Source organism: Streptomyces sp. NPDC104761, from assembly GCF_055583445.1.
Genome location: NZ_JBVJNZ010000023.1, coordinates 1 through 55,493, shown reverse-complemented (window position 1 = coordinate 55,493; position 55,493 = coordinate 1). Strand labels below are relative to the sequence as shown.

The following is a 55,493-nucleotide window of genomic DNA, read 5'->3' as shown; positions in this document are numbered from 1 at the left end:
CCGGGTGATCTGCCCGGACTGCGCGCAGTCCATCGCGCTGCTGGCGGACGAGGAGTTCCTGCCGGAGCACGCGCTGTGCGCCTCGCCGTGGAACCCGTTCGGCCTCACGGTCTGCGCCGGCACGGGCCGCGCGGCGGCCGACGTCCCCTCCGCGGACGAGTCGGCCGAGCCGCAGGAGCAGGACACCGCCCTCCTGCTCACCCTCCCGCAGGGTCTGGACTGGCGGACGCAGCCCTTCTCGCACGTCGGCGGCCCGGGCTCGCGCCCGATGCGCGGACCGGCGCTGCGCCCCGGCGGCCACACCCTCCGTCAGGCTGCCTGAGTCACCGCACCGTGTCCCAGTAACTGCCCTGCACCATGGCGCGCAGACTCCCGTGGTGCAGGATCAGTGTGTCCGGATCCGCGGGGACGGCCGCCTCGCCGAAGTACACCTGCCGGTAGGCGATGCGCAGCATGACGATCGCGTGCCGCAGGGCGGCGTAGAGGGTGTAGAAGTCCATGTCCCGCGGGGTGCGGCCGGTCAGCCGGGCGTAGCGGGCCTCGACGCGGTCGCGGCGCAGGAACGCGGGCAGTCCCGGCTGTCCGGAGGCGGCCGTGAGGTCCTGGAAGAAGCGGTGCAGGTAGACGGTCCAGCCGAGGTCCACCTCGCGCGGGGCCACGGCCGCCATCTCCCAGTCGAGGACGGCGACGGGGTCGAACCCGTCGTACACGACGTTCCCGATCCGGGCATCGCCCCAGTTGAGGACGGGCGTGCCGGGCTCGCGCGGCCACAGGTCGGCCAGCCGGTCGAAGGCGGCCTCGATCAGGGGTGAGCGGGCGAGTCCGTCCACCACCCAGTCGTAATAGCGCCGTTGGGACTCGACATGCCGGTGCAGGGCGTCACCCTTCCCGGGAAGGGCGAGGAACTTTGCCTCGGCCACGGGAACTTGGTCGTGCAGCCGGGCCAACAGGCCGACGGAGACGGCTTCGAGGTGCTCCCGTTCGGCGTCGGTCGCCGCGTGCAGCCAGTTCCCCTCGTACGTGTAGGGCATGACGTCGGGCGGGACGCGCCCCTCGACACGCTCCATCACGAAGAAGGGCGCGCCGAGCGGTCCGGGGTCCTCCTCCAGCCACAGCACGCGGGGTACGGGCAGGTCCGTGCGGTCGGCGACCAGCCGCATGGTGCGGTACTGGCGGGTGAGGTCGTACGACGGGAAGACCGTGTACGCCGACGGATCCGCCGCCAGGCGCAACGCACAGGCGCGCACCGGCGGTTCGGGATGCTCGATCTCGAAGAGCAGGGTCTCGCTGGACATGCCGTTCGAGGCGGGGACCGTGACACCGGCGGCCTTGGCGCCGGGAAGGCGGGTGTCCAGCCAGGCGGTCAGCCGGCGTGCGAGGTCCTCGGGGTCCCGGGTGGTGGTGCGTGGACGCGGTTTCGCCGTCATCCCGGCCTCCTCCTTCAGGGCGCCACCGAGTCGAAGCCGGTGAACCCGCTGGGATCGTGTCTGCCGAACGAGCCGTGTTCGAAGATCCCGTGGCCGACCTGTCCGTCCAGGCGGAAGCGGGCGGAGTGGTCGGTGACGCCGTAGGCCGCGCGGGGGTGCGGCGCGGTCAGGTCGTAGGTACGGCGGTCCACCCATCCACGGCCCAGCCAGGTGCCGTGCTGCCAGTCGTCCGCCGGCGGGTAGCCGGCGCCGACCGCGAGCGGCGAGGAGGTGAGGATCTCCACCTCCAGTTCCTGGGGTGTGCGCGGGTCGCCGAGGTGGACGACGGCACGCTCGGGGTGGCGGGTACCGGGGCGGTAGGCGATCTCGGTCCGCGGCCAGCCGAGTTGGCGGTCACGGTCACCGGGGCGGACCAGGGTGGCGTCGTTCAGGGTGCGGTAGCCGTCCGCGTCCTCCTGGGTGACGACCATCAGGAAGCGGTCCTCGAAGCGGACCGGGCACCAGACCCAGTGGAAGCCCTCGGTCGGGTTCTCCTCGGCGAGCCGCCCGCCCTCCTCCCCCGGGATCGGGCGGACGCCCCAGCTGCGGTCCCGGGTGCCGGTCCAGCCGCCCGGGTCGACGCGGAACTCCTCGCCGCCGGCCCGGATCACCCCGGACACTCCCCCGGCCTGCACGAACCTGCGGCCCTCCAACGTCAGCCGGTCGCCCCGGCGTTGCAGGTGGTGCGGCTCCCACAGGGCCGGGAAGCCGGCCGCCCAGACGAGGTCGCAGGAGAGGGCGTCGTCGGCACAGGTCAGACGGAAGCGCCTCAGCGGCTCCTCGACCTCGATCCGCAGCGGGCCGACCGCGAGCCGCATCCGGTCGTCAGCGAGGGCGTCCGAGGCGCGGACCGCGTGCAGGGTGTCACCGGTGCGCAGGGTGGCGTAGGCGTCGATCACCCCCGCGTTCGGGTAGACGCCGAGGCCGAGGATGAGCAGCGCGCGGCCGTCGTGGTCGAGGACGTGGAAGATGCAGCGGTCGTAGGCGTTCCGGTCCCCGGTGGCGACGTGCTTCATGGAGAGCGGGACCTGGTGCACGGGGTACTCGTCGAGCGGTACGGGACGGTCGTCGGCCACGGCAGGCCTCCCCGGAGGCTGGAGACGGTCCGGCTGACGGTACGTCAGAAAATGCAGGGAGGCCAGATCCGGGAGCGGACGTCCACGAACTCACGCACGATTCGGGGGATCGGTGACCAGGGTGGCCGCCCCCGCGTTGGCCGGTCATGACGACCACCTACACCGCTCTCGGCCGTCAGCGCCGGATCTTCGTGCCCCCGCCCGCGGCATCGCCGCCCCCACCCGCGCCGCAGGATCCACCCATCTACCGCGACCTGATGCGGACATGGGCCGACCGGGGCCGCGCCCTGCCGGGCCGCCACGACCCGGAGTGGGTCAGGCTGGCGGCGCCGACGGTCACCCGCGGGCAGTTCAGCGAGTTCAGCGACTTTCCGGCCCCGCCACGTGACGGGCGATGACCATCCGCTGGATCTGGTTGGTGCCCTCGACGATCTGCAGGACCTTGGCCTCGCGCATGTAGCGCTCCACCGGGAAGTCCGCGGTGTAGCCGTAGCCGCCGAGTATCTGGACGGCGTCGGTGGTGACCTTCATCGCGGTGTCGGTGCAGTGCAGCTTGGCCATGGCGGCCTGCTTGGCGAACGGCCGGCCCGCGTCGCGCAGCCGGGCCGCCGCGAGGTAGAGGGCCCGGCCGGCCTCGATCTGGGTGGCCATGTCGGCGATCATGAAGCGCAGGCCCTGGAAGTCGGCGATGGGGTGGCCGAACTGCCGCCGTCCGGTGGCGTAGCCGACCGCCTCGTCCAGGGCCGCCTGGGCCAGGCCGATGGCGCAGGCCGCGATGCCGAGCCGTCCGGAGTCGAGCGCGGAGAGGGCGATGGCGAAGCCCTGGCCCTCCTCGCCGAGGCGGCGGTCGTCGGGGACCCGGACGTCGTCGAAGTGGACCTGGGCGGTCGGTGAGCCCTTCATGCCCATTTTCTTCTCGGGCACCGCGCCGCTGAGGCCCTCGGCGTCGCCGGGGACCAGGAAGGCGGTGATCCCGTGCGAGCCCTCGGCCCCGGTGCGGGCCATGACCGTGTAGAAGTCGGCGATGCCGCCGTGCGTGATCCAGGCCTTGGTGCCGTTGATCACCCAGGAGTCGCCGTCCCGGACGGCCCTGGTGCGCAGGGAGGCGGCGTCCGAACCGGAGGCCGGCTCGGAGAGGCAGTAGGCGCCGAGCAGGCCGCCGCCGAGTATCGCGGGCAGGTGCTCGACCTGCTGCTGCTTGGTCCCGTAGGCGGCGAGCGCGTAGCTCGCGAGGGTGTGCACGCTGACGCCGAGGCCGACGGTCAGGCGGGCCGCGGCCAGTTCCTCCAGGACCTGGAGGTAGACCTCGTAGGGCTGCTCGCCGCCGCCGTACTCGGCGTCGTACGGCAGGCCCAGCAGGCCTGACTCGGAGAGCAGGGTGAAGGCCTCGCGCGGGAAGCGCCCGGCGTCCTCCTCCTCGGCCGCCTTCGGCGCGATCTCACGCCGGGCGATCTCACGGACCAGCGCCAGCAGGTCCCTCGCCTCGTCCGTCGGCAGTTGACGCTCCACCGGCTGCGGGTCGCGGTCGGACATGGCGTCGGTCTCCTCCCTGTCGGGCAACGACGGTCACGGCCCGTGGGATAGGGGCGGCTCCGCCTGTCGTACGAGTGCGGCCGAGGTCGGCGCTCCGGGTCTCGGAAGCTGCTGACCTGCGGCTGCGCAGTGAGTATGCCCGATCGGGGACCGCTCGTCACCAGTTAACGACCGCTTACTTCAGGAATTCCAGGCCAACATCCGCATGCCGCGAAATTGGTCCGAACCATTGACCCGACTGGTCTAGTCCTCCTAGGGTTCATGACCAACGCTTTACCGCGTTCATGCCAATCGGCGCGCGTTCCCCTCTCCCCCAGGAGGAGACACCCGATGCACACCTTCCACCGCTCCCGGTTCCGGGCGCTGCTCTCCGCGGCCTGTTGTGCCGTCCTCGGCGCCGGGCTGCTGGCCGGCGCGGGCACCGCGTCCGCGGCCGCCCGGTCCGCCCCGTCCGCTCCCCAGGTGCAGGCCGGCTCCAAGGTCGTCGGCTACTTCACGGAATGGGGCACCTACGACCGCAAGTACCTGGTCAAGAACGTCGAGACCTCCGGCTCGGCCGCAAAGCTCACCCACATCAACTACGCCTTCGGCAACGTCACCGGCGGCAAGTGCGCGATGGGCGACTCCTACGCGGCGACCGACCGCACCTACACGGCCGCCGAGTCCGTGGACGGCGTGGCGGACACCTGGGACCAGCCGCTGCGCGGCAACTTCAACCAGCTGCTGAAGCTGAAGAAGAAGCACCCGAACCTCAAGATCCTCTGGTCCTTCGGCGGCTGGACCTGGTCGAGCGGCTTCGGCGAGGCCGCCAAGAACCCCACCGCGTTCGCCCAGTCCTGCTACGACCTGGTGAAGAACTCCAAGTGGGCCGGTGTCTTCGACGGCATCGACATCGACTGGGAGTACCCGAACGCCTGCGGCAACACCTGCGACACCAGCGGCCGGGACGCGTTCCGGAACGTGATGGCCGCGCTGCGCGCGAAGTTCGGCAGCGGCTCGCTCGTCACGGCGGCGATCACCGCCGACGCCACCAGCGGCGGCAAGATCGACGCGGCCGACTACGCGGGCGCGGCGCAGTACGTCGACTGGTACAACCCGATGACGTACGACTACTTCGGCGCCTGGGCCTCGACCGGCCCGACGGCCCCGCACTCGCCGCTGAACTCCTACTCGGGCATCCCGACGGCGAACTTCTACACGTCGGCGACCATCGCCAAGCTCCGGGGCCTCGGCATCCCGGCGGCCAAGCTGCTGCTCGGCATCGGCTTCTACGGCCGCGGCTGGACCGGGGTCACCCAGGCGGCGCCCGGCGGCTCGGCGACCGGTCCGGCGACGGGCACGTACGAGGCGGGCATCGACGACTACAAGGTGCTCAGGACCAAGTGCCCGGCGACCGGCACGGTGGGCGGCACGGCGTACGCCAAGTGCGGCAGTGACTGGTGGAGCTACGACACCCCGGCGACCATCGCGACCAAGATGACCTACAAGAACCAGCAGGGGCTGGGCGGCACCTTCTTCTGGGAGCTGAGCGGCGACACCACCAACGGTGAGCTGATCAAGGCCATCAACTGACCCCGGTCACGGGGGCCCGGGGCGGGGGAACCACGAGCCCTCCGCCCCGGCGGCCGGTCCGGCGGGACACCGCGGGACCGGCCCCGGTGCGCGTCAGGTGTCCCGGCGGGCCGGGGCCGGGGCGCGGTAGGACGGGTCCAGCTCCTCGATGGCGCGCAGGGTGCCGCCGAGCGTCTTGACCAGCAGCTCGCACATGGTCTCGCGGGAGAGTCCGGGCCGGTCGATCCAGTCGAGGGTGGCGCCCTCCACGCTGCACAGCCAGGCGAGCAGCCCGACCCTGGCGAGCGGGGCGATGTCGGTGCGCCCGTAGGCGCCCTCGGCGATGGTCGCGACGATCGCCTCGCGCACCCCGTCCCGGATGGCGTGCACCTCGGTGTCGAAGCCGACGCCGCCGCTGACGATCGTGCGGTACGCGGCCTGGTGGTGCTCGGCGAAGCGCAGGTAGCTGTCGATGGTCCGGTGGACGCGGTCCACCTGGGGCAGTTCCAGGCCGCTCGCGGCATAGGTGACCAGGTCGGCGACGGAGTCCTGGATGATCGCCAGGTAGTACCCGCGCTTGGACTGGAAGTAGTAGTAGATCAGCCCTTTGGCGACATGCGCCTGCTTGGCGATGTCGTCCATGGAGAGCGCGTCGTACGAGGTGTCGGCGAACAGCTTCCGCCCGATGGCGATGAGTTCGGCGCGACGAGCCACGGAACGCTCGGTGCCGCGCGCCCGGGGACGGACGGCGGCACGCTGTTGACTGCTATTCAATTTCGACCCTGGTCTCAACGGGCTGCGGGACATCCGCAGTATGTCAGTTCAGGTCACAGCAGACCGAGTTGAGTCACCAACATGGCTACGACCACGACGAGAGTCCAGCCCATGACATGCTCCAGAACCTTCGGGCCGTCGTCCTGGGGGCCGCCGGTACGGGCGCGGGCGGCGGTGGCGGAGTGCGTGGTCATGGAGTCCACCATGCCATCGATTGCGGCTTTTGCGGTGGAGAGCTTGGTCACAGGAAGAACGGCCCCCGGGCTGCCCGGGGGCCGCTGTCGTGCCCGCTCAGCGCACGCCGACCGCCGCGAGCGCCTTGAGCTGGGCCGCGGTCGGGCAGGCCGGGAAGTACAGGTAGCAGACGCCCCCGGTGCCGGACGCGACGTTCCCGCTGGCGTTGTAGCGCTTGGTCCGCAGCCAGATGTTCTCGAACTCCCGGCGCAGATAGACCCGCCGGACCGCGTCGTCGTCGGCCGAGCACGGGTCGTTGGCGATCACGTCGCCGTCCGCGGTGAAGCCGATCACGGTCATCAGGTGCCCGGAGGTGCCGTAACCGGCACCCGTCAGCTCGGACGCGAGGAACGACTGTGACGTTATGGCCGGGATGCCGGCCGCGATCAGGGTCTCCAGGTCGGTGAGCGAGGCCAGTCGCGTTATCACGCCCTGGAGGTCCCGGTACGTCGACGCGTAGGCGGCGTTGAACGGCCAGTTGCCGCAGCCCCCGTACTGGTAGTCGTAGGTGTAGCGGGCCGCGTAGCAGACCTGCGGGTCGGCGAAGGACGGGTCGACCCAGGCCAGCTGTGCGGCAGTGGGCCGGCCGCCCCAGTACTCGACGATCATCTGCGAGGAGGTGGGGCTGCACCAGGCCTCGCCGCCGTTGTCGTACTCGGGGTACTGGCCCTTGTGGATCTCCTGCGAGTAGCGCGGGACCTTGAGCTCCTGGGCCAGGCCCGGGGTGGAGGCCGGGACGGTGAAGCGGTCCGGGATGTCGGAGCCCATGGCGCCCAGCCGCCAGACGGTCGGGGTGAGCTTGGTGCCCGGCTTGCGGTACAGGGTCAGGCGCAGCTGGTAGGAGGTGAGGCGCAGGCCGGTCGACGCGTCGTCGATGGCGAAGGTATCGGTCCAGATGCTGCTCTTGCCGTCCTTCTGGCCGTCCACCGACGTCCGCTTGATGTCCTGGTCGCCTGCCGCCCAGCGGCCCATGACGTACCAGGGGGTGGCGGTGCCGTCGGAGTAGGTGCCGTGCAGTTCGATCTGGATCCAGGTGCCGGCCGGGGTGTCCGCGTTCCAGGAGGCGATGGCCTCGGTGGCGGGGACGGCGAGCTGGTGCACCGGGCCGGTCCAGGTGGCGTACTCCCAGGTGGCCGTGGTGCCGGTGTGGGGGTCGGTGTAGGACGTGGTGCCGGCCGGGCTGCCGATCACCAGGCCTGGGCGCTGCCCGGCGACGGCACCGGCGCCCTTGGCGGTGCCGGTCTTCCAGTCGCTGTAGGTCGTCCAGGAGCGGTAGTCGATCGGGCGGGTCCCGTCCCGGCCGTGGCCGGGACGGCCGTTCCCGGCCCGGCGGGTTTCGGTCCGGGCGGTGTCGTCGGCGTCGGTCTCCGGCGCGGCGACCGCGGGCACCGCGGGGACCACGCCCTGGGCCACGGCCGCCGCCACGGAGGCGGCGGCGGCCAGAACGGTTCTGCGGGACGGCTGTTCGGCTCTGCTCATGGGTGGAGGACCCCCAGGTGTGCGCGTCACGGCTGATCCGGAGCAAGGTCTGTGCGCCAACTATGGAGCAGGCGCCATGCCCCTGCCAGCACTTCAGCCCATGCCACGCCCACCAATATTGGTCTCGTCCACTGAAAGGTCCCCGGCGCGGTCGCCGGGGCCCCTCCCGTGGCCATACGGGTCCCCACCGGCTCAGATGACCGGCTCAGATGAGGTCCATCGCGGCGACCTCGTCGGGGCGGCCGTAGCTCACCGGGCCCTGGAACCGGCGGCGGGCGGTGGCGAACCACCAGACCGTGGCCACGGCCAGCACGACGGCCAGTGCGATCGGCGCGTAGTTGAAGGAGTCGGCGGTGATCGGCGAGGCCTGCGGCAGCATGAACAGGATGCTGCTGAGCAGGATCCAGACCACGGCCAGCCAGCCGACCGGCCTGCTCCAGCGGCCCAGGTTCCACGGCCCCGGCTGGAAGTCGTCGCCCAGGCGCAGCCGCAGGAACACCGGCACGGCGTAGGCGAGGAACAGGCCGACGACGTTGACGCTGACGATCGCGGTGAACGCCGTGTGCGACCACCAGCCCGGCACCACCAGGGCGAGCGAGCATGCCACCGCGAGCCAGACGGCCTTGACCGGGGTACGGGTGCGGGGCGAGACGGAGTGCCACAGGCGGGAGCCGGGCATGGCGCCGTCCCGGGAGAAGGCGAAGATCTGCCGGGTGTTGCTGGTGAGGTTGGCGAGGCCGCAGAAGAGCATGGCGCCGATGACGACGAGCAGCATCGCCTTGGCCCAGCCCATGCCGAGTCCGTCGATGAGAATCTGGACGGGCGGCGCGGAAGAGCCCGCCACCTTGGTGTAGTCGCCGATGCTGTACACCAGGGCGAGCATCAGGATCAGGCCGGTGATCGCCGAATAGCCGATGGACCGGATGATCCCCCTGGGCGCGTTGACGGTCGCCTGGACGGTTTCCTCGGACATGTGGAAGCTGCCGTCGAAGCCGGTGAAGGTCCAGCTGGTGACGAGCAGCCCGAGCAGACCGCCGTAAAGGCCGTTGGTGAAGCCGGTGTTGTTCACGAAATGCGTCACGAAGGACGCCGGCCGGTGATGGTCCGGCATCACGATCAGTGTGCTCACGATCACCACGAGTCCGATCAGCAGCCACCAGACGGAAATCCGGTTCAGTACGGCGACCAGCTGCACGGTGTAGGTGTTGGCGAGTCCCTGGACGACGATGATCAGCGCCGTGATCAGGACCGTCTGGTGGGCGGTCGGCGTGTACGAGGGCCATTGCAGGGCGACGAAGGCCTGGATGAAGGTGGCGGCCGCATAGCCGGTGGCCGCGGTGCCGCCGATCTGGCCCACGAAGTTCAGCCAGCCCGTGTACCAGGACCAGGCGCCCTTGTGCCGTTTGGCGAGTTTACCGGCGGAGAAATACAGGGCACCGCTCGTCGGATAGGCGGAGGCGACCTCCGCCATCGCGGCGCCGATGCACAGCACCATCACGCAGACGCCGATCCAGCCGAACACGAGAATGCGGGGGCCGCCCGCGTTCATACCGAATCCGAAGGACGAGAAGATCCCGGAGAGAATATTGATGATGGTGAAGGAGATGGCGAAGTTGTCGAAGGCCTGGAATCGACGGGTGAGTTTCCGCGGATAACCCATCGCGTGCAGGGTCGCGTCGTCGTCGAGCGTGACGGGGTCCGCTGTGCGTTCTGACACGTGCCGGCCTTTCTCTCGGAATCTCGGAATCTAGGAGGGGACGGGCAGGCCGCAGGCGCGGCGGGCCCGGGAGAGCTGGTCGGCGGGTTCGCCGAAGACGCTCCAGGGCATGCGGGAGGCGTACGGCCCCATGGCCGTGAAGACCGCCCGGGCCTCGAACGCGCAGCGGGCCATGACCAGCGCGTGCGCGAGGTAGGCGAGGTCGAGCACCGGGGTGAAGCGGTATCCGGCGACCGTGGGCAGCCAGTTGTGGTAGATCGACAACGCGGTGCTGCGCCACTGGGGCTGTTCCCAGACCCGCTCGGCGAGAAGTTGGGTGGGGTTGTGGCTCTCCACCAGCGCGACCAGCGGCAGCAGCCGCAGCGCGGAGTCGGCGGGGGCCCGCTGGGCGAGGAAGGCGGCGACGTCCCAGGCCGCGTTGACCGAGGCGCCGTACCGGGTGAAGAAGAAGGACAGGAAGCGGTGGTGGGCCTCGCGGTGCCAGGGGTCGAGGCCGAGGGTGTGCGCGAACAGCCGCCAGGGACCGGACGGTGAGGTCAGCAGGCCGCCCGGGGCGGGGTCGTGCGGGCGGTGCAGCCGGGCCATGGCCAGCTTGGCGGCCCAGGGCGTGGGGTCGGCGGGGTTCATGGCGCTGGCCCGGTCGCAGGCGGCCAGGGCGATCCGCTCCAGCGCCTCGGCCCGCTCGTCACGGGCGTCGGCCGCCCGGATCGCCCGCTGTACGGCCACCCGGGCCCACATCAGCGCGGACTCGGGGCCCGGCTCCTCGGCCAGCCACCGCTCGACCAGATCGGTGCCGGCCGCCTCGGAGGCGAGGACCAGGGAACGGTGCGCGCGCAGGGCGAAGTCGGCCCGCGTCTCGGCGAGCGCCTCGCGGGCACTCAGATATCTTCCGGCGCGCACGTCCACGCATACGCTCGCGAGCAAGCGGTCGTCGGCCGCCGGATGCCATACGTAGTGCCCCTCGAATAACTCAGCGGCCATCTTCCCCTGTCCGTCCCCGTTCGACGAGTGCACCAGGCACCTTACTCAGGGCCGGGCACACCGGAAACGCACGAGATCGACATATCGGTCAGCCGCTCGGAAATATTGACGGCCGCGGTGGGAACGGCTCGAAAATTGGTTCAAGCCGATACTTTCCCGGGGCCGTAAACACCCGCTATGCGCCGCACTACTAGACTGTTTCCGGAAAACGCCCCACACCGCTGCACACCTCGGGAACGGCCATTCACCAGCTCGCCTCCGCACTCCGGGCCCTGCCGCCCTCCTGCGGCCCGGTCCGCCTCGTCGGCGTCGACGGGCACGCCGGGTCCGGGAAGACCACGTTCGCCGACCGGCTGGCCGCCGCCCTGGGCGGGGCGCCGGTGCTGCACCTCGACGACATCGCCAGCCACGAGGAGCTGTTCGCCTGGACCGGCCGGCTGCTGGCCGAGGTGATCGAGCCGCTCGGGCACGGCCGCACGGCGCAGTACTCCCCCTACGACTGGCGCGCCCGCCGCTTCGGCCCGCCCCGCCCGCTGGAGCCGGCCCCGGTGATCCTCGTCGAGGGCGTCGGCGCCGGCCGCCGCGCGCTGCGCCCCTTCCTGGCGCGGCTGCTGTGGATGGAGCTGCCGCACGAGGAGGCCTGGACACGGGGCAGGGCACGGGACGGCGCGGAGCAACGGGACTTCTGGGTCCGGTGGGTCAGGGCGGAGCACGAACACTTCTGCGAAGACCCCTCCAGGCCGTACGCCGACCTGCTGGTGACACAGTCACACAAGGGATATGAGGTGCTGGCGGGGCCTGCGGAGACACTTGGACCGGACCAGTCCCTCACCCACCGTGACGGACCGTCCGCTGTGTGCTGAACTTGTGAAGACGGACCTCAAGGAAGTTGCCTGAGTACCTCAACTCGGCTTGACCGGGGGGCCGTACAGGACTTACGTTCTCAATGAGCGGCCGTTCGAAGCCGCCCTGCAGACGCGAAGCCCCCGGTTGTTCCCCCGTGATCGGGGGCTTCGTTCTGCCCTTTACCCCTTTTGTGCGCGCGGCGCGCACCCTCGCGCTCACGCACGGTCACCGACCCGTGTGCGCCCCGTCTGCCCCCAACCTCGCCAAACGGCCCGTGCGGCACCCTTCGGCAGGCGGTGGAACCGCAGGTACGATGCCCTCGGTGCGACCTTCGAACGGCTGCTTCGCGCACCTGCAACTCCGGTCCGCGGCACAGCGGTTCGACCAACTGTGGCCATCGGGGGGAGCCCGGGGGCCGACCACGGGGGCACGGTTTGTGGGGGACGTGATGGAATTCGGCACGCAGGGCCCCGAGGCCCCGGCCGACCTCGCCTGGTTGCGAGGTGTGGACGCCTACACGATGGGCGCCTATCCGCAGGCCGAGGAGGAGTTCCGCGCCGCGGTACGGATGGATCCCGGGATGGCGGACGCCTGGCTCGGACTGCACGCGCTGCGCGTCGACACGACGACCGCGCTGCTGCGGATGTTCCGGCACCGGGAACGCTTCGGCGAACAGCGCGGCCGGCATCGCCGCACCCTGAACTCCTGGTACTGGCTGGGCTGGTGGGTGCAGCCGGTCCTGGAGAGCCCGCGCGACCTGCTCCTCGCGCACTCCTCGCACTGGCTGGACGGCCGGCACGTCCCGGAGCTCGACCGGGCCCTCGCCGGACTGCCGCCGGTGGACGCCGACCCCCAGGTCCGCTTCCTGCACGCCTGCCGGGCCTACCTGGTCAAGGACTGGGAGCAGCTGGTGCGCCACACCGACCCGCTCCTCGACGACCCCATGCTCGGCATCGAGGCAGGCCTGTTCGGCGGCATGGCCCGGGTCCGCCTCGAAATGTACGGCCAGGCCGAACCGCTGCTCTCCGCCGCGCTGATGCGCTGCCGCAGCGAGCAGCCGCAGCGCAAGGAGCTGCGCTACTGGCTGGCCCGGGCCCACGAGGGCACCGGCCGCAGCGCCGCCGCGCTCCCCCTCTACCGGGCGGTGCACCGCGTCGACCCCGCCTTCATGGACACCTCGGCACGGCTGGCCGCCATCGCCGAGGGCGACGGGTACGACGACACCGCCGACTTCGCGTCGATCACCCTCACCGGTGCCGGGCAGGACGTCGTGGACGGTCCGGACATGCTCGACCCGCTCTTCGGCACCGAAGGGCGGGATCTGCGGCTCGGGGACCCGGAGCCGCCGGCCGGGGCGATGCCGTCGGTGATCGACCCGGCGGTGCGCGAGAAGGTCGTGCCGTCAGCGCCGCTGCCGGCCGGGCCGACCGACCCCGCGTTACTTGAGGAGGCGCTCGCCGAACTGGAGCGCATGGTCGGGCTCGAACCCGTGAAACGGCAGGTCAAAGCGCTGTCGGCGCAGTTGAACATGGCCCGGTTGCGGGCCGGGCAGGGGCTGCCGGTGCAGCCGCCGAAACGCCACTTCGTCTTCTCCGGGCCGTCGGGCACCGGGAAGACCACCGTCGCCCGCATCCTCGGCCGGGTCTTCTACGCGCTGGGCCTGCTCGGCGGCGACCATCTCGTGGAGGCGCAGCGGGCCGACCTGGTCGGCGAGTACCTGGGCCAGACCGCCGTGAAGGCGAACGAACTGATCGACTCCGCGATCGGCGGCGTGCTCTTCGTCGACGAGGCCTACTCCCTCTCCAACTCCGGTTACGGCAAGGGGGACGCGTACGGGGACGAGGCGCTGCAGGTGCTGCTGAAGCGGGCCGAGGACAACCGGGACCACCTGGTCGTGATCCTGGCCGGCTACCCGGAGGGCATGGACCGCCTGCTGGCCGCGAACCCCGGGCTCTCCTCGCGCTTCACCACACGGGTCGACTTTCCCTCCTACCGTCCCCTCGAACTGACGTCGATCGGCGAGGTGCTGGCCGCCGAGAACGGGGACGCCTGGGACGAGGAGGCGCTGGAGGAGCTGCGGTCGATCGCCGGGCACGTGGTGGACCAGGGGTGGATCGACGAGCTGGGCAACGGGCGGTTCCTGCGGACGCTGTACGAGAAGAGCTGTGCGTACCGGGATCTGCGGTTGTCGGTGTATCCGGGGGCGCTGTCGCGGGACGACCTGGCGACGCTGCGACTGCCGGACCTGATGCAGGCGTACGGAGAGGTGCTGTCGGGGAGGGGGCCGCAGGATCCGGCGGCCGGGATGTAGGTGCGGGCGGGCTGGGGCCGGGGGGGGACGCTTACCGGCGCCGGCAGGGTGCCTCCCCCAGCCTTCGGCCGGGGGAGGAACTGCGCGACCAGCCCCCACCGGCCCGCAGCTCCCCGCGACGCTCAGCCCACCGGCACTTCCTCCGGCTCCCCACTCACCCTCGGCTCCGGCGTCCTCGGCGTTGCCGCCTGCTCCCGGTGCGCCGGGTCCGTCACCTCGCCGACCAGCAGCTCGAGGACGTCCTCCAGGGCCGCCAGGCCGAGAACGCGGCCGTTCGCGTCGGCCACCTGAGCGAGATGAGTGGCGGCCCGGCGCATCACGGTGAGCGCGTCGTCGAGGGGCAGCTCGGCCCGCAGTGTCGTCATCGGGCGCCATATCTGCTGCGGAACCGCCCGGTCGGAGTCCTCCAGGTCCAGTACGTCCTTCACGTGCACGTAGCCCATGAAGGACCCGGACTCGGCCGCCACCGGGAAGCGGGAGTAGCCGGTGCGGGCGGTGAGCTCGACGATCTGGCCCGGCGTGACCGACGGCGGGACCGTGATCAGGGACTCGCGGCGCAGGAGCACGTCCGTCACCGGGCGGGAGCCCAGTTCCAGCGCGTCCTCCAGGCGCTCCTGCTCCTCGGGGTCGAGGAGGCCCGCCTGGCCGGAGTCCTCCAGGAGCCGGTTGAGCTGCTCGCTGGTGACGACGGCCTCGACCTCGTCCTTCGGCTCGACCCGGAACAGCTTGAGGATGCCCTGGGCGCAGGCGCCGAGGGCGACGGTGATCGGCCGGCACACGCGGGCGAACGCGACCAGGCCGGGGCTCAGCCACAGCGCCGCCTTCTCGGGCGCCGCCATCGCCAGGTTCTTGGGCACCATCTCGCCGATGACCAGGTGGAAGAAGACCACCCCGGCCAGCGCGATCACGTAGCCCAGCGGGTGGATCACGCCGTCCGGCAGGTGCACCGCCTCGAACAGCGGCTCCAGCAGGTGGGCCACCGTCGGTTCGGCCACCGCGCCGAGCGTCAGCGAGCAGACGGTGATGCCGAACTGGGCGGCGGCCATCATCTGCGGGAGGCGTTCCAGGCCGTAGAGGACCTGGCGGGCCCGGGCGGTGCCCAGGGGTTCGATCTGGCTGCGGCGGACGGAGACGAGGGCGAACTCGGCACCGACGAAGAAGCCGTTGGCCAGGACCAGCAGGCCGGCGAAGACCAGTTGGAGAACGCTCATCGGGCGGCCTCCGCGGCGGCCGGGGCGGTGCGGACCAGGCGGACGCGTTCCGCCCGGTAGTGGCCGACCCGGCGGACGGACAGCCGCCAGCCGGGCAGCTCGGCACGGTCGCCGGGCGCCGGGATGCGGCCCAGCAGGTCGGCGACCAGGCCGGCGACCGTCTCGTACGGGCCCTCGGGCACGTCGAGTCCTATCCGCTGGAGGATGTCGACGCGGACACTGCCGTCGACGTCCCAGGCGGGCTTGCCGTCCTGGGGCGGGGCGGACGCGAGTTCCGGTGCGTCCGGGCTGTCGTGCTCGTCGCGGACCTCGCCGACGAGTTCCTCGACGATGTCCTCCAGGGTGACCACGCCCGCCGTACCGCCGTACTCGTCGACGACGACGGCGATGGGCTGCTCGGAGCGGAGCCGGGCGAGGAGGGGCTGCACCGGGAGGGTCTCGGGGACCAGCAGGGCCTTGCGGGCGATGCGGCCGACCGGGGTGCGCAGCCGGTCGTGGACCGGGATCGCCAGCGCGTCCTTGAGGTGGGCCATGCCGACGATCTCGTCGATCTTCTCCCGGTACACGGGGAAGCGGGACAGGCCGGTCGCCCGGGTGAGGTTGACGACGTCCTCGGCGGTCGCCGTGTCCTGGAGGGCGCTGACCTTCACCCGGGGGGTCATGACGTGCTGGGCGGTCAGCTCGCCCAGGGACAGGGTGCGGACGAACAGGTCGGCCGTGTCCTGCTCCAGCGCGCCGGCCTGGGCGGAGTGCCGGGCCAGCGAGACCAGTTCGCCGGGGGTGCGGGCGGAGGCCAGTTCCTCGGCGGGCTCGACGCCGAGAGCGCGGACCAGCCGGTTGGCGACCGTGTTCAACGCGGCGATGACCGGGCGGAACAGGCGGGAGAAGCGGGCCTGCGGGCCGGCGACGAAGCGCGCGACCTGGAGGGGCTTGGAGACCGCCCAGTTCTTGGGTACGAGTTCGCCGATCACCATCTGGATCGCCGAGGCGAGCAGCATGCCGACCACGACGGCGATCCCGGAGACCGCGCCGTCGGGCAGGCCGATCGCGGTCAGCGGGCCGCGCAGCAGCTCGGCCAGTGCCGGTTCGGCGAGCATGCCGACGACGAGGGAGGTGATGGTGATGCCCAGCTGGGTGCCGGAGAGCTGGAAGGACAGCTCCTTCAGCGACTCGACGACCGTACGGGCGCGCTTGTCGCCGTCGGCGGCGGCCTTCTCGGCCTCGGGCCGCTCCACGGTCACCAGGCCGAACTCGGCGGCCACGAAGAAGCCGTTGGCGAGGATGAGCAGGAACGCGGCTGCCAGGAGCAGCAGGGGGGTGGTCATGATGCCGCCGCCTCCGAAGCCTCGCGGACTGCGGTGAGGCGGTCCGCGGTATGTCGGGAGGGGGCGGCGCAGGTACTACAGGACGATCCGTCCATCGCCGGAGAGGGTCACTCCTCGGGTAGCAGGAACCCCTGTGCGCGGGGCGCGCCACAGGGGTGGAGGCGGGACGTGAAAAGCCTCCGCCAACAGATTAATCAAGACAGGGGCCGGTGCGGCAGGGGCGACGGCCCGGAGAGGTCCCCGAAGTTGCGTGATTTCAGCCCTGATGCTGTCCGGGGTCGTGGCTCGTGCGGGCCTCGGCGAGGGCGCGCAGGGCCGTGGCGTCGGCGATGGCGCGCCGCTTGGCGATGCCCGGCTGGATGCCGAGCGCGGGCAGGCTGGTGCCGTCGCTGAGGTTGAGGAACACCCACGGGTCACCCGGGCGGAGGTTCACCTGGACGATCTCGGCCCACTCCAGGCGCCGCTTGCCGGCGATGTTGACGACGGTGACCCCGGACTCGTCGGCGACCACCTTCACCCGGGCCAGCTGGGCCAGCACCCAGAAGATCAGCGCGCCGGTGAGGACGAAGCTGAGCTTCTCCCCCGGGCCGAGCTGGTCCAGGAGCAGGGCGACCCCGGAGATGGTGGCGAAGATCGCGACACCCGCGGTGAGCAGGATCACGCGGGTGAGGCCCGGCCGGAAGGTGACGGGCAGGGAGGGGAGCTCGGACATCTCGCGCGGGTCCCTCAGAGGCGGCAGGCGTGGATCGCCGTGGTGAGGATGGCGCGGGCGCCGATGTCGTAGAGGTCGTCCATGATCCGCTGGGCGTCCTTGGTGGGGACCATGGCGCGGACGGCGACCCAGCCCTCGTTGTGCAGCGGGGAGACGGTCGGCGACTCCAGGCCGGGGGTGAGGGCGACGGCCTTCTCCAGCTGCTCGACCCGGCAGTCGTAGTCCATCATCACGTACGTCCGGGCGACCAGGACGCCCTGGAGTCGGCGCAGGAACTGCTGGACCTTCGGCTCCTCGGCGTCGGCGCCGGTGCGGCGGACCACGATCGCCTCGGACTTCATGATCGGCTCGCCGAAGACCTCCAGGCCGGCGTTGCGCAGCGAGGTGCCGGTCTCGACGACGTCGGCGATGACCTCGGCGACGCCCAGCTCGATGGCGGTCTCGACGGCGCCGTCCAGGTGGACGACGGAGGCGTCGACGCCGCGCTCGGCGAGGTGTCCCGCGACGATGCCCTCGTAGGAGGTGGCGACCGTCTTGCCCTTGAGGTCCGCCAGGCCGTTCGCCTCGCCGGGCTTGGCGGCGAAGCGGAAGGTGGAACGGGCGAAGCCGAGCGGCAGGATCTCCTCGGCGTTGGCGCCGGAGTCCACGAGCAGGTCGCGTCCGGTGATGCCGATGTCGAGGCGGCCGGAGGAGACGTAGATCGCGATGTCGCGGGGGCGGAGGTAGAAGAACTCGACGTCGTTGACCGGGTCGACGGTGCGGAGTTCCTTGGACTCCCGCCGCTGCCGGTAGCCGGCCTCATGCAGCATGTCCGCCGCAGGGCCTGAGAGGGAACCCTTGTTGGGGACGGCGATGCGCAGCATGAGGTCGGCTTCCTTTGCTCGAAACTTTGCTCGAAAAAGACGGTTCTGTCGGAAAAGGTTCTACAGGTGGGCGTAGACGTCGTCCAGCGAGATGCCGCGGGCGACCATCATCACCTGGACGTGGTAGAGCAGCTGCGAGATCTCCTCGGCGGCCGCTTCCTTGCCCTCGTACTCGGCGGCCATCCAGACCTCGGCGGCCTCCTCGACGACCTTCTTGCCGATGGCATGGACCCCCTTGCCGACCAGCTCGGCGGTGCGGGAGGTGGCGGGGTCGCCGTGGGCGGCCTTGTGCTGGAGCTCGGTGAAGAGCTCCTCGAAAGTCTTGTTGGACATGGTGAGCGCCAGACTACGCCAATCGCCGCGTCGCTCAGTGCCAGGGTTCGGATACTGAGCGGAGGGTGGCCGCCGTCGCCACCGCCGCCGTCACCGCCTCGTGGCCCTTGTCCTCGTGGGAGCCCGGGAGGCCGGCGCGGTCCAGGGCCTGCTCCTCGTCGTCGCAGGTGAGCACGCCGAAGCCGACAGGGACGCCGGTCTCGACGGCGACCTGGGTGAGGCCCTGGGTGACGCCCTGGCACACGTACTCGAAGTGCGGGGTGCCGCCGCGGATGACGACGCCGAGGGCTACCACGGCGTCGTAGCCGCGCCCTGCGAGGGCCTTGGCGGCGACCGACAGCTCCCAGGTGCCGGGGACCCGGAGCAGGGTCGGCTCGTCGATCCCCAGGTCGCGCAGGGCGCGCAGGGCGCCGTCCACGAGTCCGTCCATCACCTTCTCGTGCCACTGCGACGCGATGACCGCGACCCGCAGGTCGCTGACATTGCGTACGGACAGTTCAGGTGCACCCTTGCCGCTCACGTCTCTCCTCAGTGCTGTTTCTGTATGGGTGGCCGCAGTCGGCCACGGTCTACTGGCTGGCGCAGGTGGACATCGCGGGAGGCGTGTCCAGCCAGGGCAGGTCGTGGCCCATCCGGTCCCGCTTGGTGCGCAGGTAGCGCAGGTTGTGCTCGCCCGCCTGTACGGGCATCGGCTCGCGTCCGCTGATCTTGAGGCCGTGGTTCAGCAGCGCGTCGCTCTTGTCGGGGTTGTTGGTCATCAGGCGGACGCTGCGCACCCCGAGGTCGGCCAGGATCTGGGCGCCGGCGCCGTAGTCGCGGGCGTCGGCGGGCAGGCCGAGTTCGAGGTTGGCGTCGAGGGTGTCGCGGCCGCGCTCCTGGAGTTCGTAGGCGCGCAGCTTGGACAGCAGGCCGATGCCGCGCCCCTCGTGGCCGCGCAGGTAGACGACGATGCCCCGGCCCTCGTCCTGGATGCGGTCAAGGGCGGCGTCGAGCTGGGGTCCGCAGTCGCAGCGGGCGGAGCCGAAGACGTCCCCGGTGAGGCACTCGGAGTGGACCCGGACCAGGACGTCCTCGCCGTCGCCGATCTCGCCGTGGACGAGGGCGACGTGCTCGACGCCGTCGGTGGTGGACCGGTAGCCGTAGGCGGTGAACGTGCCGTGGCGGGTGGGCAGGTTGACCTCGGCCTCACGGCGCACGGTGGGCTCGGCGGCCCGGCGGTGGGTGACCAGGTCCGCGATGGAGATGATCGTCAGGCCGTGCTTGCGGGCGAACGGGATCAGCTCCGGGAGGCGGAGCATCCGGCCGTCCTCGCCGGCGATCTCCACGATGGCGCCGGCCGGGCGCAGGCCCGCGAGGCGGGCGAGGTCGACGGCGGCCTCGGTGTGGCCGTTGCGGACCAGGACGCCGCCGGGCCGGGCGCGCAGCGGGAAGACGTGGCCGGGGCGCACGAGGTCGGTCGGCTCGGCCTCGCCGCTCGCCAGCAGCCGGAGCGTGGTGGCGCGGTCGGCGGCCGAGATGCCCGTGGTGACGCCGTGCGCGGCGGAGGCGTCCACGGAGACGGTGAACGCGGTCTTCATCGACTCGGTGTTGTCACCGACCATCTGCGGCAGGTCGAGCCGGTCCAGTTCCTCGCCCTCCATGGGGGCGCAGATCAGGCCGCGGCACTCGCTCATCATGAAGGCGACGATCTCGGGGGTGATCTTCTCGGCGGCGATGACGAGGTCGCCCTCGTTCTCGCGGTCCTCGTCGTCGACGACCACGATCGGGCGGCCGGCCGCGATGTCGGCGATGGCCTGCTCGACCGGGTCGAGCGTGAGGTCCTCGACGCCTTCGGTGCTGTACAGGATCGGTGCCGCGGTCATGCGGGTGCTCCTTCCAGAGCGGGCCGCGCGCCCTGGCGGGAGCGCAGCCACCAGTCGCGCAGGCCCCACAGGACGAGCGCGCCGTAGATGACGTAGACGAAGCCGGAGAAGGCGTAGCCGTTGGTGAAGTTGAGGGGGACGCCGACCGCGTCGACCAGGAGCCAGGCGATCCAGAACTCGACCATGCCGCGCGCCTGGGCGTACATGGCGACGACGGTGCCGACGAAGATGTAGGCGTCCGGCCAGGGGTCCCAGGACAGGGACGGGTAGGCCTTGAAGAGCAGGGCGACGGCGACGGTGCCGGCGGCCGCGGCGGCGACCATCGCGGCGCGCTCCTGCCAGGTGGCGAAGCGGGGCGCGATGTGGCCATCGGTGCCCTGCCCCTTGTTGCGGTTCCACTGCCACCAGCCGTACAGGGCGACCACCATGACGACGACCTGCTTGCCCGCGCTGCCGGCGAGGTGGCCGTAGAAGGCGGTGAACAGGACCAGGCCGGAGAGGAACTGCACCGGCCAGGTGAGCAGCGAGCGGCGCCAGCCGAGGGCGAGGGTGATCAGGCCGAGGATGTTGCCGATCATGTCGGACCAGATGATGTGCTGGCCGAAGAGGGTGAAGGCCTCGGAGTTCAGCCAGTTCACCGGTCCGCTCCCTGCGTGTCGGCGGGCTGCGTGTTCGCGAGCAGGCGCTCCACGTACTTGGCGACGACGTCGACCTCCAGGTTGACCGGGTCGCCGGGCTGCTTGTGGCCGAGGGTGGTGAGGTCGAGGGTGGTGGGGATCAGGCTGACCGTGAAGTGGTCGGGGCCGGCCTCGACGACGGTGAGGCTGATGCCGTCGACCGTGATCGAGCCCTTCTCGACGACGTAGCGGGCGAGGTCGGCCGGGAGGGAGATCTTGACGATCTCCCAGTGCTCGGAGGGGGTGCGGGCCAGGACCTGGCCCGTGCCGTCGACATGGCCCTGCACGATGTGGCCGCCGAGGCGGGAGCCGACCGCGGTGGGGCGCTCCAGGTTGACGCGGGAGCCGACGCCCAGCGCGCCGAGGGAGGAACGCTTGAGGGTCTCCGCCATGACGTCGGCGGTGAACTCGTCGCCCTCGTGCTCCACGACGGTCAGACAGACGCCGTTCACGGCGATGGAGTCGCCGTGCTGCGCGCCCTCGGTCACCACGGGGCCACGGAGCCGGAAACGGGACGCGTCGCCGAGGTTCTCGACGGCGGTGACCTCACCCAGCTCTTCGACGATTCCGGTGAACACTTCCCGGGTCCTCCTGCCTCAACGGGGCACGGACTCCGGGGCCTGTCGACAGACGACAGAATGGACGGACGCTCACACCGAGGGCGACGCCGAGAAGGTCCCGTCCCTCAGGGACGAGACCAGATACGGCGGCGCGCACGCGTACATGCTCGCCCGCCGCGCACTGCCTCCCATCCGGACTTTAACCGTCGGTCCAGGAATTTCACCTGGTCAACCGGCCGCTGGAAGCGGACGGGTCGCGGACTGTAACCGCCGGTTCGGAGTTTCACCGACCCCGGAGTGCGCTGCTTCTGGTACACGGCCAGTGTGCCACGCCCGGTGGTGGTCCATACAGGGGCGGGGTGTGGGGTGCCTCACAGCTCCTGCCGCTGGACTTCCCAGACGGACCACAGTGTGCCCAACTGGCGCCCGGACCAGGACTCTTGACCATCGTTCACATCTCTTGACCCCACTGGTCTAGTCCTTTTAGGGTTCGAGCGGACCCGGTGGCGGTGACGACGGCCCTTGCCCGTCGCCGGGCCCGCCCACTCCGGGCCGTCCGCTCCGGCACCCCGCACGGGGTCAGCGGTCCGGTGCCGCGAAGAGCTCGTCCTGGGCCCGCTCGCGGGCCGTCAGCAGGGCACCGCGCAGGACGGCCGCGCCGCCCAGGGTGCCGGCGCGCACCTCGGTGGCCAGCGGGGACATGCGGCGCAGCCGCGCCTCGACGCGCGCGGCGAGCGCCGCGCCGCCGGCGGGGCCGATCTCGCCGCCGAGTACCACGCAGCCGGGGTCCAGGACGGCGACGACGGCGGCGACGCCGAGGGCGATGCGGTCGGCGAGGGCGTCGAGGAAAAGAGTGTGTGCCGGGTTCGGTCGGCGTGCGGCCGCGGCACCGTCGTGGCTGGCCGCGCAGTTCCCCGCGCCCCTGTGGGGCGCGTCCACGGCAGCCTCTGCCACCAGGTTCGCAGCGGTCGAACCGCCCGGCCCCAGCCCGAACTCCCGCGCCAGCTCCGCGATCGCCGCCGCCCCCACCAGCGAGTGGTACCCGCCGGAGCAGTCCGTCGCCGTCGGCAGTCCGGCCGTGCCCGGCACCGGGAGGAAGCCGATCTCGCCCGTGCCGCCGGAGGCGCCCCGGCGCAGGCTGCCGTCGAGGACGACGGCGGCGCCGCAGCTGTTGCCCAGCCAGAGCAGGACGAAGGTGTCGCGGTCCTGGGCGGCACCCTCCCGCTGTTCGGCGAGGGCGGCCAGGTTGGTCTCGTTCTCGACGCCGACCCGGGCCTGCGGGAACCGCTCCTGGAGGGCGGCGACGAGCCTGCGGTGCCAGGCGGGCAGGCCTGCCGAGTCGCGCAGTTCACCGGTGGCCGGGTCCACGAGGCCGGGCGCCCCGATGCCCACGGTGTGCAGTCGCCCCGCTTCCCCGGACGCCCCCGCCTCCTTGGCCGCGCGCTCCACCAGCTCCACCGCCTGCTCGACGGCCGCGACCTCCCCCTCCTCCGGGACGACCGGCGCCGACCCTTCCGCCAGCACCCGCCCCACCAGGTCGGAGACCAGCACCGAGACGCTCTCGGTGCGGACGTCGAGGGCGGCCAGGTACGCGCGGTCGGCGACGATGCCGTACAGCCGGGCGTTCGGCCCCCGGCGCTGCTCCCCCGACTCGCCGACCACCGCGATCAGGCCGGACGCGGTGAGCCGTTCGACGAGGTCGGCGACGGTCGGCCGGGACAGCCCGGTCAGCTGCTTCAACTGCCCTGCCGTCAGCGGGCCTTCCTGCTGGAGCAGGCTCAGCGCGAGCCGGTCGTTGATGGCCCGGGCGGTGCGCGGTGATGCGGGCATGACGGGCATCCTCCCAGATCCCTGTGGCCCGGGAACGGCCACATGACGCCCTATCTATCAGGCAGGGTCCCTGATAGTTTACGGCGGACAGCGGGGGCAGCGGGGCGGCACCCACCCGGGGAGGGGCAGGACCATGAAAGACGTGGGCTACGAGCAGCACGGGGTGAAGCGGGCGCGATACGCCGTCGCGGCCGTGTTCACCGTGCACGGTGCCGTCACCGGCTCGTTCGCGACCCGGGTGCCGTGGGTCCAGGACCATGCCTCGCTCAGCGCCGGGCAGTTGGGCTTCGCGCTCGCGTTCACGGCGTTCGGCGCGTCGTGCTCGATGCCGCTGGCCGGCCGGATCAGCCACCGCTTCGGCAGCCGTACGGCGCTGCGCGGGCTGATCGCGATGTGGACGCTGTCGCTCATCCTGCCGTCGCTCGCCACCAACCTGTACCTGCTGTGCCTGGCGATGTTCGTGTACGGCGCGAGCGCCGGCATGGCGGACGTGGTGATGAACGCGCTCGGCGTGGAGATCGAGCGGGTGCTCGACAGGTCGATCATGTCCGGGCTGCACGGCATGTGGAGCGCGGGCACCCTGCTCGGCTCGGCGGCCGGCACCGTCGCCGCGCATCTGGGCACGGACGCGCGCGTGCACTTCGCCCTGGCCTCGGCCGTTCTCACCGCGCTCGGCGTGCTGGCGGCCGGTTTCGTCCTGGACGTCAGGGCCGGCGAGGACGAGGAGCCGCCGCCGCGGTTCACGCTGCCGCCCCGGTCGGCGCTGCTCATCGGCACGGTGGGCTTCTGCGCGGTGTTCGCGGAGGGGGCGAGCCTGGACTGGTCGGCGGTGTTCCTGCGGGACCGGATGGACAGCTCGGCCGGGCTCGCGGCGGCCACCACCACCGGGTTCATGCTGGCCATGGCGGTGGCCCGGATCAGCGGGGACGCGGTGGTGAACCGTTTCGGCGCGGTGCGTACCGTGCGCGCCGGGGGTGTGCTCGCCGCGATCGGCGGACTGCTGGTGGTCCTCGCCGGGCAACCGGCGGTGGCGATGACCGGGTTCGCGCTGATGGGCCTCGGCATCGCGGTCGTCGTACCGCTGTGCTTCGCGGCGGCCGGGCACGCCGGGCCGAACCCGAGCCAGGCCATCGCGGGCGTGGCGACGATCACCTACACCTCGGGCCTGGTCGCGCCCAGCCTGATCGGCGGAATCGCCCAGGCGACCAGTCTGGTCGTGTCGTTCTGCGTGGTCACGGCGCTGGCACTGGGTCTCGTGGTGTTCGCGGGCGTGCTGCGCGCCGGGACGCGGGGCTCCCGTGCGGAGGTCAGCCCCGAGGCCGCAGCAGTTCCCGGGCCACGGCCCTGAACGCCTCGCTCCAGGGCGCGGGGCGCAGGGTGGCCGCGTCCAGCCGGACGAGCACCCGGGTGCCCCGCGCGTAGGTGGTCGCGCCGTCCGGCGAGCAGAAGCGGAAGCCGTAGGTCAGGCCGGTGGTGCCGAGCCGTTCCAGCCACAGGTGGACGGCGTAGGTGCCCGACCTGGTGACCGGTGCCTCGTAGCCGATCAGCAGCTCCCTGACCACGTTGCAGGCGTCGCCGGCGGCGGCCCAGTCGCCGTCGAAGCGGATGCCGTGCTCCTGCCACAGTTCGGTCCAGGCGCGCTCGACCAGCAGCGGGTAGCGGGCGTTGTGCAGCATCCCGAGCGCGTCGAGGTCGTCGAAGTGGACGCTGACCGGCAGCAGCCGGCCGTAGGAGAGGGCGGGGGCGGGCAGGGCTTCGGCGGTCACGGGTGGGGCTCCTGAGCACTGGACGAAGCGGTGGGGACACTCCATCCTAAGCGGACGCTCAGGAGCCCCGGCCGGGAAGGGGCTGGTCAGCCCGCGATCGAGTCCAGCTGCTCGGCGGCCGGCCGCAGTGCCCAGAGGTCGCCGCCGGGCGGAGTCTCCAGCCTCCGTACCGCCTTCTGGGCCGCCTTGTCGCCCGCGTCGGCCGCCGCGTGCACGACGTCGCTCGCCGCATAGCGGTGGAACTCGAGCTCCGGGTAGGGCCAGGCGGCCGCACCCGTCGCGGCCGGCAGCAGGTAGTCCACGGCCTTGAACAGGCTCTGCCCGTCCGTCCCCCGGTAGCTCCAGAGGTTCACGCCGACGTGCCGGCCGATGGCCGCGAGCCGGGTGTAGGCGACCAGGTCGAAGGTCGAGTAGTGCCAGCTCCTGGTGCGGGCCAGTTCCTGCGGCTGGCCGCCGTCCCCCGCGATCTGCGGGTCCATCCGCTTCGCCCGCGCGTCCAGCACGGTCTGCCTGGCCAGCGCCTTGTCGCCGGTGGCGTAGGCGAGGGCGGCGAGCTGCATGTCGTAGAAGGTGCCGTGGTTGTTGGCGGCGGCCCCCTCCTCCTTGCCGAAGGCGCTGTCCTTCAGCCAGCCGAGGAAGTCGGTGTTCCAGCTGTGCATACCGGCCCGGTCCGCGGCGCTCCAGCCGGGTGCACCGGAGCCGAGGATCGCCAGCGCGTCGACCACGCTCGTGTACGACTGGGAGAAGTCGATGATCCCGATGGCCCGGCCGTCGTACTTGCACGGGATGAACTGGGCGTGGTCCAGGTTCGGGTTCATCCGGGTCGCCGGGTCGAGGAACCAGGTGCGCAGGATCTGTCCGGCCTTCTCGGCGTACTCCCGCCTGCCGGTGTAGTACCAGGCCAGGGAGAGGTCGTAGGTCGAGTCGAAGACCTTCTCGACGTCCTGGCGGTCGGTGCCGGTGTCGACCTCGGGGTTGCGCTGTCCGTCGCGCTGGACGTAGGGGCAGCCCCAGGGGTTGTCGGCGGTGGGCGTGGTGGTGGGCCACCAGTAGGGGGCCTGGCTGAGGTACTCGTGGACGTCGCCGCCGGGGGCCGGCTTGGGCTTGTCGACGACCGTCCAGGGGCCCTGGTCCAGCCAGGTGTCGGCGCGGGTGGTCAGGTCGCGCAGCGCGCGCCCCAGCCGCGGGTCGCCGTCGCGCAGTTCGGCCCGGGTGTGCTGGAGCCGGGCGCCGTCGAGGACGGCGGTGTCCGGGGCCCTGGTCGTGGCATGGGCGGAGGGGACGAGGACCGCTCCGAACGCCATCAGGGCCGTCAGCAGGACGGCCGCGCGGGATCTTCCACTCATCGGGTGCTCCGATCGACCTGAAATCAGATATATGAACTCAGTTCATGAGTAGGACCGCGCGAGCGTAGAACCGCGTGGTAGCCGTGACAATGGTTCGGACCGTATTCACGTACCAGGAAAGCGAAGCCCACCATGGATCTCGGCGTGCGCTGGAAACTGCACGGTGACGGGCGCACGCCCGCGCCCGGAGCGGTGGTACGCCCCGACGAACGGCTCTCCTGGCCGCGGACGGTCGGGCTCGGCGCCCAGCATGTGGTCGCCATGTTCGGCGCGTCCTTCGTCGCTCCGGTCCTGATGGGCCTGAACCCGAATCTCGCGATCATGATGTCCGGCGTCGCGACCGTGCTCTTCCTGCTGGCTACACGCGGCCGGGTGCCCAGCTACCTGGGCTGTTCGCTGTCCTTCGTCGGGGTGGCCGCCGTCATCCGCGCACAGGGCGGCACCAGCGCCACGGTGACCGGCGCGGTCTTCGTGGTCGGCGTCGCGCTGTTCCTGGTCGGGCTGGCCGTCCAGCGCTTCGGCGCCCGGATCATCCACGCCGCGATGCCGCCGATCGTCACCGGCGCGGTCGTGATGCTGATCGGCTTCAACCTCGCGCCGGTCACCGCCTCCACTTACTGGCCGCAGGACCAGTGGACGGCCCTGCTGGTGATGGCGTTCACCGGTCTGGCCGTCGTCTGTCTGCGTGGTTTCTGGTCCCGCATCGCGATCTTCCTGGGCCTGGTCTTCGGGTACGCCCTGTCCTGGGCCCTCGACCGGATCTTCGGCCGGATCCACTCCGTGGGCCGGAGCGGCAAGGTCACCGACCACTGGCGCCTGGACCTCTCCGGTGTCGGCAAGGCCGACTGGATCGGGCTGCCGTCCTTCCACGGCCCGTCCTTCCAGTGGTCGGCGATCCTGGTCGCCCTGCCCGTCGTCATCGCCCTGGTCGCCGAGAACACCGGGCACGTCAAGGCGGTCGGCGAGATGACCGGCGACCCGCTCGACGACAAGCTGGGCACGGCCATCTCGGCCGACGGCGTCGCCTCGATGCTCTCCACCGCCGTGGGCGGCCCGCCCAACACCACCTACTCCGAGAACATCGGCGTGATGGCCGCGACCCGCGTCTACTCCACCGCCGCCTACTGGGCCGCCGCCGGCTTCGCGCTGCTCTTCGGCGTCTGCCCCAAGTTCGGCGCGATCGTGGCCGCGATCCCGGGCGGGGTCCTCGGCGGCATCACGGTCATCCTCTACGGCATGATCGGCCTGCTCGGCGCCCAGATCTGGCTGCACGCCGAGGTCGACCTGCGCAACCCGCTGAACCTGGTCCCGGCGGCCGCCGGCATCATCATCGGCGTCGGCAACGTCAGCATGAAGTTCACCGACACCTTCTCCCTCAGCGGCATCGCCCTCGGCACCCTGGTGGTCATCGTCGGCTACCACGTCCTGCGCGCCCTGGCCCCGGCCCACCTCAAGGGAGCCGAACCACTCCTCGACGAAGGCACCAGTTCCTACGACGACGACCGGCCGTAGCACCGCCCGGCGGGCCCGTTCCCCCGTTCCGGGGAAGCGCCGGGCCCGTCGGCACGCGCGGCGGGCCGGAGCTGGGACCCTTCCCCCATGGCGCAGTTGCACCACCTCACCGCCCCGGTCGGCACCGTCGTCGCCCGGATGCGCGCCCTGGACGCGACCCTGCCCGAGCGGGACGGGGTCGCGGTCTTCAACCGTGTCTACCTCGCCGTCACGGAGGAGGTCCAACGGCGCCTGGACGCGGGCCGGTTCGCGGACCCCCGGGCCGCGGCGACCCTGGACGTGCGGTTCGCCGAGCGCTACCTGGCCGCCGTGGACGCCGAGGCGGCGGGCCGCCGGCCCCCGGCCTGCTGGCGGCCGTTGTTCCAGTTCCGCCGCCATCCCGGGGTCCGCCCACTGCAGTTCGCGCTGGCCGGCATCAACGCGCACATCGGGCACGACCTGGCGCTGGCCGTGGTGGACGCCTGCCGCACGCTCGGCTGCGAACCGGCCGACCTGGAGGACGAGTTCGACCGCGTGGGCGACCTGCTGGTCTCGCTGGAGGAGCGCGTCCGCGAGGACCTGATGCCGGGTCCCGACCTGCTCCAGATCGCCGACCCGCTGACCCATCTGCTCGGCTCCTGGAGCCTGGAGCGGGCCCGGGACGCGACCTGGGCGGCGGCGCGGGCCCTGTGGGCGCTGCGCGGGGTCGGGGACCTGGCCGAGGAGTTCACCGAGCGGCTGGACGCGGCCGTGGGCCTGGCCGGCCGGATGCTGCTCACGCCGATGTGCGGCTGAAGCGGCCTGATCCGACCGCCCGTCCGCCCGCACCGGAATCCCCGGGCGTACGCCCTGCGTTGACTGCAGGCACCCGACTGCGAAGGAGCACCGGCATGACCACCCGGCTCGGCTTCGGCCTTCCCCAGATGCGGCAGTACTCCCCCGGCACCGATGTCCCCGACGTGGCCCGCGCCGCCGAGCAGATCGGCTACGACAGCCTGTGGGTCTTCGAGCGGGCCCTGTTCCCGGAGCCCGCCACCCAGGGCCTCTACGACGTCCCGGGCCTCCCCTGGCCCGACGAGTACCGGAGCGTGGCCGAGCCCCTGGTCACGCTGACCCTGGCCGCCGCGGTCACCGAGCGGGTGCGGCTGGGCAGCAGTGTCCTGGTGGCGCCGCTGCACAACCCCTTCCAGCTGGCCCGGTCCCTGGCGACGCTGGACGCGGCGAGCGGCGGCCGGGTGCTGGCGGGCTTCGGCACGGGCTGGTCCCTCGACGAGTACGCGGCCGCCGGAATCCGGCCGTTCGAGGAGCGGGGCACGGTGCTCGACGAACTCATCGAGGTGTGCCGGGCCGTGTGGGGCCCGGACCCGGTGCGTTACGACGGGCGGCTCACGAAGATCGCCTCCGCCGTGGTCGGCCCCAAGCCGGCCCGGCCGATCCCGATCCTGCTGGCGGCGAGCAACAAGCGGGCCAAGCGCCGGCTGGTCGACCACGCCGACGGCTGGCTGCCGGTGGGCATGGGTGCCGCCCAGGTCGCGGCAGAGTGGCGGGAGTTGCAGGACCTGGCGGCCGAACGCGGCCGCACGGAACCGATCCAGACGGTCCTGCGGGTCAACACCACGTACACGCCCAAGGCCTACGACGGCCCCGACCGCCGCCCCTTCCAGGGCAGCGTCGACCAGATCGTCGAGGACCTCGTGGCGCACGCGGCGGTCGGCCTGGAGGAGATCCTGGTCGACCTCGAGTCCACTCCGCGGGACGCCCAGGAGCTCAAGGACGTCGCCGCCGAGGTGTACGAGAAGGCGCGGGCGGCCGGGATCTAGTCAGTCCTCTGGAAGCTCGACCGGCGCGATCTCGTCGTAGACGTCTCCCGGGCCGGGGTTGGCCGCGTCGGTCGTGCCGCCGAAGTGGTGCATGACGCCCCAGACCGCGTTCAGCGCGGTCTGGACGGCGCCCTCGGCCCAGCCCGCCGTCCAGGAGATGTCGTCGCCCGCGAGGAAGATGCCCCGCTTGTCGTCGGGCAGCGAGTCCTGCATGAAGTGCGTGAACAGGCGCCGCTGGTAGCGGTAGTGACCGGGCAGGTTGGCCTTGAACGCGCCCATGAAGTAGGGCTCGTTCTCCCAGGACACGGTCACCGGGTTGCCGATGATGTGCTTCCTGATGTCGACCTTCGGGTAGATCTCGCCGAGCGACTTCAACATGACCTCCATCCGCTCGTGCGCGGACAGCGGCAGCCACTTCAGGCTGTCGTCGCACCAGGTGTAGGACAGGCAGATGACGGCGGGCTTGTCCGGGCCGTCGTCCAGGAGGTAGGTGCCGCGAGTCATCCGGTCGGTGAGTGTCATCGACATGACGTCCCGGCCCGTCTCCTCGTCCTTGTCGAGCCAGAAGGGCCGGTCGACCGGGACGAACAGCTTCGAGGACTCCATGTAGTGGGTGCGCTCGATCGCGGTCCAGTGGTCGATCGGGAAGAGCGAGTCGTCACAGGCGATCTTGGAGAGCAGCATCCAGGACTGGGCGGTGAAGACCGCCGCCTGGTAGGTGCGGATGTCGCCGTTCGCGTCCGTGACGGTGATCCGGTTGCCGTTGGTGCGGTGCAGCCGGGTCACGGCGGGCCGGGGCTCGCCGTTCTCGTGCAGCTTCGCGAGCGACGTCCCGTACGCCCAGTGCACGATCTTCTCCGGCTCGCGCTCCCAGAGCCTGAGCGGCAGCTGCTGGGAGCCGCCGACGATGCCGCGGTGGTGGTCGTCGGCCTCGGTGTAGACGACCCGCAGGATCTCGAGGATGGAGTTGGGGAAGTCGGTGTCCCAGCCGCCGGTGCCGAAGCCGACCTGGCCGAAGATCTCGCGGTGCCGGAAGGACCTGAAGGCCTCGGAGTCGCAGAGGAAGCCGTAGAAGGTCTGGTTGTCGAGCTTCTCGACGAGCTTCGCCCAGATCTCGCGGATGCACGGCACGTCCCGCTCACGCATCGCGCGGTTCATGTCGGAGAAGTCGGCGCCCTCGTCCAGGCACCTGTTCCAGGCGGCGGCGACGTCACGGTAGACCTGCGGCAGGTCGTCGATCGTCTCGGCGTAGTGCGACTCGCCCTTGAGGTCGACGACGGTCGAGGGGGTCGCCTCCGCCAGGGGGTTGGGGAAGGGCCGGGTCTCCAGGCCCACCAGGTCGATGTAGTGCTGGAGGGCGGTGGAGGAGGGCGGGAAGCGCATCGCGCCCATCTCGGCGGTCAGCGAGGGGTCGCAGCCCTCGAAGCCGACGGTCCGCAGCCGGCCGCCGATCTCGTCGGCCTCGTAGACGACCGGCTTCAGGCCCATCTTCATCAGTTCGTACGCGGCCACGATGCCGGACAGGCCGCCGCCGATGACGGCGACCTCGGTGCCGTGCTCGGTCGCCGGGACCTGGCCGAGCCCGGCCGGGTGGGCGAGGAAGTCGTCGTAGGCGTAGGGGAAGTCCGGGCCGAACATGGTGATCGGCGGCTGCTGCACGTCGGCGTGCTCGACGGCGTTGGGCACCGTGGACGTCATGGGGTACGGACTCCTTGCGGAAAAGCGAAAGGGGTGATGAGGAGCGGGGAGGTCAGGCCAGGGACCCGTAGAGGCCGGGGCGGCGGTCCTCGAGGTACGGGTTCGCCTCGCGGGAGGCGGCGAGGAGGGCGGGGTCGAGGTCGGCGAGGACGAGTTCCTCACCAAAGCGGCCGGCGCGGGCGCGGGCGACCCCGTCGGGTCCGGCCAGCGCGGAGAGCCCGAAGAACTCGAACTCGCCTTCCTGGCCGACTCGGTTGGCGTAGGCGACGTACATCTGGTTCTCCCAGGCCCGCACCGGGACCAGGGACTCGGCGACGATCTCGAACGGGTGCATGTTCGCCGTCGGGACCAGCAGCAGGTCGGTGCCGGCCAGGGCGTGGGCGCGGACCAGCTCCGGGAACTCCACGTCGTAGCAGATCATGATCCCGACGGTGAGGCCGTTCAGCTGTGCCTGGACGACCGGCTGGTCGCCCGGGGTGAAGTGGTCCCGCTCGAAGCCGCCGAAGAGGTGGGACTTGCGGTAGTTCGCGAGCCGGGTGCCGTCGGCGGAGATCAGCTGGGCGGAGTTGTGGACCTGGTCGCCGTCGCGCTCCGGGTAGCCGTAGGTGATCGCGAGGCCGTGCCGGTGGGCCAGTTCGGCGACCGCGTCCGCGCTGTCCCCGTCGGCGGGCTCGGCGAGGCGGGCGATGTCGTCGCCGATCGCGTAGCCGGTGAGGAACATCTCCGGGGCGACGAGCAGCGCGGCGCCCGCGGCGGCGGCCCGGCCGGCGGCCTCGTCGAGCACCTTGAGGTTCTCGAAGGTCGAGCCGGGGCGGCCGGAGCTCTGGAGCAGGGCGGTGCGCATGCGGGTCCTCACCGGGTACGGAAGGAGGTCTGGGGGGTCAGTTAGACGGTACGGTCGGCGGGCCCGACCGGACAAGGCGGAGCCGTTGCGCGTGGCCGCGCGGTTCGTTGCGTGGGACGGGGGTGCGGTGGCGATTCGTTGCGCGGGGTCACAGCTCCCGCAGCCGCTCCACGATCACTTTCAGCAACTCGGGGTCGGCGGCGGGACCGGCCGGTTCCAGCCGGCGCGGCTCCTCGATGCGGACCAGTCCGGCCTCGGCGAGATCGGCGAGCAGCACGCGTACGACGGTGAGCGGCAGGTCGGCGTCCGCGGCGAGTTCGACGACGGGGCGGGCCCCGCGGCGCACCAGGGCGAGCAGCGCGACGCGGGCATGGTCGACCGCGGCCTGGGACGCCTCCGCTTCGAGGGCCGTGACCTGGGACATCAGATCGATGGAGTGCTTGCCGGAGGGCTCGGTACGGCCCCGGGTCACGGTGTAGGGGCGGACCAGGGACCCGGTCTCGTCCTCGTACCAGTGCTCGTCGCTCACCGGAGGATCAGGGGGTCGAGCGTGCGGCCGCGTCGAGGTGCCGGCCGAGGCGGCGGACGAGCAGTGCCATCTCGTGGGCCAGCTGGCCGACGTCGGTGCGGACGTCGCTGAGCACGGCGAGCCGGCTGCCGTGCCCGGCCGGAGTGACGAAGAGGTAGGCGTCGTCGAGCATCACCATGGTCTGCCGCACCTCCCCGGCGCCGAACCGGTCCCCCGCGGAGCGGGCCAGGCTGTGGAAGCCGGAGCAGACGGCCGCGAGGTGCTCGATGTCCCGCCGCCGCATCCCCTCGGAGTGGCTGAGCGGCAGCCCGTCGGCGGTGAGCAGCACGGCCTGCCGGACGTGATCGGTCCGCGCGACGAGGTCGTCGAGAAGCCAGCCGAGGTCGCTGCCGGGCCGGGCGGCGGGCCCGGAGCCGGGGGCGGCCGTGGCGCCGGGCGGCTGGGTCTGGTCGTCACTGGTCATCGTCGGCACGGGTCCCTTCCTCGGTGTGGTCCGGCTCCTCGGTGCCGGCCGGCAGTCCTCTGCGTCCCCGGTCCAGGCCGCGCTGGAAGGCTCCGAAGACCGCCCGCATCTCGTCGGCGTCCAGGTCACGCGCCGTGCCGGCGGCCTGCTCCGTGCGCAGCTCGGGGGCGAGGGAGGCCTGGCGGGTGCGGGTGGGCAGGGCCGGGGGCGGCGCTTCGGTGCCGGGAGCGGAGGTACCGGCCCGCCCCGTCCCGGACGGCGACAGCACACCGACCGCCGACGCGGGCCCGGGCCCGTGCGCAGCGCCCGACCCGTCCAACGACGGCCCTCCCCGGTCCCGCGCCGACGGCGGCCGTCCCGCCCGCTCCCCGTCCCGTCGGCCGCCCTCCGGCTCCACCTCGGCCAGCACCGTCCCCGGCAGCAGCACCACCGCCGTCGTCCCGCCGTACGGCGACTCCCGCAGGGACACCCCGATGCCGTGCCGGGCGGCCAGGCGGCCCACGACGTAGAGGCCGAGGCGGTCGTGGCGGGTCGGGTCGAAGGCGTCGGGGTCGGTCAGGGTGCGGCGGGCCCCGTCGAGCTGGTCCGCGTCGAGACCGAGGCCCCGGTCGTCGATCTCCAGGGTGAAGCCGTGGCCGGCCCGGCCGGTGCGCAGGGTCACCTGGGTGTGCGGTGGCGAGAACACCGTCGCGTTCTCGAGCAGCTCGGCGAGCAGGTGCACGACGTCGGCGACGGCGTCCGCGGCCACGCCCACCTCGGGCATCGGCGGCACCACGACCCGCGGGTAGTCCTCGATCTCGCCGACCGCGGAGGACACCACGTCGGCGATCGGCACGGGCCGCCGCCAGCGCCGCCCGGGGGTCGCGCCGGAGAGGATGATCAGGCTCTCCGCGTGCCGGCGCATCCGGGTGGTGAGGTGGTCGATGCGGAACAGCTCGCCCAGGACGGCCGGGTCGTCGGTGCGCCGTTCCAGCGTGTCGACGAGTTTCAGCTGGCGGTGGACGAGCGCCTGGTTGCGGCGGGCGATGTTGAGGAGGACCGCGAACAGGCCCCGCCGCAGCGTGGCCTGCTTGATCGCGGCCTCGACCGCGGCCAGCCGCGCCCGGTTGAACGACCGGCCGACGTCGCCGATCTCGTCCTCCCCGGCCTCCCCCGCGGCCAGCGGCGGCGCCTCGGTGACCGCGTCCACGTCCTCGCCTGCGCTCAATCGCTCCATGAGCGCGGGAAGTTGGCGTGCGGTCAGCAGGTCGGCCGCGTCCCGCAGGAGCTCCAGGCGGCGCGAGATGCGACGCGCCCCGCGCACCGCGAACCACAGCGACAGGCCCACCGCCGCGAGTCCGGCCGCGCCGACGACGGCCGCCTTCGCCAGCTCCCGGTAGGCGAAGGCCCGGCCGCGGGCGGCGGAGTTCTCGGCGGCGTGCGTGCACAGCAGCATGTACTGCTTGACGGCCCGGTCGGTGGTGGACCGCCAGGTGCCCGCGGCGACGGCCGCACCGGCCCGGTCCGCGCCCGCCCGCAGCAGCGCGTCCTCGCCCCGCGTCAACGAGCGGTACAGCGCGCCGCGCTGGAACGTCTCGAACAGTTCCCGTGAGTCCGACGGCAGGTCGGGGACGTACGTCCGCTGGAAGACCCGCCGGTCCTCGATGGTCGCGGTGAGGATGCGGTACTGCCCGTCGGTGAGCCGGCCTGCGGCCCGCGCCCCGGCGACCAGGGCGTCCTCGCGGGAGACGAACTCCCGCACCCGCACCAGTTCGACGACGACCTGGGACTCCCGGGCCAGCTGCCCGGCCTGGAGCGCGGTGAGGGCGGACTCGACGTCGAAGCCGGGCTCCACCAGGGCGCTGTACCCGGCGACGGCACCGTCCCAGGAGATCTTCCGGGACAGCACCTGCCCGCGCAGCTTCTCCAGCCTGCCGGTGGCGGTCACCATCGCGTCGAGCACCTCGCGCTGCCGGTCGCTGAGGCGCCCGCGGTCGCCGTCCCGGATCGCGTCCCGCATGGCGGCCACCGCACGGTCGGTGCGCCGCTGCTGGGCGAGCAGGTCGGCGGCGACCGCCGTGTCCAGGGGCGCCCCCAGGTAGGCCGCCGACAACCGCCGTTCGATCTGGATCTGCCCGACGGCGGTGTCGACGGGGGTGCCGAAGCCGTCGTACACCCCCTGGACCCGGATCAGCGCGCGCAGTTCGCCGGTGACGGACACCATGGCGAAGCTCCACAGGGCCGTCAGTGCCACGACCGGGGCGAGCGCGAGCGCCACGATCCGCGCACGGACGGTGGTGGGTCGGCCGAGGGGCCAGCGCATGGGTTACCTACCGGTGTTACCAGCCAGTAAGGGGGCCCGCACAACTTACGGGACCGTCACCCCGACCGCAATGGTTGCCCCGGGTAACCCCCGGTTACGGCCCGACGGCGAACGTGGTGACGACGGCCGCGTGGTCGGAGGGCCAGTCGTTGCCGGCCACCTCGGGCCAGGGCGCCGGAGTGCCGGTGACCCAGGTCCGGGAGTCGAGCACGCGCAGCCCCCTGTGCAGCACGTAGTCGATCCGGTCCTGCGGTTCGGGCCGCCCGCTGCCGTCCTCGTGGACGGGGTGGATCGGCGACCAGGTGTGGCCGGGCGCGGCGGCCGGGTCCGGGTGCGCCTCACGGTAGGAGTCGCGGAACCCGGCCTCCTCCGTGGCCCTGGTCACCGGCCACTCGACCGCCGGCCAGTCCAGATGGGACGGGCAGTTGAAGTCCCCGACGAGCACCACCGGGACGTCCGTGTCCCCGATCCACCGCAGGGTCTCCCGCACCTGCCCGAGCCGGACCTCCTCGTGGGCGATCAGCCGGTCGGCGCCGAGCCCGTCGAAGTGGAACTCGTAGGGCCCGTACGGCGTGTAGTGCAGGTGCGCGGTCCAGACCTCGACCTCGCGGCCGGGGCGGACGGCGATCCGCACCCCGGCGGCGCCGTAGAAGCCGACGTCCGGGTCGCCGAGGCGGGCGGTGATCGGGTGGCGGCTGATGACGCCGAGGTTCTCGCCTGCCGAGTGGTGATGCCAGCCGAGGGCGTCGGCGAGTTCCCGCGCGCTGGTCCCGGCGATCTCCTGGAGGCCGACGACGTCCGCGCCCGCGTCCATGATCGCCTTGACCTGTTTGGCCCGGTGGTCGTCGACCGGGCTGCCGCCGAGCCACAGGTTCCAGGACATCACCCGCAGTTCCGGTACGGCCATGTCGCTCAGCTCCTTCGGGGTGACCCCGACCAGCGTGTCACGCACGGTCCGGCCGGGCGCGCCGCCGATCGGGGCGAGCGAGGGCACCGCCAGTACGGCACAGCCGGCGGCCTCGGCGGAGGCGACCCCGGTCTCGGTGTCCTCCACGGCCACACAGGCGGCCGGGTCGACGCCGAGAGCACGGCAGGCGGCCAGGTACGGGTCGGGGGCGGGCTTGGTGCGGCCCGTGTCGTCGGCGGTGACGGACGCCGCGAACCGGCCGGGGCCGAGGGCGTCGAGGACGAGGTCGGCGACCGCGCGGGGGGACGCGGTGACCAGGGCGGTGGGGACGCCGGCCGCGGCCAGCGCGTCCAGCAGGTCGAGGGCGCCGGGGCGGGGCACGATGCCGGTGCGGACGCGGTCCGCGAACTCCCGGTGCAGCCCGGCCGCGAGCGCCGCGGCCGGCCGGCCCGTCCCGGCGGCGAGCCAGGCGGCGGTGTGCTCCACCGGCCGGCCGAGCACCTCCGGCTCGTCGGCCTCGGTGAGCGGCCGCCCGGCGACCTGTTCCACCGCCTCCCACCACAGTCGCTCGGTGTCGACGAGCGTGCCGTCCATGTCGAACAGGACGGCCTGGAGCGGGAGTCGTGGGTGGGGGGTCACGTTGTCGTCATTCCTCACGTGGTGGGGGGCAGGACTTCGGGAAGCGTCACTTCTGGACGCGTGGCGCCACGAGCACCGGCCGCTCGGGCAGGGAGACGCGCACGGCGGACCCGGCCCCCAGCTCGGCGGCCTCGTGGGCGGGCAGGTCGGCCTTGGCCTCGGTGCCGTCGGCGAGCCGTACGGTGACCCGGACGACCGCGCCCAGGAAGGCGGTGGCGACGACGGTGGCCGTACCGGCGCCGTCCGCGCGCACCTGGACCGCCTCGGGCCGCACGAGCACGTCGACCTCGCCCGCCTCCGGCGCCTGCCCGTCGACCGGCAGCCGTTGCCCGAGCACCTCGACAACGCCGTCCCCGACGGTCCCCGGGATCCGGCTCATCGTGCCGACGAACTCGGCGACGAAGGCGGTGGCCGGACGGCCGTACAGCTCGGCGGGCTCGGCGCACTGTTCGAGCCGCCCGGCGCGCATCACGGCGACCCGGTCGGCGACGGACAGCGCCTCCTCCTGATCGTGCGTCACGAACAGGGTGGTGATGCCGAGTTCCTGCTGGAGCCGGCGGATCTCCTCGCGGAGGCTGAGCCGGACCTTGGCGTCCAGGGCGGACAGGGGTTCGTCGAGCAGCAGCACGCGGGGCCGCAGGGCGAGGGCGCGGGCCAGCGCGATGCGCTGCTGCTGGCCGCCGGAGAGCTGGTGCGGGAACCGCTCCCCCTTGTCGCCGAGCCCGACGAGCTCCAGCAACTCGGCGGCCCGTGCCCGCCGTTCACTCGTGCGCACCTTGCGCATCCGCAGTCCGAAGGCCACGTTGTCGACGGCGTTCAGGTGCGGGAAGAGGCTGTACGACTGGAAGACCATCCCGGCGTCGCGGCGGTGGGCCGGGACGTGGGTGACGTCCTCGCCGTCCACCAGGACGGCGCCGGAGTCGGGGTGTTCGAAGCCGGCGAGCATGCGCAGCGCGGTGGTCTTGCCGCAGCCGGACGGGCCGAGCAGGGCCAGGAACTCGCCCGGCTGGACGGTCAGGTCGAGTCCGTCGAGGGCGACGGTGGCGCCGAACTCGCGCCGCAGCGACCGGAACTCGACGGTCGCGGCCTTCTCGGCGGCCTTCTCAAGGGTGGCGGTGGTCATGGTGTGTCATCCCCGGGAGGAAGCGGTTCGGTCGCGGCCGCCGGCACCGGCGAGCGCGAGGAGCAGGGCCCAGGTCACCAGGAGGCTGAGCACGGAGACGGCGACGGACATCTGGGCCTGGGAGCCGCCGACGTTGTAGATCCACACGGCGAAGGGCTGGAAGCCCAGCAGCCGGGCGACCGTGAACTCGCCCAGCACCAGGGCCAGGGTGAGGAAGGACGCGTTGAGCAGCGCCCCGCGCAGGTTGGGCAGCACGGCCCGGACGAGGGCCTGCGGCCAGCTGGCACCGCAGCTGCGGGCCGCCTCGACGAGGGTGCGCACGTCGATCGCGCGCAGCCCGGCGTCCAGCGCCCGGTAGACGAAGGGCAGTGCCATCACGACGTAGGCGAGGACCAGGACGACCGGGAAGGTCGGGTTCTGGACGGCGACGAACGTCTCGAACAGCGGGGTCCTGGACAAATAGTCCGGTCCCCACTTCAGCACGGTCACGATGCCGGCGACGAACGCGATCGGCGGCACCACCAGCGGCAGCGAGCAGACGATCTCGACGACCGGACGCAGCCTGGGCGCGCTCAGCCGCAGGGCGACCACGGCGGGCACCATCAGCAGCAGCACGACGGCGATGGTGGCGACGGCCAGTTCCAGCGAGAGGGCCAGGCTGGAGAGGAAGCCGTCGGCGGACAGGATCTGGGAGTAGGCGTCGAAGGTGACGCCCTGGCCGGGCACGTCCACCGTGAAGAGGACGGAGGCGCCCAGCGGGACCAGGAAGTAGAGGGCGGCCAGGCCGAGGACGGCCCAGCGCCAGGGGGTCAGGCGTCGAGCCATCGGGCGCTCCGTCGTTGCAGGGGCAGGTACACGGCCATCACCACGCCGGCCACCAGCACCATGTCCAGGCTCAGGGCGAGGGCCACGTTCTCCTGGCCGACCAGGACGTTGCCGGAGAGGGCGTCGGCGATCTGGAGGGTGACCAGCGGCACCGCGCTGCCGACCATCGCGGCGGCGGTGGCGTAGGCGGCGAAGGCGCTGCCGAAGAGCAGCACGAGCCCGCCGAGCAGCGAGGGCGCGAGCACGGGCAGGGCCACGAACCGCCAGTACTGCACGCCGGTGGCGCCGTTGTTGAGCGCGGCCTCCCGCCACTGGGTGCGCAGTCCGTCGAGGGCCGGGGTGATGGTGAGGACCATCAGCGGGATCAGGAAGTACAGGTAGACCAGGACGAGCCCCCAGAAGCTGTACAGGTTCCAGCCGTGGTCCGCGAGGTGCAGGTGCACGGTGAGCACACCGGCGTTGCCGAGGGTCGCGACGAACGCGAACGCCAGCGGCACGCCGCCGAAGTTGGCGAGCACACCGGAGGCGGTGAGCACGGCCTCGCGCAGCGCCCGGGAGCGCGAGCTGACGACGGCCTGCGCGAGCGGCAGCCCGAGGACGGCGGCGATGACGGCGGAGAGCGCGGACAGCTTGACGCTGCCGGCCAGGGCGGTGAGGTAAGGCCCCTGGAGCGAGTCGCTCAGGTTGCTCGCGGTGTACGAACTCACCCCGCTGGCCGGGTCCTTGACCGTGAAGGCGCCGTTCAGCATGGCGACGGCCGGCAGCCCGAAGGCGACGGCCGTGAAGGCGAGGAGCGGGACGACGGCGAGCCAGCCGGGGGCACGGCGCCGCCGCTTCTGGGAAGCGGCGGACGCCACGTCGGCCCGCGTGAGCGTGGCCGTCATCCGGAGACGGCCTTCGACCAGCCGGTCGAGAGAACGGTCTTGGCCTTGTCCTGCTGGGCCTCGGTCGGGAAGGTGGGCGTGCCGGTGACCGCGGGCAGCTTGGCCGCGGCGGCCTTGTCCAGCGTGCCGGCCTTCTCCATGGCGGACATCAGGACCGGGCGGGCGTAGCCCTTGAGCCACAGGTTCTGGCCCTCGGTGCTGTACAGGTACTCCTGCCACAGGCGGGCGGCCGCCGGGTGCGGGGCGTCCTTGTTGATGGCCTGGGAGTAGTACTGGGCGTACTGGCCGTCGGTCGGGATCGACACCTTCCAGTCGACGCCCTTGGACTTGAACTCGTCGGCGTAACCGGCGTTCAGGTAGTCCCAGTCGATGGAGATGGGCGTCTCGCCCTTCTCCACGGTGGCCGGGGTGGACTCGACCGGCGTGTAGTTGCCGTTCTTCTTCAGCTTGGCGAAGAAGTCGAGGCCGGGCTGGATGTCGTCGAAGGAGCCCTTGTTGGCGAGCGCGGCCGCGTAGACGCCGCCGAACGCCGAACCGGACTTGGTCGGGTTGCCGTTGAGGGCGACCTGGCCCTTGTACTGCGGCTTGAGCAGGTCGGCGAAGGTGGTCGGGCAGGTCTTGACCCGCTTGGCGTCGCAGCCGATGGAGATGTAGCCGCCGTAGTCGTTGTACCAGCGGGCCTGCGGGTCCGCCTGGCCCGTGGGGATGTCGGAGTACGAGGTCACCTTGTACGGCGCGAGCAGCCCCTGCTGGGCGGCGCTGAGCGCGAACGACGAGCCGAGGTCGAGCACGTCCGGCGCCCGGTCCTGGCCCTTGCGCGAGGTCACGGCGTTGATCTCGTCCTGGCTCGAGCCGTCGGGGCTCTCGTCCTCGATCTTGATGCCGTACTTCTTCTGGAAGCCGTCGATGATGGCGCCGTAGTTCGCCCAGTCGCGGGGCACGGCGATGATGTGCAGCGCGCCCTCCTTCTTGGCGGCGGCGATCAGCTTGTCCATGCCGCCGAGGTCGGCGGCGGAGGTGGCGGTGGCGGCGTTCTTGCCGTCGGAGGTGGTGGACGACGCGTTGTCGGGGGCGGCGCCGCAGGCGCTGAGGGCGAGCGCGGCTACGGCGGCGAGGGAGGCGCCGAGGACGGCGGTTCTCGGCAGGGACACGGTCACGGTCTCTCCAGGGAGTACGCACGAGGGTGGGTGGCGCTGTGGGCGGCGCCCGGCGAACTTGTCTGAACAAGTTGGCTCACAGTACGCCCGGCGTGGATGTCGGGACTGTGAACTCCGGAAAAATCCTGGCCCCCAATTCCCTGCACATTCCTGAGCGGTCCCGGGCTGACACGAATCACCGGGGAACGTCGATTAGGCTGGTCACGCTGTGCACAGCGGCCGACTCAGAGGGGAAGCATGACGGCGCGACACGAGGAGATCGCCGACGAGCTGCGGCGCGCCATCGACCGCGAGGAGTACACCGTCGGCAGCCGGCTGCCCTCGGAGACGGAACTCGCCGCGGAGTACGGCGTCTCCCGCGGCACGGTCCGCCAGGCGGTCGCCGCGCTCACCGCCGAGGGGCTGATCGGCTCCCGCCAGGGCGCCCGCCGGGTGGTCCTCGCCAGCCGCCGCAGCCAGAGCTTCGCGGAGCTGCGCAGCTTCGCGCAGTGGGCGAGGGCGATGGGCCGCGCGGCGACGGGACACGTGGTGTCCCAGGAGTACCGGCCGGCCACCCAGGAGGACGCCGTCCGCCTCCAACTGGGCCTCGGTACGCACGTGTTGCATGTGCTGCGGGTACGCGGGCTGGACGGCGAACCGGTGTTGCTGGAGCGCACGGTGTACGCGGACTGGATCTCCACGGCGGTCGAGGCGATAGAGCCGGACTGCCCGTCGGTCACCCAACGCCTCTACGAGGACAAGGGGTTGGTCTTCGCGTACGGCGAGCACGTCATAGACGCGGTGGCGGCGGGAGCGCAGGACGCCGAGCTGCTCGGCATCCGCCGGACGAGCCCGCTGCTGCGGGTGCGGCGCGTGACGACGACGCGGGAGGGCCGGCCGGTGGAGTGGTCCGACGACCGCTACCGGTCGGATGCGGTGAGCTTCAGTGTGCACAACTCCATCGACAACAACGCACTGGCGCGAAAGACCGCGGAGTAGGGGGGGTGCCCGTGGTGTGCCGGGTGCGGGTGGTTCGTGGCTGGTCGCGCAGTTCCCCGCGCCCCTGAAAGCAGCTCGACCGGTCCCACCTGAAGGGGCGCGGGGAACTGCGCGACCAGCCCCCACGGACCCGCACTCGGCACACCACCGGTACCCCCGCCCCCTCCCCCCGCTCTCACCCCGGCGCACCCGACGAGAAGCGGCGCAGCAGCGGGGACAGCACAAGTACCGACTTGGTGCGTTCCACGAACGGCTCCCCCGCGATCCGCTCCAGCACCCGCTCGAAGTGCCGCATGTCGGAGGCGAAGACCTGCACGACCGCGTCGGCCTCACCGGTGACCGTCGACGCGGCCACCACCTCCTGGTAGCGCTCCAGCCCCCGCTGGATGGTCTCCGGGGACGTGTTGCGCCGGCAGTAGATCTCGACGAACCCCTCGGTCTCCCAGCCGAGGGCCGCCGGATCGACCCGTACGGTGAATCCGGTGATCGCTCCGGTGGCGCGCAGCCGGTCCACGCGCCGTTTGACGGCAGGCGCGGACAGGCCGACCAGTTGCCCGATGTCCGCGTAGGAGCGGCGGGCGTCCTCGGCGAGGGCGTGCACGATGCGTTCGTCGAGATCGTTCAGCAAGGGGTCGTTCAGCTCTCAGGTGGTGCAGGACGGGACCGGCGGTAGCCGTGTACGAAGTAGAACACGAGCCCGACGGCGACCCGCCCGGCACCGCGCCTCCGCGCAGCGGCTAGCTCCAGCTGGCGTGCAGCGGCTTGCCCTCCGCGTACCCGGCCGCGCTCTGGATCCCGACGATGGCCTTCTCGGCGAACTCCTCCAGTGAACCGGCGCCGGCGTAGGTGCAGGACGACCGCACGCCCGCGATGATCGAGTCGATCAGGTCCTCCACGCCCGGCCGGGCCGGGTCGAGGAACATCCGGGACGTGGAGATGCCCTCCTCGAAGAGCGCCTTGCGGGCCCGGTCGTAGGCCGACTCCTCCGACGTGCGGTTGCGCACCGCCCGCGCGGAGGCCATGCCGAACGACTCCTTGTACAGCCGCCCGTCGGCGTCCTGCTGCAGGTCGCCCGGCGACTCGTAGGTGCCCGCGAACCAGGAGCCGACCATCACGTTGGACGCCCCGGCGGCCAGCGCCATGGCGACGTCACGGGGGTGCCGGACACCGCCGTCGGCCCAGACGTGCTTGCCGTACTTCCTCGCCTCGGCGGCGCACTCCAGGACCGCGGAGAACTGCGGCCGGCCGACGCCGGTCATCATGCGGGTGGTGCACATGGCGCCGGGGCCCACGCCGACCTTGATGATGTCCGCGCCCGCGTCGACGAGGTCCTTGACCCCCTGCGCGGAGACGATGTTGCCGGCCGCGATCGGGACCTGCGGGTCGAGGCCGCGCACCAGCCTGATCGCGTTGATCATCGACTCCTGGTGGCCGTGCGCGGTGTCGATGACGAGCGTGTCGACACCCGCGTCGAGCAGTTGCTTGGCCTTGTCCGCGAAGTCCCCGTTGATGCCCACGGCGGCGGCGATGCGCAGCCGGCCGTGCGCGTCGGTCGCCGGGGTGTACAGGGTGGCGCGCAGGGCGCCCTTGCGGGTGAGGATGCCGGCGAGCTTGCCCTCCCGGTCGACCGCCGGGGCGTAGCGGCGGTTGGCGCCGTCCAGCTTGTTGAACGCCTCGCGGGGGTCGATGTCCGCGTCGAGGAGCAGCAGATCGCGGGACATGACCTCGGCGAGCTGGGTGAACCGGTCGACGCCGGTGAGGTCCCGGTCCGTGACGACGCCGACGGGGCGGCCGTCCTCGTCGACGACGACACCGGCGTTGTGCGCCCGCTTCGGCAGCAGGGCCAGCGCGTCGGCGACGGTCTGGTGCGGGGCCAGCACGATCGGGGTGTCGAGGACCAGGTGGCGGCTCTTGACCCAGGTGATGACATCGGTGACCACGTCGATCGGGATGTCCTGCGGGATCACGACGAGTCCGCCCCGCCTGGCCACGGTCTCAGCCATCCGGCGGCCCGCGATCGCGGTCATGTTGGCGACGACCAGCGGGATGGTGGTGCCCGTGCCGTCCGGGGAGCCGAGGTCCACGCCCTGACGCGAGCCGACCGCGGAGCGGCTCGGCACCATGAAGACGTCGTCGTACGTCAGGTCGTACGCGGGCTGGATGTCATTGAGGAAACGCACGTGCCGCACATCCCAGTCGATCAGAGGTGACCCCCGGACCGGCCGGCCAGAGGGAAAAGCACGTACTTCATTCTCCCATGCCGACCGGCACGTCATGCCCGGGACGAACGTCCAGCCAGGTCAGAGCCCGTTCGGAGGAACCTACAGCGGGCTTCGGTGGGTCATCGCAGGGCCAGGGCGATTGTCAGCGCGGGTTCGTCGGCGGACGCGTCGGCGAACACCTGCCGGGCGGTCTCCCACTCGTCGGGTCTGCTCCGCGCGTACCCCTGCCAGCCGGTGACGACGATCAGGAGCCCGCGGCCGACGGCCTCCGGCGGCCACACCGAGGGGTCCCGGAGGCTGTCGGTGAGGGCGTCCCAGTTGCGCCCGAACCACTCGGGCAGGCCGAGGGCGGAGGCGGTCCGGTCCATGAGGCCGGCCTTGTCGGTGACCCCGGCGAGGTCGAGGGTGACCGGATGCGGGCTCGTCGTCATGTCAGTGCCGTCCGAGTGGGGTCGCGGGGGCGGTCTGTTCGGCCAGCCAGGTCGCCGCCGAACGGGTCCAGGTCGAGGCCTCTCCGGCGCCGTGGGCGAGGCCCAGGCTGTGCGGGCCGTGCGGGTAGACGTGCACGGTGTGGGGCACGTCGTGGGCGGCCAGGGCCATGGCCAGGCGGTAGGTGTGCTCGGGCCACACGTACGGGTCCTCGGCCGTGTGCCAGAGGAAGAACGGGGGCGCCGACGGGGTCACCAGCGCGTCGAGCGAGGTGGCCCGGCGCAGCTCCGGCGCCGCGTCCTCGCCCAGCAGGACGTCCTGGGAGGGCCGGTAGGTCTCGGTCTCCATGGAGGTGATCGCGTAGCCGAGCACGGCGAACTGCACCGCCGTCCGCGCGTCGCCGTCCGCGGCCAGGGCGGCCAGACCCGCGAGGTGCCCGCCCGCCGAGAACCCCACGAGCCCGATCCGGTCGGCCCCGGCGGCGCGCAGCCGCCGGATCTCGGCACGCAGCGCCTCCAGGGGGGCCGGATGCCGTACCCCGAGGGGATACCGGAAGACGCTCGCCTCGATGCCCAGCCCCAGCCCGGTGAGCCACTCGGCCACCGGCTCCGCCTCGTGCTCGGCGTACTGCACGTAGCCGCCGCCCGGCAGCACGATCACATGCGCGGACACCGTTCTCACCGTCCCTCCTCGCCGGCTCCGGGGAGCGCGGGCAGGTCGTCGAGGAAGTCGTCGGACGGCACGAAGAAGAGCGTGCCGGTGACCGCGGTGGAGAAGTCGAGGATCCGGTCGTGGGTGGCGTCCCCGGTGCCGAGGAACATGTTGCGCAGCATCCGCTCGATGACGTCCGGCGTCCGGGCGTACCCGATGAAGTAGGTGCCGAACTCGCCGCCGCCGGGGCTGCCGAAGGGCATGTTGTCGCGCAGGATCTTCTGCTCCTCGCCGTCGGGTCCGGTGACCGTGGTCAGGCCCTTGTGGGAGGCCGGCTCGTCCAGTTCGATGTTGGCGGCCTTGGTACGCCCGATGATCCGCTCCTGCGTCTCGACGGGCAGCGCGTTCCAGGCGTCGAGGTCGTGGAGGTACTTCTGTACGACCACGTAGCTGCCGCCGGCATGGCCGGGGTCCTCCGCCCCGATGAGGACGGCCCTGCGGGCGGCGGCGCCGACCGGGTTCTCGGTGCCGTCGACGAAGCCCAGCAGGTCGCGCGCGTCCAGGTACTTGAAGCCCGGCACCTCGTCCTCGACGGCCACCGCGTCGCGCAGCCGGTGCATGATCTCGGCGGCGAGCCCGAAGCACAGGTCGAACCGGGTGGCCCGGATGTGGAAGAGCAGGTCGCCGGGGGTGGCGACCGCGGTGTGCCGCGGGCCTGCCAGAGGCCGGAAGGGGTGCAGACCCGCCGGGCGGGCGTGGTCGAGGAGCCGGTCCCAGGCCTCGGAGCCGATCCCCGCCACACAGCTCAGCGCGGCCTCCGGCGCGCCGAACCCGAAGCTGCGCTGCAGCGCGCGGAGATCGCCCAGCACCTCGCGCGCCGTGCCCTCGCCGCCGGGGCGGACGGTGAGCACCAGGAAGATCGCGGCGGTGGTCAGCGGACCGAGCACCGGCTGCGGTTCGGCTTCCGGCACGGACTGGGGTTCAGTGGTCAACGCGTCCTCCCGATGCGATCGGCACACGGCCTGTCGTACACATACTCGGGGTTGACGGCGTTCAGTCGGCGAAGACGCTCCAAGCGACGGCGACCGTACCCTCGCCGTGCGGCTCACAGGGCGCGCAGGAAGTCCCCGAGGTGCCGGGCGACCAGGTCCGGGGCCTCCAGCGGGGACAGGTGGCCCACGCCGTCCAGTTCGACGAGGGTCGCGGTGGGGACGAGGGGCAGCAGGTGCTCGCGCAGCACCTGCGGCGGGTCGACCCGGTCCGCGCCGCCGGCGAGCACCAGCACGGGTACGTCGATCCTCCCGACGCTCGCGGAGAAGTCCTCGACCAGCCCCTGCCGCGGCCAGGCCGAGCGGGCCGCCTCCGGCGCGCGGGAGCTGTCCTCCAGGACCTGGCGGCGCAGGGCGTCCGTGAGGGGCCTGCCGGTCAGCACCTGGTCGATGCTCCGGCCGATGGTCCCGGCGTCGTCGTAGGCGTGCGAGAGAGCCTCCTGGAACTCGGACGTCACCCCGACCGGGGCAGGCGGCGCGGGCGCGACGAGCACGAGGCCCCTGAGCCCCGCCGGGCGCCGGGAGCCGAGCACCTGGGCGGCCTTCCCGCCCATGGAGTGGCCGACGACCACGAACTCGTCGAGGCCGAGCTGCTCCACGACCCGCTGGGCGTCGTCGGCGAGCCGTTCGATGCCGTACGGCCCGGGTGTGGCGGTCGAGGCGCCCCAGCCGCGGTGGTCGTACGCGACGAACGCCTGGCCGGGGCCGAGGAGTTCGAGAACCGGCCGCCAGGTGCGGTGCGAGCCGCCCCAGTAGTGGAGGAGGACGAGGGCCGGTCCCTCGCCCTCGCGGACGTGGCCGTAGACCTGCCCGTCCTGGACATCGAAGTACCGGCCGACCGGGGTGTGTGCGTTCATGCCCCCGATCGTCGTCGGGCTCCTCCTGATCGGAAACGGGCTCGACCGCCACCGTACGCAACTTTCGGGACAGCCCCGCCCAGCCGGGGCGGCTTGGCAGGCCGCTTTGTTGCGGTCGTAATATTCGAGCCATGGCGGAACCTCATCCCTCTCATCGTGTCGCGGTCCTCGCGCTGCCCGGTGTGCTCCCCATCGACCTGGGCATCCCCACACAGATCTTCAACCCGCGCCCGAGCACCCCGTACCGGCTGACGGTCTGCGGCGCGGCCCGCGGCAGCGTCACCACCAGTACCGGGTTCACGATCGGCGCCACGGCCGGACTGTCCGCGCTGGCCCGCGCGGACACGGTCATCGTGCCGGGATACGACGGCTACCTGCGGCCACCGGCCCCCGAGGTCACCGCGGCCCTGGGGCGCGCCTTCCGCCGCGGCGCCCGGATCGCCTCCATCTGCACCGGCGCCTTCGCCCTGGCGGCGGCCGGTCTCCTCGACGGCCGTACGGTGACCACGCACTGGGCCAGCGCCGACGACCTGGAACGCCTGCACCCGCGGCTGCGCGTCGACCGCAACGTCCTCTACATCGACGACGGCCCCCTCCTCACCTCCGCCGGGGTGACCGCCGGCATCGACCTGTGCCTCTACCTGGTCCGCAAGGACCTCGGCGCGGCCGTCGCCAACGAGATCGCCCGGGAACTGGTCGCCGCACCGCACCGGGACGGCGGCCAGGCCCAGTTCATCGACCGGTCGCTGCCCTCCCCCACCGCCCACACCCTCGCCGGTACCCGCGACTGGGCGCTGCGCCGGCTCGACGAGGCGCTCCCGCTCGACGAGCTCGCCCGGCACGCCCGGGTCTCCGTGCGCACCCTCGTCCGCATGTGGCGGCAGGAGACCGGTGTCTCCCCGCACCAGTGGCTGCTCACCGCCCGCGTCAACCACGCCCGCGAGCTCCTGGAAGTCACCACCCTGAGCGTCGAGCAGATCGCCGCCCGCAGCGGCCTGGGCAGCGGCACCAACTTCCGGGCGCGCTTCCGGGAGGCCGTCGGCACCACGCCCACCGCATACCGCCGGGCGTTCCGCGAACCCCCCGCCGCGGCCTGACCGCGGCGCCAAAGATTTTCCGGGGAATCCTTCGCCCGGCGGAATAGACAGACCTGTCCATGGGGTTGACCAGTCACGGTAGACAGACCGGTCTACTCACTAAGCAGCTCCGAACCGACGCTCCTCGGCCCCGTCCCCGCGAAGGATCTCCGATGAACCACCTCGCACCGCACGAGCGCACCGAGCGCACCGAGCGCGCCATGGCAGCGCGCAGGCCGATACCGCCGCGCGCGGCGTTCTACGTCCTCGCCTCCGTCGTCGTCTCCTTCCTGGCCGCCTCCAGCGCGCCCACCCCGCTCTACGCGACCTACCAGGCCGAGTGGGGATTCAGCCCGATCACCACCACGGTGGTCTTCGGTGTCTACGCGATCGCCGTCCTCTCCGGCCTGCTCGTCCTCGGCAAGCTGTCCGACCACGTCGGCCGCCGCCCGGTCCTGATCACCGCGATCGCCGCCCAGGCCGTCGCCATGCTGCTCTTCTCCACGGCCGGCGGGGTCGGCGAACTGCTCGTCGCCCGCGTCGTGCAGGGCCTGTCCACCGGCGCCGCGCTCGGCGCCGTCGGGGCCGCGATGATGGACATCAACCGCTCCCGCGGCACCATGGCGAACGCCTTCGCCCCGGGCCTCGGCACCGCGACCGGCTCGCTGGTCAGCGGCTTCGTCGTGCAGTACCTGCCCGCGCCCACCCACACGATCTACCTCGGCCTGCTGGCCGCGTTCGCCGCCCAGGCCGTCGCCATCGCCCTGATCGACGAGACCGTCACCAAGCAGCCGGGCGCCCTGGCCAGCCTGGTGCCCGAGATCAGGCTCCCGCGCACGGTCCGTGGCGCGGTCCTCGCGGCAGCGCCCGTCGTCTTCGCCGTCTGGGCCCTCGCCGGCTTCTACGGCTCGCTCGGGCCGTCCCTGGTGCGCACCCTGGTCGGCTCCACCTCCGCGGTCTGGGGCGGCCTCGGCCTCTTCGTCCTCGCGTTCGTCGCGGCCGTCTCGGTCCTCGCGCTGGGCAAGGCGCAGTCCACGACCGTGATGTACACCGGCATCGGCGCGCTCGTCGCCGGGGTCGCCCTGACCCTGCTCGCCGTCGACCAGAGCGCTCCCGCGCTGTTCTTCGTCGGCACGGCCGTCGCCGGCCTCGGCTTCGGCAGCGGCTTCCAGGGCGCCATCCGCACCGTGCTGCCGCTGGCGAAGTCCCACGAGAGCTCGGGCGTGCTGTCCCTGCTCTTCGTCGTCGCCTACCTCGGCATGGGCGTCCCGTCGGTCGCCGCCGGCACGCTGGTCGTGCACGGAGGCGGACTGGTCCCGACCTCCGAGGAGTACGGCGCGGTGGTCATCGGCCTGGCGCTGCTGGCCCTGGCCGCCCTGCTGGTGCGCGGCAGGCCGCAGATCGCGCCCGGCGTGAAGGTGGCGTCCGGCGGCGCGCAGACGGTGCCGGTCCGGGCGGAGCAGCCCGAGCGCGTCACGCGGGCACGATGACTGCGTAGACCGGTCTGGCCAGCCATAGACTCGGAATCCGGAAGTGTCGGGAAGGTGAGTGGCATGACGAGGACGTCGGCCGATGCCAAGGCCCCCACCGCCCGGGAGCGGCTGCTCTCGGCGGCGAACGAGCTGTTCTACGCAGAGGGCGTGCAGTCGGTCGGGATCGACCGGATCATCGAGCGCGCCGGGGTCGCCAAGGCCTCGCTGTACAACACCTTCGGCGGCAAGGACCAGCTCATCCGCGCCTACCTCGACTTCCGGCACGCCAGGCTGGCCGAGCGGCTGCTGCGGGCCGTCGACGGCGCCGGCAGCCCGCGGGAGCGGCTGCTGGCCGTCTTCGACGCGCAGACCGAGCTGTTCGCCGAGCAGGACTATCGCGGGTGCGCGTTCATGGCGGCCAGTGCCGAGGCCAAGCACGGCAGCACCATCGAGGAGGCTTCCGACGTCTCCCGCGCCTGGGTCCGGGACCTGTTCACCGACCTCGCCCGGGACGCCGGCGCCCCGGATCCGGAGGCACTCGCCCGCCGCCTGCGCCTGCTCTACGACGGCGGTGTGGTGGCCGCACGGATGGACCGCGACCCGTCGGTGGGTGCGGTCGCCCGGGAGGCGGCCGCCGTCCTGATCGACGCGGCGCTGCCCGCCGAGACCTGAGGGACCCCCGTCTGGAAGGCCCCGTCCCGAAGGCCCCGTCCGGAAGCTCCCGTCCGGAGGGGCTCGTCTCCGGGCCGGAAGGTCCCGTTTCAGGGCCTGCTCGTCCGCCGCGGCAGCGTTGTCACACCGGCTGCCGCGGCACTGCCGTGCCCCCTGCCCCGGTCAGGGACCGTCCGGGTCCGCGCGGTTCAGGGCGGGCTTGGGAGTGGTGCCCGCCGTCATCAGGTAGTCGGCGGCCGAGGTGTCGGTGACGAGGCTGGTGACCAGCCCCGACCGCAGCACCGCGTCGATCGCGGACGCCTTGCGCTGCCCGCCCGCGATCGCGACGACCTCCGGGATCCGGCGCAACTGGTCGGCCTTGACCGTGATGCAGCGTTCCCCCAGGTCGCGTCCGACCCGGCGGCCCTCGGCGTCGAAGAGGTGCGCGGCCATCTCGGCGGCGACGCCGAGCGTGGCGTAGTGCGCGCGCTCCTCGTCGCTGAGCATGTCGTGCACCGTGGAGATGCCCGGCTCCCAGGAACCGATGGAGACGCAGGCGACGGTGACCTTGTCGAAGTACTCGAAGGCCCGGGCGATCCCGGTCTGGTTGCGCAGCGCCGCCGCGGTGGCCGCGTCCGGCAGCAGCATCGGGGCGTAGATGGGGTGCGCGTCGCCGCCCGAGACCTGGGCTGCGCGCCGGACGGCCTCGACCGAGCCGCGCTCGGAGGTCCCGGCGTCGTACACGCCGGTCAACTGCACCACCGTGCAGGGGGGCAGCCGGTCCAGCGCGGCCGCCATGTGGATGGTGGACCGGCCCCAGGCAAGGCCGAGCACGTCCCCCTCGCTGACCAGTTCGCCGAGCAGGTCCGCGGCGACCTCTCCGAGGTTCTCGGGGTCGGGGGTCTCCTCCGCCTCGGCCGGGGACTCGACCACGACGGCATGCCGCAGGCCGTACCGGGCACGGAGCGCGTCCGAGCGCTCGGCGTCCAGTTCGGCCGGTACGCGGATCTCGATGCGTACGAGATCCCTTTCGAGGGCAGTCTCCAGTACCCGGGCCACTTTGAAGCGGCTGACGCCGAACTCCTCCGCGATCTGGATCTTGGACTTGCCTTCGAGGTAGAAGCGGCGGGCCATGGCCGCCGCCTGCACCAGCTCTGCGGGTCCCATCCGCATGGCTGACCGGCCCGCCGACATACCCGACACGGCCATCTCCTCACTGCTGTTCACACTCTGGATACGCCGTTCATCCTTGCAGATCCGGCGCACTTGATCAGCCCTGATCGGAGCCGTTCACGTTCCCGTACCTCAGTGGTCGCACGCCCAGGACGCCTGGGCGGTGGCAGCCGCCGCTTGAGTGCGCAGTGCACGTACCGCCTCTGCCGGGTCGTTTGCCCCGTACACCGCGGAACCTGCCACAAAAACGTCGGCTCCTGCGTCCGCACACCGTTCGATCGTCGACGCGGAAACTCCACCGTCGACCTGGAGCCACAGCTCCAGTCCGTGCTTGCTGATCAACTCCCGGGTGCGGCGGATCTTCGGCAGCATGATGTCGAGGAACGCCTGGCCGCCGAAGCCCGGCTCCACCGTCATGATCAGCAGCATGTCCAGCTCGGGGAGCAGGTCCTCGTACGGCTCGATGGGCGTGGCGGGCTTGAGCGCCATGGACGCGCGGGCGCCCTTCGCCCGGATCTCCCGCGCGAGCCGCACCGGGGCGGCCGCCGCCTCCACGTGGAAGGTGACCGAGGAGGCCCCCGCTTCGACGTACTGCGGCGCCCATCGATCAGGGGCCTCGATCATCAGGTGGCAGTCCAGCGGGGTGTCCGTTGCACGGGCCAGGGACTCTACGACCGGCACACCGAGCGTGAGGTTCGGGACGAAGTGGTTGTCCATGACGTCGACGTGGAGCCAGTCGGCGCCTTCGACCGCCTTCGCCTCGTCCGCGAGGCGGGCGAAGTCGGCGGACAGGATGCTGGGGTTGATCTGCACGGCCATGCCCCAAGCGTGCCATGCCCTGACGGGGTGGGCCGAGTGGGGTTCGGGGGTGGTTTCGGCGGTGGGCCCGGTGCGCGTGGACGGGGGCCGATCGCGCAGTTCCTCCCCTCCTCCCCCAGCCTTCGGCCGGCGGTACCCCCAGCGCCCCTTCCGGGGGCGCTGTTCAGCCGCTGCCTTCAGCTACTCAGCTGCGGGCAGGCCTGCCGCAGGGCGGCACGGGTGGGCGCAGCGCACCCTGCCAGCGCCGGTGAGCGCAACCCCCCTCAGCCGGTCCGGCGGATCAACGCCAGGTACATCGCATCGGTGCCGTGCAGGTGCGGCCACAGCTGCACGTCCGGCCCCTCGCCCAGGTCCGGCACTCCCGGCAGCAGCGGACGCGCGTCCACGAGTTCGGTGTCCGGGCGCTGCTTCAGCACGTCCTGGACCACGGCCCGCGTCTCCGCCAGGTGCGGGGAGCACGTGGCGTACCCGACCACCCCGCCCACCCGCACCGAGTCGATCGCGGTCCGCAGCAGCGCACGCTGCAGCGGACCGAAGGTGTCGAGGTCCTCGGGGCGACGCCGCCACCGTGCCTCCGGGCGGCGCCGCAGCGCGCCGAGACCGGTGCAGGGGACGTCCATCAGGACCCGGTCGAAGGTGCCGACGCGCCACGGCGGCCGGGTGCCGTCGGCTGCGATGACCTGGTACGGCCCCGGGTTGCCGTGCAGCGCCTTCTCGACCAGCCCGGCCCGGTGCGGCTGCTTCTCGGAGGCGAGCAGCACGGCCCCACGCTCGGCGGCGAGCGCGGCGAGCAGCGCGGCCTTGCCGCCGGGTCCGGCGCAGCCGTCGAGCCACTTCGCGTCCGGGCCCTCGACCGGCACGCCGGCGAGCGCGAGAGCGACCAGCTGGCTGCCCTCGTCCTGCACACCGGCCCGGCCCTCCTGCACGGCGGTGATGGCACCGGGCTCCCCGCCCTCGGTGAGCCGCACGGCGTACGGCGACCAGCGCCCCGGCATCGCGGCCTCCTCACCGAGGAGTTCCTCGGTGGTCGCCCGCCCGGGCCGGGCGACCAGCGTCACCTCGGGCCGTTCGTTGTCGGCGGCCAGCAGGTCCTCGATCCCCGCGCGGCCGCCCCCCAGCGAGTCCCAGAGGGCGGAGACGACCCACCGCGGGTGCGAGTGCACCACGGCCAGATGATCCTCGGGGTCCTGGTCGTAGGGCGGCGCGACCTTCGCGATCCAGCCGTCCAGGTCGTCCTGGGCGACCTTGCGGAGCACGGCGTTGACGAACTTGGCCCGTCCGTCGCCCAGCACCACGCGGGCCAGCTCGACGGAGGCGGAGACGGCGGCGTGGCTGGGGATCCGCGTCCCGAGCAGCTGGTGCACACCGAGGCTGAGCACGTCGAGGACCGGCGGGTCCACCTCACGCAGCGGCCGGTCGACGCACTCGGCGATGATCGCGTCGTACGTCCCCTGGCGGCGCAGCGTCCCGTACACCAGCTCGGTCGCGAGCGCGGCGTCCCGCCCGTCGAACTTCTCGGGTCCCTCCTTCTCCCGGGCCTTGCGCAGCAGCGGCGGCAGCACGAGGTTGGCGTACGCGTCCCGCTCGTCCACGGCGCGCAGCGCCTCGAAGGCGAGGATGCGGACGGGGTCCTTCTGGGGACGGCGGTAGGGCTTGGCGGGCCTGCGCGGCCGCCGGGACTGCTCGCTCACGAAAAAGGTGCTCCGGGTACGGGAAAGAGGCGACTCCCAGCGTACGCCGCGTACGCCGGAAAGCCGCCGGTGGGAAAGGGGGCTCAGGCGCCGAGGGTCTCCCCTGCACCGATGCGCACGCCACGCGCCCAGTCGGCGGCCCGCATCGGCTTCTTGCCCTGGGCCTGTACCCAGAGCAGTTCCACGGCGTACGACCCCGTCCCCACGTGCACGCTGTTCTTCCCGACGGCGATCTCGGCGGGGCCGAGGTCGGTGCGCTCGGGCACCGGCGTGACCTGGATGAGCTTGAGCCGCTCGCCGCGGAAGACGGTCCAGGCGCCGGGGGCCGGGGTGCAGCCCCGCACCACGCGGTCGACCCGCAGCGCCGGAGCCGACCACTCCACCTTCGCGTCCTCGACGGTGATCTTCGGCGCGAGGGTGATGCCCTCCCCCGGCTGCGGTACGGCCTTGAGCGTGCCGTCCTCGATACCGTCCATGGTCGCGGCGAGCAGCCCGGCCCCGGCGAAGGCGAGCCTGGTCAGCAGGTCACCGCTGGTGTCGGTGGGCCGGATCTCCTCGGTGACCGTCCCGTAGACGGGCCCGGAGTCCAGCCCCTCCTCGATGAGGAAGGTGGAGGCGCCCGTGATCTCGTCGCCCGCCATGATGGAGTGCTGCACGGGAGCCGCCCCACGCCAGGCGGGGAGCAGCGAGAAGTGCAGGTTCACCCACCCGTGGACGGGCACGTCGAGCGCGACGCGGGGCAGCAGCGCGCCGTAGGCCACCACCGGGCAGCAGTCCGGCCCGATCTCCCTCAGCCGCTCCAGAAACTCCGGCTCACGCGGCTTGAGCGGCCGCAGCACCTCGATCCCCGCCTCCATCGCCCGCTCGGCCACGGGCGAAGCGACCAGCCTGCGCCCCCGCCCGGCCGGCGCATCGGGCCGCGTGACCACGGCGGCCACCTCGTGCCGTCCGGAGGAGATGAGAGCGTCCAGAGCGGGAACGGCGACTTCGGGGGTACCGGCGAAGACAAGCTTCATGGGCGACTGCGACCCTCTCGAACGGCATCAACACGGGCAACAAGCAAGTCTATGCCGCACCGATCAACCACCGCCCCCAGCCCACAGCCCACCAACACCACAAACGGCCCCGGGCAACACCCGACAAAGCCCCAACCCGCCAACAGCGAGCACCCCCACAAGTCGCCCAACCCCTCCACTGAACCGTTCCGGGTTCGGTAGGGACTCGATCGTTTGAGAGGATCGAGTTATGGCACGTCCTTCCCAGTACCCGCTTGAGCTGCGCCGTCGTGCG

53 protein-coding genes and 1 riboswitch (1 of these 54 running past the window's edge) are annotated in these 55,493 nt (G+C 72.1%); of the genes, 13 read left to right on the top strand and 40 right to left on the bottom strand.

What is annotated here, in order from left to right:
• A protein-coding gene (locus ACZ63F_RS39505) for a hypothetical protein (RefSeq protein ID WP_469718564.1) crosses the window boundary here: on the top strand, positions 1-322 show its 3' portion. Its footprint begins 134 nt before the window's first position; 322 of the gene's 456 nt are visible here — the last part of the coding sequence; its start codon lies beyond the left edge, outside the window; its stop codon occupies positions 320-322.
• 1 nt (position 323) lies between these two features.
• On the opposite strand, the gene ACZ63F_RS39500 is transcribed toward ACZ63F_RS39505, so the two are convergent.
• Both ACZ63F_RS39500 and ACZ63F_RS39495 read right to left on the bottom strand, forming a co-directional pair.
• Complete coding sequence (locus ACZ63F_RS39500; protein ID WP_469718562.1) at positions 324-1,427, bottom strand: phosphotransferase family protein; 1,104 nt, start codon at positions 1,425-1,427, stop codon at positions 324-326.
• Positions 1,428-1,441: 14 nt separating this feature from the next.
• On the bottom strand, positions 1,442-2,542 hold the full coding sequence (locus tag ACZ63F_RS39495) for an Rv3169 family protein (protein WP_469718561.1): 1,101 nt from the start codon (positions 2,540-2,542) through the stop codon (positions 1,442-1,444).
• Positions 2,543-2,688: 146 nt separating this feature from the next.
• Here ACZ63F_RS39495 and ACZ63F_RS39490 point away from each other — a divergent pair, with 146 nt between their 5' ends.
• A complete protein-coding gene (locus tag ACZ63F_RS39490; protein ID WP_382724236.1) occupies positions 2,689-2,940 on the top strand; it encodes a hypothetical protein in 252 nt (83 codons plus the stop codon).
• Here ACZ63F_RS39490 and ACZ63F_RS39485 read toward each other — a convergent pair.
• Positions 2,903-4,075 (bottom strand): acyl-CoA dehydrogenase family protein, encoded by a 1,173-nt coding sequence (locus tag ACZ63F_RS39485; protein ID WP_351960447.1) that lies wholly within the window; start codon positions 4,073-4,075, stop codon positions 2,903-2,905. The two genes, ACZ63F_RS39490 and ACZ63F_RS39485, sit on opposite strands and share 38 nt — an antisense overlap.
• A gap of 330 nt (positions 4,076-4,405) precedes the next feature.
• Between ACZ63F_RS39485 and ACZ63F_RS39480 the strand changes: the two genes are divergently transcribed.
• On the top strand, positions 4,406-5,647 hold the full coding sequence (locus ACZ63F_RS39480; protein WP_469718559.1) for a glycoside hydrolase family 18 protein: 1,242 nt from the start codon (positions 4,406-4,408) through the stop codon (positions 5,645-5,647).
• 93 nt (positions 5,648-5,740) lie between these two features.
• Here ACZ63F_RS39480 and ACZ63F_RS39475 read toward each other — a convergent pair whose 3' ends face one another.
• From ACZ63F_RS39475 to ACZ63F_RS39455, 5 genes are all read right to left on the bottom strand, one after another.
• Positions 5,741-6,400 carry a TetR/AcrR family transcriptional regulator gene (locus ACZ63F_RS39475; RefSeq protein ID WP_469718557.1) on the bottom strand — a complete coding sequence of 220 codons (660 nt, stop codon included), beginning with the start codon at positions 6,398-6,400 and terminating at the stop codon, positions 5,741-5,743.
• A 53-nt stretch (positions 6,401-6,453) separates the two neighbouring features.
• On the bottom strand, positions 6,454-6,594 hold the full coding sequence (locus tag ACZ63F_RS39470) for an SCO1431 family membrane protein (protein WP_351960450.1): 141 nt from the start codon (positions 6,592-6,594) through the stop codon (positions 6,454-6,456).
• Positions 6,595-6,691: 97 nt separating this feature from the next.
• On the bottom strand, positions 6,692-8,113 hold the full coding sequence (locus ACZ63F_RS39465) for a peptidase C39 family protein (protein WP_469718555.1): 1,422 nt from the start codon (positions 8,111-8,113) through the stop codon (positions 6,692-6,694).
• 205 nt (positions 8,114-8,318) lie between these two features.
• Positions 8,319-9,773 carry an amino acid permease gene (locus ACZ63F_RS39460; protein WP_469718622.1) on the bottom strand — a complete coding sequence of 485 codons (1,455 nt, stop codon included), beginning with the start codon at positions 9,771-9,773 and terminating at the stop codon, positions 8,319-8,321.
• An 87-nt stretch (positions 9,774-9,860) separates the two neighbouring features.
• Positions 9,861-10,811, bottom strand: coding sequence for a hypothetical protein (locus ACZ63F_RS39455; protein WP_469718553.1), 951 nt, complete (start codon positions 10,809-10,811; stop codon positions 9,861-9,863).
• 242 nt (positions 10,812-11,053) lie between these two features.
• Here ACZ63F_RS39455 and ACZ63F_RS39450 point away from each other — a divergent pair, with 242 nt between their 5' ends.
• Positions 11,054-11,674 carry a uridine kinase family protein gene (locus ACZ63F_RS39450; RefSeq protein ID WP_469718620.1) on the top strand — a complete coding sequence of 207 codons (621 nt, stop codon included), beginning with the start codon at positions 11,054-11,056 and terminating at the stop codon, positions 11,672-11,674.
• A 431-nt stretch (positions 11,675-12,105) separates the two neighbouring features.
• Positions 12,106-13,968 (top strand): AAA family ATPase, encoded by a 1,863-nt coding sequence (locus tag ACZ63F_RS39445; RefSeq protein WP_469718552.1) that lies wholly within the window; start codon positions 12,106-12,108, stop codon positions 13,966-13,968.
• A 122-nt stretch (positions 13,969-14,090) separates the two neighbouring features.
• Here ACZ63F_RS39445 and ACZ63F_RS39440 read toward each other — a convergent pair whose 3' ends face one another.
• The 10 genes from ACZ63F_RS39440 to ACZ63F_RS39395 form a co-directional block, all read right to left on the bottom strand.
• The gene (locus ACZ63F_RS39440) at positions 14,091-15,179 is read right to left on the bottom strand and encodes a hemolysin family protein (RefSeq protein ID WP_469718550.1); all 1,089 of its coding nucleotides are present in this window, start codon (positions 15,177-15,179) and stop codon (positions 14,091-14,093) included.
• Positions 15,176-16,504 (bottom strand): hemolysin family protein, encoded by a 1,329-nt coding sequence (locus ACZ63F_RS39435; protein ID WP_469718549.1) that lies wholly within the window; start codon positions 16,502-16,504, stop codon positions 15,176-15,178. The genes ACZ63F_RS39440 and ACZ63F_RS39435 overlap by 4 nt, the downstream gene beginning before the upstream one ends.
• 256 nt (positions 16,505-16,760) lie before the next feature.
• Positions 16,761-17,216, bottom strand: coding sequence for a PH domain-containing protein (locus ACZ63F_RS39430; protein WP_469718547.1), 456 nt, complete (start codon positions 17,214-17,216; stop codon positions 16,761-16,763).
• 14 nt (positions 17,217-17,230) lie between these two features.
• Positions 17,231-18,079: an ATP phosphoribosyltransferase gene (hisG, locus tag ACZ63F_RS39425; protein WP_469718546.1), complete on the bottom strand. Its 849-nt coding sequence runs from the start codon at positions 18,077-18,079 to the stop codon at positions 17,231-17,233.
• Between the two features lie 60 nt (positions 18,080-18,139).
• On the bottom strand, positions 18,140-18,412 hold the full coding sequence (locus ACZ63F_RS39420) for a phosphoribosyl-ATP diphosphatase (protein ID WP_030946750.1): 273 nt from the start codon (positions 18,410-18,412) through the stop codon (positions 18,140-18,142).
• 34 nt (positions 18,413-18,446) lie between these two features.
• A complete protein-coding gene (gene ribH / locus ACZ63F_RS39415; protein ID WP_093505477.1) occupies positions 18,447-18,932 on the bottom strand; it encodes a 6,7-dimethyl-8-ribityllumazine synthase in 486 nt (161 codons plus the stop codon).
• Positions 18,933-18,981: 49 nt separating this feature from the next.
• Positions 18,982-20,274, bottom strand: coding sequence for a bifunctional 3,4-dihydroxy-2-butanone-4-phosphate synthase/GTP cyclohydrolase II (locus ACZ63F_RS39410; RefSeq protein WP_469718544.1), 1,293 nt, complete (start codon positions 20,272-20,274; stop codon positions 18,982-18,984).
• On the bottom strand, positions 20,271-20,912 hold the full coding sequence (locus ACZ63F_RS39405; protein WP_469718543.1) for a nicotinamide mononucleotide transporter family protein: 642 nt from the start codon (positions 20,910-20,912) through the stop codon (positions 20,271-20,273). Before ACZ63F_RS39405 ends, ACZ63F_RS39410 begins: the two co-directional genes overlap by 4 nt.
• Positions 20,909-21,529, bottom strand: a complete 621-nt coding sequence (locus ACZ63F_RS39400; RefSeq protein ID WP_469718541.1) for a riboflavin synthase — start codon at positions 21,527-21,529, stop codon at positions 20,909-20,911. Before ACZ63F_RS39400 ends, ACZ63F_RS39405 begins: the two co-directional genes overlap by 4 nt.
• A 156-nt stretch (positions 21,530-21,685) precedes the next feature.
• Positions 21,686-21,816: riboswitch (FMN riboswitch) on the bottom strand.
• Positions 21,817-22,090: 274 nt separating this feature from the next.
• On the bottom strand, positions 22,091-23,341 hold the full coding sequence (locus ACZ63F_RS39395) for an ROK family transcriptional regulator (RefSeq protein WP_469718537.1): 1,251 nt from the start codon (positions 23,339-23,341) through the stop codon (positions 22,091-22,093).
• Positions 23,342-23,474: 133 nt separating this feature from the next.
• Between ACZ63F_RS39395 and ACZ63F_RS39390 the strand changes: the two genes are divergently transcribed.
• Positions 23,475-24,689, top strand: coding sequence for an MFS transporter (locus ACZ63F_RS39390; protein ID WP_469718535.1), 1,215 nt, complete (start codon positions 23,475-23,477; stop codon positions 24,687-24,689).
• Here ACZ63F_RS39390 and ACZ63F_RS39385 read toward each other — a convergent pair.
• Together ACZ63F_RS39385 and ACZ63F_RS39380 are read right to left on the bottom strand one after the other, a co-directional pair.
• Entirely contained in the window at positions 24,649-25,107 is a 459-nt protein-coding gene (locus ACZ63F_RS39385; protein WP_351960463.1) for an acyl-CoA thioesterase, read from the bottom strand. The two genes, ACZ63F_RS39390 and ACZ63F_RS39385, sit on opposite strands and share 41 nt — an antisense overlap.
• A gap of 86 nt (positions 25,108-25,193) precedes the next feature.
• Positions 25,194-26,453, bottom strand: a complete 1,260-nt coding sequence (locus tag ACZ63F_RS39380) for an alginate lyase family protein (protein WP_469718534.1) — start codon at positions 26,451-26,453, stop codon at positions 25,194-25,196.
• A gap of 132 nt (positions 26,454-26,585) precedes the next feature.
• Between ACZ63F_RS39380 and ACZ63F_RS39375 the strand changes: the two genes are divergently transcribed.
• From ACZ63F_RS39375 to ACZ63F_RS39365, 3 genes are all read left to right on the top strand, one after another.
• Positions 26,586-27,965, top strand: coding sequence for a uracil-xanthine permease family protein (locus ACZ63F_RS39375; RefSeq protein ID WP_469718532.1), 1,380 nt, complete (start codon positions 26,586-26,588; stop codon positions 27,963-27,965).
• A gap of 87 nt (positions 27,966-28,052) precedes the next feature.
• On the top strand, positions 28,053-28,739 hold the full coding sequence (locus ACZ63F_RS39370) for a DUF5995 family protein (protein ID WP_469718530.1): 687 nt from the start codon (positions 28,053-28,055) through the stop codon (positions 28,737-28,739).
• Positions 28,740-28,834: 95 nt separating this feature from the next.
• A complete protein-coding gene (locus tag ACZ63F_RS39365; protein ID WP_469718529.1) occupies positions 28,835-29,764 on the top strand; it encodes an LLM class F420-dependent oxidoreductase in 930 nt (309 codons plus the stop codon).
• On the opposite strand, the gene ACZ63F_RS39360 is transcribed toward ACZ63F_RS39365, so the two are convergent.
• The 10 genes from ACZ63F_RS39360 to ACZ63F_RS39315 all read right to left on the bottom strand — a co-directional run bounded on the left by ACZ63F_RS39360 (position 29,765) and on the right by ACZ63F_RS39315 (position 41,135).
• Positions 29,765-31,462, bottom strand: a complete 1,698-nt coding sequence (locus tag ACZ63F_RS39360) for a flavin monoamine oxidase family protein (RefSeq protein WP_469718527.1) — start codon at positions 31,460-31,462, stop codon at positions 29,765-29,767. It lies immediately after the preceding gene.
• A 52-nt stretch (positions 31,463-31,514) separates the two neighbouring features.
• A complete protein-coding gene (locus ACZ63F_RS39355) occupies positions 31,515-32,306 on the bottom strand; it encodes a carbon-nitrogen hydrolase family protein (RefSeq protein ID WP_469718526.1) in 792 nt (263 codons plus the stop codon).
• A gap of 148 nt (positions 32,307-32,454) precedes the next feature.
• Positions 32,455-32,835, bottom strand: a complete 381-nt coding sequence (locus tag ACZ63F_RS39350) for a DUF742 domain-containing protein (RefSeq protein ID WP_469718525.1) — start codon at positions 32,833-32,835, stop codon at positions 32,455-32,457.
• 7 nt (positions 32,836-32,842) lie between these two features.
• The gene (locus tag ACZ63F_RS39345) at positions 32,843-33,298 is read right to left on the bottom strand and encodes a roadblock/LC7 domain-containing protein (RefSeq protein ID WP_469718619.1); all 456 of its coding nucleotides are present in this window, start codon (positions 33,296-33,298) and stop codon (positions 32,843-32,845) included.
• Positions 33,288-35,600 (bottom strand): sensor histidine kinase, encoded by a 2,313-nt coding sequence (locus ACZ63F_RS39340; RefSeq protein WP_469718523.1) that lies wholly within the window; start codon positions 35,598-35,600, stop codon positions 33,288-33,290. Before ACZ63F_RS39340 ends, ACZ63F_RS39345 begins: the two co-directional genes overlap by 11 nt.
• Positions 35,601-35,694: 94 nt before the next feature.
• Positions 35,695-37,146: an HAD-IA family hydrolase gene (locus tag ACZ63F_RS39335; RefSeq protein WP_469718522.1), complete on the bottom strand. Its 1,452-nt coding sequence runs from the start codon at positions 37,144-37,146 to the stop codon at positions 35,695-35,697.
• Between the two features lie 46 nt (positions 37,147-37,192).
• A complete protein-coding gene (locus ACZ63F_RS39330; RefSeq protein ID WP_469718521.1) occupies positions 37,193-38,269 on the bottom strand; it encodes an ABC transporter ATP-binding protein in 1,077 nt (358 codons plus the stop codon).
• A gap of 6 nt (positions 38,270-38,275) precedes the next feature.
• Positions 38,276-39,094 (bottom strand): ABC transporter permease, encoded by an 819-nt coding sequence (locus ACZ63F_RS39325; RefSeq protein ID WP_469718519.1) that lies wholly within the window; start codon positions 39,092-39,094, stop codon positions 38,276-38,278.
• Positions 39,079-39,978, bottom strand: coding sequence for an ABC transporter permease (locus ACZ63F_RS39320; protein ID WP_469718517.1), 900 nt, complete (start codon positions 39,976-39,978; stop codon positions 39,079-39,081). Before ACZ63F_RS39320 ends, ACZ63F_RS39325 begins: the two co-directional genes overlap by 16 nt.
• Positions 39,975-41,135 (bottom strand): ABC transporter substrate-binding protein, encoded by a 1,161-nt coding sequence (locus ACZ63F_RS39315; protein WP_469718516.1) that lies wholly within the window; start codon positions 41,133-41,135, stop codon positions 39,975-39,977. Before ACZ63F_RS39315 ends, ACZ63F_RS39320 begins: the two co-directional genes overlap by 4 nt.
• 237 nt (positions 41,136-41,372) lie before the next feature.
• On the opposite strand from ACZ63F_RS39315, the gene ACZ63F_RS39310 reads away from it, so the two are divergent.
• Positions 41,373-42,113: a GntR family transcriptional regulator gene (locus tag ACZ63F_RS39310; protein ID WP_469718514.1), complete on the top strand. Its 741-nt coding sequence runs from the start codon at positions 41,373-41,375 to the stop codon at positions 42,111-42,113.
• A 175-nt stretch (positions 42,114-42,288) separates the two neighbouring features.
• On the opposite strand, the gene ACZ63F_RS39305 is transcribed toward ACZ63F_RS39310, so the two are convergent.
• The 6 genes from ACZ63F_RS39305 to ACZ63F_RS39280 form a co-directional block, all read right to left on the bottom strand.
• Positions 42,289-42,741 carry an Lrp/AsnC family transcriptional regulator gene (locus ACZ63F_RS39305; protein ID WP_046726552.1) on the bottom strand — a complete coding sequence of 151 codons (453 nt, stop codon included), beginning with the start codon at positions 42,739-42,741 and terminating at the stop codon, positions 42,289-42,291.
• A 109-nt stretch (positions 42,742-42,850) separates the two neighbouring features.
• The gene (locus ACZ63F_RS39300; protein WP_469718513.1) at positions 42,851-44,293 is read right to left on the bottom strand and encodes a GuaB1 family IMP dehydrogenase-related protein; all 1,443 of its coding nucleotides are present in this window, start codon (positions 44,291-44,293) and stop codon (positions 42,851-42,853) included.
• Between the two features lie 161 nt (positions 44,294-44,454).
• Complete coding sequence (locus ACZ63F_RS39295; RefSeq protein WP_469718512.1) at positions 44,455-44,766, bottom strand: barstar family protein; 312 nt, start codon at positions 44,764-44,766, stop codon at positions 44,455-44,457.
• A gap of 1 nt (position 44,767) precedes the next feature.
• Positions 44,768-45,445 (bottom strand): alpha/beta hydrolase, encoded by a 678-nt coding sequence (locus tag ACZ63F_RS39290; RefSeq protein WP_469718510.1) that lies wholly within the window; start codon positions 45,443-45,445, stop codon positions 44,768-44,770.
• On the bottom strand, positions 45,442-46,407 hold the full coding sequence (locus tag ACZ63F_RS39285) for a Dyp-type peroxidase (RefSeq protein WP_469718509.1): 966 nt from the start codon (positions 46,405-46,407) through the stop codon (positions 45,442-45,444). The genes ACZ63F_RS39290 and ACZ63F_RS39285 overlap by 4 nt, the downstream gene beginning before the upstream one ends.
• A 113-nt stretch (positions 46,408-46,520) precedes the next feature.
• Positions 46,521-47,321, bottom strand: coding sequence for an alpha/beta fold hydrolase (locus ACZ63F_RS39280; protein WP_469718508.1), 801 nt, complete (start codon positions 47,319-47,321; stop codon positions 46,521-46,523).
• A 131-nt stretch (positions 47,322-47,452) separates the two neighbouring features.
• Between ACZ63F_RS39280 and ACZ63F_RS39275 the strand changes: the two genes are divergently transcribed.
• From ACZ63F_RS39275 to ACZ63F_RS39265, 3 genes are all read left to right on the top strand, one after another.
• The gene (locus ACZ63F_RS39275) at positions 47,453-48,418 is read left to right on the top strand and encodes a GlxA family transcriptional regulator (protein WP_469718506.1); all 966 of its coding nucleotides are present in this window, start codon (positions 47,453-47,455) and stop codon (positions 48,416-48,418) included.
• Positions 48,419-48,570: 152 nt separating this feature from the next.
• The gene (locus tag ACZ63F_RS39270; RefSeq protein ID WP_469718504.1) at positions 48,571-49,887 is read left to right on the top strand and encodes an MFS transporter; all 1,317 of its coding nucleotides are present in this window, start codon (positions 48,571-48,573) and stop codon (positions 49,885-49,887) included.
• A 63-nt stretch (positions 49,888-49,950) separates the two neighbouring features.
• On the top strand, positions 49,951-50,541 hold the full coding sequence (locus ACZ63F_RS39265; protein WP_469718503.1) for a TetR/AcrR family transcriptional regulator: 591 nt from the start codon (positions 49,951-49,953) through the stop codon (positions 50,539-50,541).
• Between the two features lie 162 nt (positions 50,542-50,703).
• Here the strand turns inward: ACZ63F_RS39265 and ACZ63F_RS39260 are convergent, their stop codons facing one another.
• The 4 genes from ACZ63F_RS39260 to fmt form a co-directional block, all read right to left on the bottom strand.
• Entirely contained in the window at positions 50,704-51,747 is a 1,044-nt protein-coding gene (locus ACZ63F_RS39260; protein WP_351960485.1) for a sugar-binding transcriptional regulator, read from the bottom strand.
• A 78-nt stretch (positions 51,748-51,825) separates the two neighbouring features.
• On the bottom strand, positions 51,826-52,512 hold the full coding sequence (rpe, locus tag ACZ63F_RS39255; protein WP_352364554.1) for a ribulose-phosphate 3-epimerase: 687 nt from the start codon (positions 52,510-52,512) through the stop codon (positions 51,826-51,828).
• A 263-nt stretch (positions 52,513-52,775) separates the two neighbouring features.
• A complete protein-coding gene (locus tag ACZ63F_RS39250; RefSeq protein ID WP_469718502.1) occupies positions 52,776-54,203 on the bottom strand; it encodes an RsmB/NOP family class I SAM-dependent RNA methyltransferase in 1,428 nt (475 codons plus the stop codon).
• A gap of 83 nt (positions 54,204-54,286) precedes the next feature.
• Positions 54,287-55,219 (bottom strand): methionyl-tRNA formyltransferase, encoded by a 933-nt coding sequence (gene fmt / locus ACZ63F_RS39245; protein WP_388715845.1) that lies wholly within the window; start codon positions 55,217-55,219, stop codon positions 54,287-54,289.
• Positions 55,220-55,493: the final 274 nt, after the last annotated feature.

Excerpts from the sequence above, each read along its gene's own strand:
- ACZ63F_RS39270 (WP_469718504.1), top strand. The coding sequence starts at position 48,571 with ATGAACCACCTCGCACCGCACGAGCGCACCGAGCGCACCGAGCGCGCC.
- ACZ63F_RS39340 (WP_469718523.1), bottom strand. The coding sequence starts at position 35,600 with ATGCGCTGGCCCCTCGGCCGACCCACCACCGTCCGTGCGCGGATCGTG.
- ACZ63F_RS39280 (WP_469718508.1), bottom strand. The coding sequence starts at position 47,321 with ATGAACGCACACACCCCGGTCGGCCGGTACTTCGATGTCCAGGACGGG.
- ACZ63F_RS39325 (WP_469718519.1), bottom strand. The coding sequence starts at position 39,094 with ATGGCTCGACGCCTGACCCCCTGGCGCTGGGCCGTCCTCGGCCTGGCC.
- ACZ63F_RS39390 (WP_469718535.1), top strand. The coding sequence starts at position 23,475 with ATGAAAGACGTGGGCTACGAGCAGCACGGGGTGAAGCGGGCGCGATAC.
- ACZ63F_RS39455 (WP_469718553.1), bottom strand. The coding sequence starts at position 10,811 with ATGGCCGCTGAGTTATTCGAGGGGCACTACGTATGGCATCCGGCGGCC.
- ACZ63F_RS39295 (WP_469718512.1), bottom strand. The coding sequence starts at position 44,766 with ATGACGACGAGCCCGCATCCGGTCACCCTCGACCTCGCCGGGGTCACC.
- ACZ63F_RS39355 (WP_469718526.1), bottom strand. The coding sequence starts at position 32,306 with ATGCGCACCGCCCTGCTCCAGAGCTCCGGCCGCCCCGGCTCGACCTTC.
- ACZ63F_RS39395 (WP_469718537.1), bottom strand. The coding sequence starts at position 23,341 with ATGCCCGCATCACCGCGCACCGCCCGGGCCATCAACGACCGGCTCGCG.
- ACZ63F_RS39420 (WP_030946750.1), bottom strand. The coding sequence starts at position 18,412 with ATGTCCAACAAGACTTTCGAGGAGCTCTTCACCGAGCTCCAGCACAAG.
- rpe (WP_352364554.1), bottom strand. The coding sequence starts at position 52,512 with ATGGCCGTGCAGATCAACCCCAGCATCCTGTCCGCCGACTTCGCCCGC.
- ACZ63F_RS39460 (WP_469718622.1), bottom strand. The coding sequence starts at position 9,773 with ATGGGTTATCCGCGGAAACTCACCCGTCGATTCCAGGCCTTCGACAAC.
- ACZ63F_RS39375 (WP_469718532.1), top strand. The coding sequence starts at position 26,586 with ATGGATCTCGGCGTGCGCTGGAAACTGCACGGTGACGGGCGCACGCCC.
- ACZ63F_RS39310 (WP_469718514.1), top strand. The coding sequence starts at position 41,373 with ATGACGGCGCGACACGAGGAGATCGCCGACGAGCTGCGGCGCGCCATC.
- ACZ63F_RS39490 (WP_382724236.1), top strand. The coding sequence starts at position 2,689 with ATGACGACCACCTACACCGCTCTCGGCCGTCAGCGCCGGATCTTCGTG.
- ACZ63F_RS39445 (WP_469718552.1), top strand. The coding sequence starts at position 12,106 with ATGGAATTCGGCACGCAGGGCCCCGAGGCCCCGGCCGACCTCGCCTGG.
- fmt (WP_388715845.1), bottom strand. The coding sequence starts at position 55,219 with ATGAAGCTTGTCTTCGCCGGTACCCCCGAAGTCGCCGTTCCCGCTCTG.
- ACZ63F_RS39435 (WP_469718549.1), bottom strand. The coding sequence starts at position 16,504 with ATGACCACCCCCCTGCTGCTCCTGGCAGCCGCGTTCCTGCTCATCCTC.
- ACZ63F_RS39265 (WP_469718503.1), top strand. The coding sequence starts at position 49,951 with ATGACGAGGACGTCGGCCGATGCCAAGGCCCCCACCGCCCGGGAGCGG.
- ACZ63F_RS39485 (WP_351960447.1), bottom strand. The coding sequence starts at position 4,075 with ATGTCCGACCGCGACCCGCAGCCGGTGGAGCGTCAACTGCCGACGGAC.
- ACZ63F_RS39360 (WP_469718527.1), bottom strand. The coding sequence starts at position 31,462 with ATGACGTCCACGGTGCCCAACGCCGTCGAGCACGCCGACGTGCAGCAG.
- ACZ63F_RS39365 (WP_469718529.1), top strand. The coding sequence starts at position 28,835 with ATGACCACCCGGCTCGGCTTCGGCCTTCCCCAGATGCGGCAGTACTCC.
- ACZ63F_RS39465 (WP_469718555.1), bottom strand. The coding sequence starts at position 8,113 with ATGAGCAGAGCCGAACAGCCGTCCCGCAGAACCGTTCTGGCCGCCGCC.
- ACZ63F_RS39275 (WP_469718506.1), top strand. The coding sequence starts at position 47,453 with ATGGCGGAACCTCATCCCTCTCATCGTGTCGCGGTCCTCGCGCTGCCC.
- ACZ63F_RS39500 (WP_469718562.1), bottom strand. The coding sequence starts at position 1,427 with ATGACGGCGAAACCGCGTCCACGCACCACCACCCGGGACCCCGAGGAC.
- ACZ63F_RS39380 (WP_469718534.1), bottom strand. The coding sequence starts at position 26,453 with ATGAGTGGAAGATCCCGCGCGGCCGTCCTGCTGACGGCCCTGATGGCG.
- ACZ63F_RS39470 (WP_351960450.1), bottom strand. The coding sequence starts at position 6,594 with ATGACCACGCACTCCGCCACCGCCGCCCGCGCCCGTACCGGCGGCCCC.
- ACZ63F_RS39440 (WP_469718550.1), bottom strand. The coding sequence starts at position 15,179 with ATGAGCGTTCTCCAACTGGTCTTCGCCGGCCTGCTGGTCCTGGCCAAC.
- ACZ63F_RS39410 (WP_469718544.1), bottom strand. The coding sequence starts at position 20,274 with ATGACCGCGGCACCGATCCTGTACAGCACCGAAGGCGTCGAGGACCTC.
- ACZ63F_RS39345 (WP_469718619.1), bottom strand. The coding sequence starts at position 33,298 with ATGACCAGTGACGACCAGACCCAGCCGCCCGGCGCCACGGCCGCCCCC.
- hisG (WP_469718546.1), bottom strand. The coding sequence starts at position 18,079 with ATGCTGCGCATCGCCGTCCCCAACAAGGGTTCCCTCTCAGGCCCTGCG.
- ACZ63F_RS39320 (WP_469718517.1), bottom strand. The coding sequence starts at position 39,978 with ATGACGGCCACGCTCACGCGGGCCGACGTGGCGTCCGCCGCTTCCCAG.
- ACZ63F_RS39430 (WP_469718547.1), bottom strand. The coding sequence starts at position 17,216 with ATGTCCGAGCTCCCCTCCCTGCCCGTCACCTTCCGGCCGGGCCTCACC.
- ACZ63F_RS39480 (WP_469718559.1), top strand. The coding sequence starts at position 4,406 with ATGCACACCTTCCACCGCTCCCGGTTCCGGGCGCTGCTCTCCGCGGCC.
- ACZ63F_RS39370 (WP_469718530.1), top strand. The coding sequence starts at position 28,053 with ATGGCGCAGTTGCACCACCTCACCGCCCCGGTCGGCACCGTCGTCGCC.
- ACZ63F_RS39330 (WP_469718521.1), bottom strand. The coding sequence starts at position 38,269 with ATGACCACCGCCACCCTTGAGAAGGCCGCCGAGAAGGCCGCGACCGTC.